The organism is Sulfurospirillum oryzae (genome assembly GCF_025770725.1).
Taxonomy (GTDB): Bacteria; Campylobacterota; Campylobacteria; order Campylobacterales; family Sulfurospirillaceae; genus Sulfurospirillum; species Sulfurospirillum oryzae.
On the sequence record NZ_JANZKZ010000003.1, the window covers coordinates 57,495 to 114,067 of the forward strand.

General features: G+C 40.5%; 61 protein-coding genes (2 of these 61 cut by a window edge). 30 read left to right on the forward strand and 31 right to left on the reverse strand.

All coding sequences use genetic code 11. The annotated features are described in order from the left end of the window. The 12 genes in view from pseA to pseB are tightly spaced (at most 33 nt apart) and all read right to left on the reverse strand, a layout consistent with a single transcriptional unit that may run on beyond the window. A protein-coding gene (gene pseA, locus N0B29_RS09075; RefSeq protein ID WP_263833403.1) for a pseudaminic acid biosynthesis protein PseA crosses the window boundary here: on the reverse strand, positions 1-841 show its 5' portion. Its footprint begins 296 nt before the window's first position; only the first 841 of its 1,137 coding nucleotides appear in the window; it begins with the start codon at positions 839-841; the stop codon falls past the left edge of the window. Beyond that, the gene (locus N0B29_RS09080) at positions 838-1,797 is read right to left on the reverse strand and encodes a class I SAM-dependent methyltransferase (protein WP_263833404.1); all 960 of its coding nucleotides are present in this window, start codon (positions 1,795-1,797) and stop codon (positions 838-840) included. The genes pseA and N0B29_RS09080 overlap by 4 nt, the downstream gene beginning before the upstream one ends. Further along, complete coding sequence (locus tag N0B29_RS09085; protein ID WP_263833405.1) at positions 1,794-2,363, reverse strand: GNAT family N-acetyltransferase; 570 nt, start codon at positions 2,361-2,363, stop codon at positions 1,794-1,796. Before N0B29_RS09085 ends, N0B29_RS09080 begins: the two co-directional genes overlap by 4 nt. Positions 2,364-2,396: 33 nt before the next feature. Then, positions 2,397-3,698, reverse strand: coding sequence for a DegT/DnrJ/EryC1/StrS family aminotransferase (locus N0B29_RS09090; protein ID WP_263833406.1), 1,302 nt, complete (start codon positions 3,696-3,698; stop codon positions 2,397-2,399). Beyond that, positions 3,695-4,657, reverse strand: a complete 963-nt coding sequence (locus N0B29_RS09095; protein ID WP_263833407.1) for a Gfo/Idh/MocA family protein — start codon at positions 4,655-4,657, stop codon at positions 3,695-3,697. The genes N0B29_RS09090 and N0B29_RS09095 overlap by 4 nt, the downstream gene beginning before the upstream one ends. Then, complete coding sequence (locus N0B29_RS09100) at positions 4,657-5,652, reverse strand: hypothetical protein (RefSeq protein WP_263833408.1); 996 nt, start codon at positions 5,650-5,652, stop codon at positions 4,657-4,659. The genes N0B29_RS09095 and N0B29_RS09100 overlap by 1 nt, the downstream gene beginning before the upstream one ends. Continuing rightward, positions 5,649-6,686 carry a pseudaminic acid synthase gene (pseI, locus tag N0B29_RS09105; RefSeq protein WP_263833409.1) on the reverse strand — a complete coding sequence of 346 codons (1,038 nt, stop codon included), beginning with the start codon at positions 6,684-6,686 and terminating at the stop codon, positions 5,649-5,651. Before pseI ends, N0B29_RS09100 begins: the two co-directional genes overlap by 4 nt. After that, positions 6,673-7,155, reverse strand: coding sequence for a UDP-4-amino-4,6-dideoxy-N-acetyl-beta-L-altrosamine N-acetyltransferase (pseH, locus tag N0B29_RS09110; protein WP_263833410.1), 483 nt, complete (start codon positions 7,153-7,155; stop codon positions 6,673-6,675). Before pseH ends, pseI begins: the two co-directional genes overlap by 14 nt. Continuing rightward, positions 7,118-7,981, reverse strand: coding sequence for a UDP-2,4-diacetamido-2,4,6-trideoxy-beta-L-altropyranose hydrolase (gene pseG, locus N0B29_RS09115; protein ID WP_263833411.1), 864 nt, complete (start codon positions 7,979-7,981; stop codon positions 7,118-7,120). Before pseG ends, pseH begins: the two co-directional genes overlap by 38 nt. Then, positions 7,978-8,667 carry a pseudaminic acid cytidylyltransferase gene (gene pseF / locus N0B29_RS09120; RefSeq protein ID WP_263833412.1) on the reverse strand — a complete coding sequence of 230 codons (690 nt, stop codon included), beginning with the start codon at positions 8,665-8,667 and terminating at the stop codon, positions 7,978-7,980. The genes pseG and pseF overlap by 4 nt, the downstream gene beginning before the upstream one ends. Further along, positions 8,664-9,785 (reverse strand): UDP-4-amino-4,6-dideoxy-N-acetyl-beta-L-altrosamine transaminase, encoded by a 1,122-nt coding sequence (pseC, locus tag N0B29_RS09125; RefSeq protein WP_263833413.1) that lies wholly within the window; start codon positions 9,783-9,785, stop codon positions 8,664-8,666. The genes pseF and pseC overlap by 4 nt, the downstream gene beginning before the upstream one ends. Beyond that, complete coding sequence (gene pseB, locus N0B29_RS09130) at positions 9,782-10,771, reverse strand: UDP-N-acetylglucosamine 4,6-dehydratase (inverting) (RefSeq protein WP_263833414.1); 990 nt, start codon at positions 10,769-10,771, stop codon at positions 9,782-9,784. The genes pseC and pseB overlap by 4 nt, the downstream gene beginning before the upstream one ends. Positions 10,772-10,888: 117 nt before the next feature. Between pseB and N0B29_RS09135 the strand changes: the two genes are divergently transcribed. The 6 genes from N0B29_RS09135 (at position 10,889) to N0B29_RS09160 (ending at position 16,352) form a co-directional block, all read left to right on the forward strand. Next, entirely contained in the window at positions 10,889-11,608 is a 720-nt protein-coding gene (locus tag N0B29_RS09135; RefSeq protein WP_263833415.1) for a flagellin, read from the forward strand. A 29-nt stretch (positions 11,609-11,637) separates the two neighbouring features. Further along, positions 11,638-12,225: a class I SAM-dependent methyltransferase gene (locus N0B29_RS09140; protein ID WP_263833416.1), complete on the forward strand. Its 588-nt coding sequence runs from the start codon at positions 11,638-11,640 to the stop codon at positions 12,223-12,225. Next, positions 12,222-13,004 carry an alpha/beta hydrolase gene (locus tag N0B29_RS09145; protein ID WP_263833417.1) on the forward strand — a complete coding sequence of 261 codons (783 nt, stop codon included), beginning with the start codon at positions 12,222-12,224 and terminating at the stop codon, positions 13,002-13,004. The genes N0B29_RS09140 and N0B29_RS09145 overlap by 4 nt, the downstream gene beginning before the upstream one ends. After that, complete coding sequence (locus N0B29_RS09150; protein WP_263833418.1) at positions 12,997-14,169, forward strand: class I SAM-dependent rRNA methyltransferase; 1,173 nt, start codon at positions 12,997-12,999, stop codon at positions 14,167-14,169. The genes N0B29_RS09145 and N0B29_RS09150 overlap by 8 nt, the downstream gene beginning before the upstream one ends. 89 nt (positions 14,170-14,258) lie before the next feature. Continuing rightward, the gene (locus N0B29_RS09155; RefSeq protein WP_263833419.1) at positions 14,259-14,987 is read left to right on the forward strand and encodes a PmeII family type II restriction endonuclease; all 729 of its coding nucleotides are present in this window, start codon (positions 14,259-14,261) and stop codon (positions 14,985-14,987) included. A gap of 126 nt (positions 14,988-15,113) precedes the next feature. Continuing rightward, complete coding sequence (locus tag N0B29_RS09160; RefSeq protein WP_263833420.1) at positions 15,114-16,352, forward strand: DNA cytosine methyltransferase; 1,239 nt, start codon at positions 15,114-15,116, stop codon at positions 16,350-16,352. A 43-nt stretch (positions 16,353-16,395) separates the two neighbouring features. Here the strand turns inward: N0B29_RS09160 and N0B29_RS09165 are convergent, their stop codons facing one another. Genes N0B29_RS09165 through dcd form a run of 3 tightly spaced genes read right to left on the reverse strand, consistent with a single transcriptional unit; the run spans position 16,396 to position 18,072 of the window. Further along, entirely contained in the window at positions 16,396-16,854 is a 459-nt protein-coding gene (locus N0B29_RS09165; RefSeq protein WP_263833421.1) for a hypothetical protein, read from the reverse strand. A gap of 12 nt (positions 16,855-16,866) precedes the next feature. Continuing rightward, complete coding sequence (locus N0B29_RS09170; protein WP_263833422.1) at positions 16,867-17,505, reverse strand: GNAT family N-acetyltransferase; 639 nt, start codon at positions 17,503-17,505, stop codon at positions 16,867-16,869. A gap of 6 nt (positions 17,506-17,511) precedes the next feature. Further along, on the reverse strand, positions 17,512-18,072 hold the full coding sequence (dcd, locus tag N0B29_RS09175; protein ID WP_263833423.1) for a dCTP deaminase: 561 nt from the start codon (positions 18,070-18,072) through the stop codon (positions 17,512-17,514). 101 nt (positions 18,073-18,173) lie between these two features. Between dcd and accB the strand changes: the two genes are divergently transcribed. Together accB and N0B29_RS09185 are read left to right on the forward strand one after the other, a co-directional pair. Further along, entirely contained in the window at positions 18,174-18,650 is a 477-nt protein-coding gene (accB, locus tag N0B29_RS09180; RefSeq protein ID WP_263833424.1) for an acetyl-CoA carboxylase biotin carboxyl carrier protein, read from the forward strand. Beyond that, positions 18,650-19,981, forward strand: coding sequence for an acetyl-CoA carboxylase biotin carboxylase subunit (locus tag N0B29_RS09185; RefSeq protein ID WP_263833425.1), 1,332 nt, complete (start codon positions 18,650-18,652; stop codon positions 19,979-19,981). Before accB ends, N0B29_RS09185 begins: the two co-directional genes overlap by 1 nt. 50 nt (positions 19,982-20,031) lie before the next feature. Here the strand turns inward: N0B29_RS09185 and N0B29_RS09190 are convergent, their stop codons facing one another. After that, complete coding sequence (locus N0B29_RS09190; RefSeq protein ID WP_263833426.1) at positions 20,032-20,883, reverse strand: peptidylprolyl isomerase; 852 nt, start codon at positions 20,881-20,883, stop codon at positions 20,032-20,034. A 198-nt stretch (positions 20,884-21,081) separates the two neighbouring features. On the opposite strand from N0B29_RS09190, the gene gltX reads away from it, so the two are divergent. From gltX to upp, 3 genes are read left to right on the forward strand one after another with little or no spacing between them, the layout of a single operon-like run. Next, on the forward strand, positions 21,082-22,473 hold the full coding sequence (gltX, locus tag N0B29_RS09195; RefSeq protein ID WP_263833427.1) for a glutamate--tRNA ligase: 1,392 nt from the start codon (positions 21,082-21,084) through the stop codon (positions 22,471-22,473). A gap of 1 nt (position 22,474) precedes the next feature. Next, positions 22,475-23,752, forward strand: coding sequence for a malic enzyme-like NAD(P)-binding protein (locus N0B29_RS09200; RefSeq protein ID WP_263833428.1), 1,278 nt, complete (start codon positions 22,475-22,477; stop codon positions 23,750-23,752). Continuing rightward, positions 23,753-24,385 carry a uracil phosphoribosyltransferase gene (gene upp / locus N0B29_RS09205; protein WP_263833429.1) on the forward strand — a complete coding sequence of 211 codons (633 nt, stop codon included), beginning with the start codon at positions 23,753-23,755 and terminating at the stop codon, positions 24,383-24,385. A gap of 46 nt (positions 24,386-24,431) precedes the next feature. On the opposite strand, the gene gdhA is transcribed toward upp, so the two are convergent. Together gdhA and N0B29_RS09215 are read right to left on the reverse strand one after the other, a co-directional pair. After that, positions 24,432-25,793, reverse strand: a complete 1,362-nt coding sequence (gene gdhA / locus N0B29_RS09210; RefSeq protein WP_263833430.1) for an NADP-specific glutamate dehydrogenase — start codon at positions 25,791-25,793, stop codon at positions 24,432-24,434. 21 nt (positions 25,794-25,814) lie between these two features. Further along, complete coding sequence (locus tag N0B29_RS09215) at positions 25,815-26,486, reverse strand: MqnA/MqnD/SBP family protein (protein ID WP_263833431.1); 672 nt, start codon at positions 26,484-26,486, stop codon at positions 25,815-25,817. Positions 26,487-26,606: 120 nt separating this feature from the next. Between N0B29_RS09215 and N0B29_RS09220 the strand changes: the two genes are divergently transcribed. Both N0B29_RS09220 and N0B29_RS09225 read left to right on the forward strand, forming a co-directional pair. Beyond that, a complete protein-coding gene (locus tag N0B29_RS09220) occupies positions 26,607-27,350 on the forward strand; it encodes a TerC family protein (protein WP_263833432.1) in 744 nt (247 codons plus the stop codon). Next, on the forward strand, positions 27,350-28,357 hold the full coding sequence (locus N0B29_RS09225) for a rod shape-determining protein (RefSeq protein ID WP_263833433.1): 1,008 nt from the start codon (positions 27,350-27,352) through the stop codon (positions 28,355-28,357). The genes N0B29_RS09220 and N0B29_RS09225 overlap by 1 nt, the downstream gene beginning before the upstream one ends. Positions 28,358-28,411: 54 nt before the next feature. Here N0B29_RS09225 and N0B29_RS09230 read toward each other — a convergent pair whose 3' ends face one another. Genes N0B29_RS09230 through nrfD form a run of 3 tightly spaced genes read right to left on the reverse strand, consistent with a single transcriptional unit; the run spans position 28,412 to position 32,533 of the window. Beyond that, positions 28,412-29,110 carry a 4Fe-4S dicluster domain-containing protein gene (locus tag N0B29_RS09230; protein ID WP_263833434.1) on the reverse strand — a complete coding sequence of 233 codons (699 nt, stop codon included), beginning with the start codon at positions 29,108-29,110 and terminating at the stop codon, positions 28,412-28,414. 14 nt (positions 29,111-29,124) lie between these two features. Further along, positions 29,125-31,683 carry a molybdopterin-dependent oxidoreductase gene (locus N0B29_RS09235; RefSeq protein WP_263833435.1) on the reverse strand — a complete coding sequence of 853 codons (2,559 nt, stop codon included), beginning with the start codon at positions 31,681-31,683 and terminating at the stop codon, positions 29,125-29,127. Between the two features lie 10 nt (positions 31,684-31,693). Continuing rightward, positions 31,694-32,533 (reverse strand): NrfD/PsrC family molybdoenzyme membrane anchor subunit, encoded by an 840-nt coding sequence (gene nrfD, locus N0B29_RS09240; RefSeq protein WP_263833436.1) that lies wholly within the window; start codon positions 32,531-32,533, stop codon positions 31,694-31,696. Between the two features lie 119 nt (positions 32,534-32,652). On the opposite strand from nrfD, the gene phnD reads away from it, so the two are divergent. The 11 genes from phnD to N0B29_RS09295 all read left to right on the forward strand — a co-directional run bounded on the left by phnD (position 32,653) and on the right by N0B29_RS09295 (position 42,004). Next, positions 32,653-33,525, forward strand: coding sequence for a phosphate/phosphite/phosphonate ABC transporter substrate-binding protein (gene phnD / locus N0B29_RS09245; RefSeq protein WP_263833437.1), 873 nt, complete (start codon positions 32,653-32,655; stop codon positions 33,523-33,525). Then, positions 33,522-34,892 carry a sensor histidine kinase gene (locus N0B29_RS09250; RefSeq protein WP_263833438.1) on the forward strand — a complete coding sequence of 457 codons (1,371 nt, stop codon included), beginning with the start codon at positions 33,522-33,524 and terminating at the stop codon, positions 34,890-34,892. The genes phnD and N0B29_RS09250 overlap by 4 nt, the downstream gene beginning before the upstream one ends. 263 nt (positions 34,893-35,155) lie before the next feature. Beyond that, positions 35,156-36,538, forward strand: a complete 1,383-nt coding sequence (locus N0B29_RS09255; RefSeq protein WP_263833439.1) for a sigma-54-dependent transcriptional regulator — start codon at positions 35,156-35,158, stop codon at positions 36,536-36,538. A gap of 323 nt (positions 36,539-36,861) precedes the next feature. Next, positions 36,862-37,260, forward strand: a complete 399-nt coding sequence (locus tag N0B29_RS09260; protein WP_263833440.1) for an arsenate reductase ArsC — start codon at positions 36,862-36,864, stop codon at positions 37,258-37,260. Next, positions 37,257-37,964 (forward strand): cytochrome c biogenesis CcdA family protein, encoded by a 708-nt coding sequence (locus N0B29_RS09265; RefSeq protein WP_263833441.1) that lies wholly within the window; start codon positions 37,257-37,259, stop codon positions 37,962-37,964. Before N0B29_RS09260 ends, N0B29_RS09265 begins: the two co-directional genes overlap by 4 nt. An 8-nt stretch (positions 37,965-37,972) precedes the next feature. Further along, positions 37,973-38,401, forward strand: coding sequence for a thioredoxin family protein (locus tag N0B29_RS09270; RefSeq protein ID WP_263833442.1), 429 nt, complete (start codon positions 37,973-37,975; stop codon positions 38,399-38,401). Between the two features lie 11 nt (positions 38,402-38,412). Next, positions 38,413-39,372 carry a permease gene (locus N0B29_RS09275; RefSeq protein ID WP_263833443.1) on the forward strand — a complete coding sequence of 320 codons (960 nt, stop codon included), beginning with the start codon at positions 38,413-38,415 and terminating at the stop codon, positions 39,370-39,372. Positions 39,373-39,381: 9 nt separating this feature from the next. Next, entirely contained in the window at positions 39,382-39,843 is a 462-nt protein-coding gene (locus tag N0B29_RS09280) for a rhodanese-like domain-containing protein (protein ID WP_263833444.1), read from the forward strand. Beyond that, positions 39,840-40,070: a thioredoxin family protein gene (locus N0B29_RS09285; RefSeq protein WP_263833445.1), complete on the forward strand. Its 231-nt coding sequence runs from the start codon at positions 39,840-39,842 to the stop codon at positions 40,068-40,070. The genes N0B29_RS09280 and N0B29_RS09285 overlap by 4 nt, the downstream gene beginning before the upstream one ends. A 44-nt stretch (positions 40,071-40,114) precedes the next feature. Continuing rightward, positions 40,115-41,548 carry a sensor domain-containing diguanylate cyclase gene (locus tag N0B29_RS09290; RefSeq protein WP_263833446.1) on the forward strand — a complete coding sequence of 478 codons (1,434 nt, stop codon included), beginning with the start codon at positions 40,115-40,117 and terminating at the stop codon, positions 41,546-41,548. Between the two features lie 9 nt (positions 41,549-41,557). Continuing rightward, positions 41,558-42,004 (forward strand): C-GCAxxG-C-C family protein, encoded by a 447-nt coding sequence (locus tag N0B29_RS09295; RefSeq protein WP_263833447.1) that lies wholly within the window; start codon positions 41,558-41,560, stop codon positions 42,002-42,004. On the opposite strand, the gene N0B29_RS09300 is transcribed toward N0B29_RS09295, so the two are convergent. Further along, the gene (locus tag N0B29_RS09300; protein WP_263833448.1) at positions 41,987-43,408 is read right to left on the reverse strand and encodes a sensor histidine kinase; all 1,422 of its coding nucleotides are present in this window, start codon (positions 43,406-43,408) and stop codon (positions 41,987-41,989) included. The genes N0B29_RS09295 and N0B29_RS09300 overlap by 18 nt on opposite strands. 1 nt (position 43,409) lies before the next feature. Further along, entirely contained in the window at positions 43,410-44,081 is a 672-nt protein-coding gene (locus N0B29_RS09305) for a response regulator transcription factor (protein WP_263833449.1), read from the reverse strand. Between the two features lie 107 nt (positions 44,082-44,188). Here N0B29_RS09305 and N0B29_RS09310 point away from each other — a divergent pair, with 107 nt between their 5' ends. The 6 genes from N0B29_RS09310 to N0B29_RS09335 all read left to right on the forward strand — a co-directional run bounded on the left by N0B29_RS09310 (position 44,189) and on the right by N0B29_RS09335 (position 47,982). Continuing rightward, complete coding sequence (locus tag N0B29_RS09310) at positions 44,189-45,256, forward strand: ethylbenzene dehydrogenase-related protein (protein ID WP_263833450.1); 1,068 nt, start codon at positions 44,189-44,191, stop codon at positions 45,254-45,256. Between the two features lie 11 nt (positions 45,257-45,267). Beyond that, positions 45,268-45,975: an Aq_1264-related membrane protein gene (locus tag N0B29_RS09315; protein WP_263833451.1), complete on the forward strand. Its 708-nt coding sequence runs from the start codon at positions 45,268-45,270 to the stop codon at positions 45,973-45,975. 155 nt (positions 45,976-46,130) lie between these two features. Beyond that, entirely contained in the window at positions 46,131-46,469 is a 339-nt protein-coding gene (locus tag N0B29_RS09320) for an ArsR/SmtB family transcription factor (RefSeq protein ID WP_263833452.1), read from the forward strand. Continuing rightward, on the forward strand, positions 46,462-46,902 hold the full coding sequence (locus N0B29_RS09325; protein WP_263833453.1) for a hypothetical protein: 441 nt from the start codon (positions 46,462-46,464) through the stop codon (positions 46,900-46,902). Before N0B29_RS09320 ends, N0B29_RS09325 begins: the two co-directional genes overlap by 8 nt. A 146-nt stretch (positions 46,903-47,048) precedes the next feature. Continuing rightward, entirely contained in the window at positions 47,049-47,435 is a 387-nt protein-coding gene (locus tag N0B29_RS09330; RefSeq protein WP_263833454.1) for a putative zinc-binding protein, read from the forward strand. Positions 47,436-47,445: 10 nt separating this feature from the next. Next, on the forward strand, positions 47,446-47,982 hold the full coding sequence (locus N0B29_RS09335) for a putative zinc-binding protein (protein ID WP_263833455.1): 537 nt from the start codon (positions 47,446-47,448) through the stop codon (positions 47,980-47,982). A 52-nt stretch (positions 47,983-48,034) separates the two neighbouring features. On the opposite strand, the gene mnmA is transcribed toward N0B29_RS09335, so the two are convergent. The 8 genes from mnmA to N0B29_RS09375 form a co-directional block, all read right to left on the reverse strand. Continuing rightward, a complete protein-coding gene (gene mnmA, locus N0B29_RS09340; protein WP_263833456.1) occupies positions 48,035-49,054 on the reverse strand; it encodes a tRNA 2-thiouridine(34) synthase MnmA in 1,020 nt (339 codons plus the stop codon). Positions 49,055-49,138: 84 nt separating this feature from the next. Further along, on the reverse strand, positions 49,139-50,359 hold the full coding sequence (locus N0B29_RS09345; protein WP_263833457.1) for an aminotransferase class I/II-fold pyridoxal phosphate-dependent enzyme: 1,221 nt from the start codon (positions 50,357-50,359) through the stop codon (positions 49,139-49,141). Positions 50,360-50,508: 149 nt separating this feature from the next. Beyond that, a complete protein-coding gene (gene cobA, locus N0B29_RS09350) occupies positions 50,509-51,777 on the reverse strand; it encodes a uroporphyrinogen-III C-methyltransferase (protein ID WP_263833458.1) in 1,269 nt (422 codons plus the stop codon). Beyond that, positions 51,774-54,059: a ferredoxin-like domain-containing protein gene (locus N0B29_RS09355; RefSeq protein WP_263833459.1), complete on the reverse strand. Its 2,286-nt coding sequence runs from the start codon at positions 54,057-54,059 to the stop codon at positions 51,774-51,776. Before N0B29_RS09355 ends, cobA begins: the two co-directional genes overlap by 4 nt. Before the next feature lie 168 nt (positions 54,060-54,227). After that, positions 54,228-54,629 carry a M67 family metallopeptidase gene (locus N0B29_RS09360; protein ID WP_263833460.1) on the reverse strand — a complete coding sequence of 134 codons (402 nt, stop codon included), beginning with the start codon at positions 54,627-54,629 and terminating at the stop codon, positions 54,228-54,230. Continuing rightward, complete coding sequence (locus N0B29_RS09365) at positions 54,626-55,432, reverse strand: HesA/MoeB/ThiF family protein (RefSeq protein ID WP_263833461.1); 807 nt, start codon at positions 55,430-55,432, stop codon at positions 54,626-54,628. Before N0B29_RS09365 ends, N0B29_RS09360 begins: the two co-directional genes overlap by 4 nt. Beyond that, positions 55,429-55,635: a sulfur carrier protein ThiS gene (thiS, locus tag N0B29_RS09370; protein ID WP_263833462.1), complete on the reverse strand. Its 207-nt coding sequence runs from the start codon at positions 55,633-55,635 to the stop codon at positions 55,429-55,431. The genes N0B29_RS09365 and thiS overlap by 4 nt, the downstream gene beginning before the upstream one ends. 127 nt (positions 55,636-55,762) lie before the next feature. Then, positions 55,763-56,573, reverse strand: partial view of a sulfate adenylyltransferase subunit 1 gene (locus N0B29_RS09375; RefSeq protein ID WP_263833463.1) — the 3' portion only. The gene runs 563 nt beyond the window's last position; 811 of the gene's 1,374 nt are visible here — the last part of the coding sequence; the start codon falls outside the window, past its right edge; it ends in the stop codon at positions 55,763-55,765.

Sequence of the window (56,573 nt, forward strand, 5' to 3'; positions counted from 1 at the left end):
AGTCATGGACATGGTTACTGTAGCAATCTAGGTTTTCAAAATTTTCATAGGTGGTTTCAACACGTCTGTCTGAAACGCTAAAACCGCTTTTTTGAGCACTGCTTAAAATCTTTCGTAAATCCCACTTGATGTAATAGCCCAAGAAAAGCCCTGTAACGCCCACTCTTTGAACATCTTCATCTTCTGGGTAGAAGTAGAGTGCCAAATCTTTCTCGCTAATGCCGTCCACGCCAAGCATGTCAGTCGCACGGTTCCCCAAAAGTCCACCAAACTCTTCAAGCCATTTACGATCTAAGCAGGCATTGTCTTTACTCGCCGCGGGTCCACCGTATTCGAGTTCAGAGTTTTCACCCCAAATGAGAAGAGGAATGTTAAAGTTGACCGCAATGTGCGCAGGGGTGGTAAAAATGCCCAAATGGTTTGGCCACTCACAATCTCCCACACGTTTGATCGCCTCTTTGATCATCGATTTATAGATTTTAGGATTGCGTTTAATGTGAATCAAATCGACACCCAATTGGTTGAGGTTTGCAAGATTTTGACGACCCACTTCGGTAGGAATGGTCGGCTCAAAACAGACACACAGTGGGTTAAGTCCCATCTCAAGGACACTCAGCACTTGGAAAGTAGAGTCTTTTCCTCCGCTGACACCGATGATGCAGTCGTAGTATTTGTTTTTTTTATGCTTTTTGACGACCTCTAAAAACTCTTGTTTGCGAGCTTCCCAGTCAATATCAAAATCTTTAGCCTTTTGTGACCTGCACGCATCACAGACACCATGCTCATCAAAATGCAAATCAGGTTTCGTGTCAGGCATCACACATTTGGTACAAAATCTCATCCTTTTTTCCTTAGAACCAGTTGCATTTTATAGCCCATTTTTTGGTCATGCAACCATTTTTCATCCAGACCTCCAAGGAAAGTTTTGGTGTTGGTGCTGTTGCCAAAATACGGGTCATCGTAATTCAGATAGTTATTCATAACGCCAATTTCGCCGATGACGGTCTCGCAACTTTCGATTTCAAAACCACATTTTAAAGCTAGTTTTTCAATTGATTTGTAAGAGTACAAGTTGACATGTTCTATACCGTCGTACATGTTGCATTTTTCTCGAAGCATTTTAGCCGCAAGTGAGTCGGAGCTTGGAATTTGTAAAAAGACGACACCTTTTTCACTTAACAGTGCTTTCATGTCTTTGAGATAGACTTCGCCGTCTTTTAGGTGTTCAAAAACATCCCATAAGCAAATGGCTTCTAAAGGTGCTTCAAAAGTGACTTCATTAAGGAATTTATTGTAAATGGTATGACCTTTGGCAGTGGCATACGATGCTTCTCGCTCGTTGAGTTCCACGCCAAATGTTTTCCAACCAGCTTCTTTGGCAAGGTCTAAAAAGATACCCGCGGAACAGCCAATATCAAGGATATTTCCCTTCGGTGCAACACGCTCTATGGCGCGCAGCCCTTTGCTGTAAATGTTAGTGTAAAAATCCCCATCATTGGCAACAATTTCACTTTGCAAGTCATGGTTGGTGCGGTAGTACTTCTCTAAATTTTCATCTTTAAACACAGGATTGAGATAGACAATATCACACTCGGTACATTTCACATAGCGCCCACCGTCTTTGAAAAATAAAAATTGTTCATGGTTGGTTTTACATGTAGGGCATGGTCGATCTTCCAAAAGGTTTTCATAAAAAGAGCCCGTTTTTGGGTCAAAGTATTGCACACGGTTTGCGACATTGGCATTGTGCATTTTGAGGCGTTCTTCGTGTATTTCTTTAGGTGCTCTTGAACTCATGAGTGTTTCTCCGATTGGTGTTTTTTTGCGTTAAATTCATCTTTGAGGATACTAAAACGAACGGTGTTATGGTAGGTTCCCTCTTTGTAAACTTCATCTCTAAAAATGCCTTCTTGTAGCATTCCCACAGAAAGGGCTAGACGTTGCATGGCTGTGTTGGAAACCATTGTTCCGCAACAGATGCGGTGCAAGTTCATTGTATTGAAACCATGGTCGAGAAGTAGCATGGATGCTTCTTTGGAAATGCCTTTGCCGTGGAAATTTTTATTGCCGATAAGAATGGAAAATTCTGCACTGCGGTGCAACGATGAGATGGCAAGCAGGGTAATGTTACCGATATGTGTGTTGCTTTGTTTGTCCACAATCGCAAGCATAATACGGTCATTTTGAGAAGAGAGTTGTTCAATGTACTGAATGGCTTGGGCTTTAGTGTAGGGAAAAACATGATGTTCACTGTACTGGCACACTTCTTCATCGTTTAACCAACTCGGATAATCACCTTGTGCATCTTCAACATTTAACCCACGAAGATAGATGTTTTTACCAATTAAAAAAGGATTAGTCACACGGAACCTCCGCCAAAGTTTAGTTTTTTCATTTTACTTTAATTCCTCTTTGTTTTCCCATACTTTCGCAAACGCTCTTACTACATCGTCCATATCTTCTCTGCTCATTCCTGGGCGCATAAGTTCATGGGTAAAAAGACGTTCAAAATGCAGACTCTCACACACGGGGCAGTCGCCTTTTTGGTACGTTACATTGGAGAGGTTAAATGGATAGCCTTTGCTGCCAAACGCAATTTTGTGCGCAAAAAGTGGTTGCAGATAAATCGGTTTCACATACCCGCATCCCATCAAAACATCAGAGTCATCGCGCATGATGGTTCGAGGTAGTTCGGCTTTGACCGCTTTGATGAAAACATCACGGTGGATACCAGCAAGGCTTGCGTCAAACTCTAAAGGATGCACGTAAAAAGCATGTTTGACATGTTTGCGTGTTGTGGTTGTTTTAAGGCAAGGAATGCTTTTAAGCGCCTCGTTGATGTAGGCGACATTTTCTTGACGTGTTTGAAGTAAAGAGGGGAGTTTTTTGAGCTGTTCACGCGCCACCGCACACTCCATCTCTGTCATACGAAAGTTAAAGCCGACCATGTTGACAAGCTCGCTTGGTGCGCTAAAGCCTTTATTGGCGATGACCGATTCGGCGTGGTTGCGGATGAGTTGGAGTTTATTCGCCAGTGCGTCATCATTGGTGACGATAACACCGCCTTCACCTGAGTGGATATGCTTGTGGTAATTGAGTGAAAAAACACCCATATCGCCCAATGTTCCGGCAAATTCGTTTTTATACATCGCACCTGGTGCTTGAGCGGCATCTTCGATAACGATGAGGTTATGTTTTTTAGCAAGTGCGTTGATGGCTTCTACGTCATAAGGTTGTCCAAAAATATCCACTACGATGATGGCTTTGGTTTTTGGAGTGATTTTTTGCTCGACACTTTTTGGGTCTAAACAATAGGTGTCTTTTTCAACATCGGCAAATACGGGAATACCGCCGTAAAAAAGCGGAGCAACGGCTGAGGCGGACATGGTGTAGGGGCTCACGATGACTTCATCACCCGCTTCGATCCCAGCGGCTCCTACAGCGCAAATAAGTCCCGAAGTAGCGGAGTTGACACTGATGGCATGTTTGACACCAAAAAACTCAGCCCACTCTTTCTCAAAAGCACGTACTTCACTTCCACCGTAAAAATCCTCATGCCAAGCGCCAAGGTAGGTGGAGAGTTTCCCACTGCGAAGTACGCGTAATACGGCTTCTTCTTCCTCTGCCCCTATGGTGTTGTAAGCGGGGAAAGGTTTGGATCTTACCTTTTCTGCGCCGTTGATGGCTAATTTTTTCATTTTTGTTTCTCTTTTGCAATGGTTTCAAAAATTTTCGCATGAACATTGATCTGTTCTTGCAAGATCTGTTTGCAGGTTATATCGTCGTTTTGGAGTAAAAATTCAAGGGAATGCAGGGCATAGTCTTTTAATGTATTGGGGAGGGTTTCTTCGTGTTCCAAACTAAAATAGCCTTCGTACAAAGGTGAGGGTACTTTGATAAACGACTCAATGTGAGAGCCTCCCTCTTTGATCTCTAGCTTGCCATTTTCAAACCAGATGGTAAGTTCAAATGCCGAATAAGGAAGATCTTCCATGCAACTTAGCACGCCCCTAGCATCTTTACATGTCACCTCAAAATCGCCACCGATGTCTTCGTGTAAACGTTTTACATGTAACGATTTAAGACTCTGTATTTCACCAAAAAAGTGACTCAAAACGGCTAGCATGTGTACGCCATTGTGCAGTAATCCTTTGGTGAAAATGCCTTGAAAGCGCATGGCTTTGCCCCATTTTTGTGCGGCAATGTCATTGGCAAGTTTGATAAAAGAGGGGTCATACCGTCTCATCAGATGAATCAGGATTTTTTTCTCGCTCGAAAGAAGTAAAGGCGCTAGGTGGGCTAATTCTTGAGCGGTTGCAACCAACGGTTTTTCGCAGATAATGGCTTGCAAACTTTTTACATGTAAAGCCTCTTCCAATGCATTTGCATGAAATTGTGTGGGCGAGGCAATAGCGAGCAGGTCGATGGTTTCATACTGCAAAAGAGCATCCAGTGAGTGGTAAACTCCCATTTTCCCCCAACGCCCGATAAACGCACTTTGATTTGCACTGTTAGGTTCGCAAATAGCGACAAGTTTGCAATTTGGATGCTTCAAAAAGGCATGGGCATGTGAGGCAATGTTCGCACTATGAGGCGAGTCGATCAAACCGCCGATGCTTCCTGCTCCAACAATGGCACATGAAAGAGATTTTTGCATTAATGTCCTAGCTGTTTTTCTAAGAATAAAGCAAAATCCATACCGAAATCTTCGGGATTTTGAGAAATTTTCTCCAGCTGATTAAGATGAAAATGCTCAAAAGTGGTGAGTTGGTTTGCTTTAGGCAAAGGAACACAGCATTCTCTTTTGGTTGAGGGGATGTAAGAGAGGACGTATTTTCCGAGCAGATAAGCAGTATAAAGTGCTACGGTATCGATACCAATGACCACTTTGGCACGGGCGATGTCCTCTAAAAGCGTGGTGTGGCTAAACGTAGCGCTTGGATCAATCGCTTGGTAGCATTCGGGTGTATCGGAGGGGTGAAGGCGAATTAAAATGTTTTTACAACCAAATTTCTTTTTACATGTAAGAATATCTTCAAAGACCTCTTTCTCGGTAAACCCCCAACCATAGGCATTTCCAAAGGAGCGTTTTGCCACTTTGGCGGTGGGTTCACTTAGAAAGAGTAGAGTGTCACTCTCTTGCGTACTGGCTAAAATATTTTGAGCCTCTTTAAGTTGAGCCATCAAGGCATAATTTTTGATAGCGATAACGTTAGGAAGCCCTAAGGCTTTGGCTTTATCGAAACTTGTTGGATCGTGCGCTGCGATGAAAGAGGGGAGATTGTTCTCCCAATTTTTTTCGGGATATCCGAAGCGTTCGCGGTAGTTTGTCCAGTGGTCTAAAAAAGCGATGCTCGGAATGGTGTGCGCTTTGGCATAGTGTAAAAAGTGGTACTCAAGGTGGTTTTGCCAGCCTGTACCATAGAGGATGATGGAGGGGGCAAAAAAAGCAAGTTTGGCTTCTATATCGCTTCTTTCAGGCGTTATTTCACACCAAAAGTGCTCCAATTTTTTGGTTTTGATGAGGGTGTAACACGGCGACTCGATTAAAGAGAAGATGCAAAATTCACCTACATGTAAAGAGGCGTTGAGAAGCTCTAAAAGTATTTCAGCCCCTCCCGCGTCGTGGGCAAAAAGAGCGATTTTTCTCACTCGAAATCTTCCTTGCAAAGTCTCTCTCCAAAGCTCAAATTTTCTTTGGCACGTTTGCCTAAAACATCTTTGAGGAATCGTGGATGGAGTCCATACCCTGGGCGAATAGAGCGGATATTTTCTTCGCTCAAAACTTCCCCTTTGGCAATATCTTTGGCGATATAAAGGCTGCGTGCAAATTGTCTGCCTTTAATCGTTTTTACATCGGTGTTGTAGGTGGGTTTTCCTAGCAATTTTTCGGCCTCACGTACGGCTTGAACCATTGCGGTAAAGGCCTCAACATCGAGTGAAAAACTTGCATCCGCGCCACCGATGGCTTTGTCTAAAATGAAATGCTTTTCGATGACTTTAGCGCCCAGTGCCACGGCGGTAATCGGTGCGGTGATGCCTAACGTGTGGTCTGAAAAACCAGCAATAACGCCAAAACGTTTGGCAAGATCGGGTATGGTAAGGAGGTTTGCGCCCTCAAGTGGGGCAGGGTAAGATGAGGTGCATTGCAATAAAATAATATCAGAGTTATCTTCCCTTTGGCAAATGCGCACAACATCTTCAATTTCATTAAGTGTAGCAATGCCCGTGGAGATAATCATAGGTCTTTGTTTGGACGCCATATAGCGAACGAGTTCGTAGTCCGTGATTTCAAAACTGGCTACTTTATAAGCTGGCGGGTCAAATTGCTCTAAAAAATCCACAGCGCTTTTGTCAAACGGTGTCGAAAAACAGAGGAGTCCTTCTTCTTTAGCGCATGCAAAAAGCTCTGCGTGCCACTCCCACGGTGTGTAGGCTTCTTTGTAGAGTTCATAGAGTGTTTTATTATCCCAAAGCGTGCCGCCTTTGACGACGAAATCCTCTTTGTTACAGTTGAGTGTTAAGGTGTCAGCCGTATAGGTTTGAAGCTTAATGGCATCAGCCCCCGCTTTTTTAGCCGCTCTTATGGTCTCTTTGGCGGTTTCGATGCTGTTCCCATGGTTTGCGGAAAGCTCCGCTATGATAAGTGTTTGTGTGCTATTTAAATCAAAATTACCGATGTTCATTGGTTAGCTCCATGCAAATAACCTCTTTTTCATTGACCATTTTACGCTCTTTTTCGCAAAATCCAAATTTTTCATACAATGCTTTGGCCTTGATGTTGTCCTCAAAAACTTCCGCTTTGAGTATGTTCACCTTTAATCTCTTAAACGCATACTCTACAATGCTTTGCATCAAAAGCGAACCAATCCCTTTTTGATCGAGCTTTGGGTTTGCGTAGAGTCCCAGTGTTGCAGAAGTGGCTGAAATGTCATTAAAGTCGATAACACCAATGTCAACACCTTCATGTTGTACTAAGAAGTAACGTCTATCCTCGCGTGTTTTTAAAGCCTCAATAAATGCAAAATGCTCCGCTTCGCTGATGTCATTAACATTGTACATGTACGCTTTGACATTTTCGTGATTTCGCCATGCTAAAATCATCTTTTTTTGAGGCTCACTGAGCGTTGTAAAGTTGCATAAATAAAGACGCATCCCACTCCTTTAAAACAGGGTACTCCTGTTTTTGAAGATATGCAAACATATCGTCTTGATTGCTTGCCACTTTAATCGCTATAAAAGGTACTTCCATGAAAAGCACCTCATGTACCATAACGCTAGGTGTTACGATGGCAAAGCGGCTTTGGTGCAGCAGTTTGGCGACTTCGTTGGAGTTTACATGTAAAGCAATGTTGGGCTTATCTTTGACGTAGTTTTGAAGCTCTCTTAGATGCGCATTCGCCGTGGTTGTAAGAACGCTTACATGTAAAGATTGGGGAAGTGTTTTTAAAATGCAAAGCGTAATGTTCGATGCGTCCGTTCCGCCCATGGCGACTAAAACATCGTAGATTTTCTCACGCGTTTGCTTTTTTTCATCTTTAAACTCATCGCGAATGAGCGTGTATAAAATTCCACAACGAAGTTCGCACCGTGGAGGCACTAAACCTTTATACCGCGTTTTGTCGGCTGAAATATTGTGGTTAAGCAAAATATCGCAGTCATGCGCTTGGTAGGTGTCATCTAGGCTGAGGATTTTCACTCCTGTAGCCTCTTTGACTCTTTGCTCAAATGGCGCATCAATGCCGTAGTGATCGATCACCAAGAGTTTTACATGTAACGTTTTAATGAGTGCAATGAGCTCTTCGGCATCGTTTGATTGTAAGATTTTGACTTCGTAAGGAATGGAGGCGATGATATTGCCCTCTAGGTTTTGGCAGGCAAAGAGCACTTCGCCCTCAAAACTTTTGGCAAGCACTAAATCTCGCATGATATGCCCAAGTCCGATGGTGCTTGAACTATCGGCTCGTATGAGTGTCTTCATGAAAGAGCAAGTGCCTTAAACATAAATTCTGCTCTCATCCAGTCTTCTGGCGTGTCGATGTCTTGCACCAAATGGCGAGGCAAAAGAACGGCGGTAGAGTGGGGTGCAAAAATCACTTGACCTTCCAACCATGCTTCTGGTGTTCCCCAGTAAAATTGTCCCGCATCGTGGTACGCCTCTTCCAAATCTTGGCTTCTGGTGTTAAAGTGTTCAGGTGAAAACATCTCAACACGATCTTCTTTGGTGAGGCGAATAGCACGCTGAATGGGGAAAGGGAAACTGGTGGCACTAAAGCAATACGCTGCTTTACATGTAAGCAGTTTTGTATAGGCTTCTTGGATGTATTTTGGTTGCACAAAAGGGGCGGTGGCGTAGATGCAACAGACCGCTTCAACCTCGCTGATGTCGTGAACCGAAGCCGTGATGGCATGGGCGATGACGGGAATGGTTGCCGTGTGGTCATCACTGAGTTCCTTGGGGCGCATAAAGGGAACTTCAGCTCCTAGGGAGCGTGCCAATGTTGCAATCTCTTCATCGTCCGTACTCACAACAATTTTGTCAAAACAACCGCTTTTTTGAGCTGCTTCAATGCTATAGGCGATCATCGGTTTGCCACAAAATGCTTTGATATTTTTACGAGGAATGCGTTTACTGCCTCCACGTGCTGGGATGATGGCTAGTCTCATAGATGACATCCTTTGATGGAGGTAAGCACTTCAAGCAGTGCATCGGCAACCCTATGCGCATCGTCCATACTCATGCCTTGATGGCAAGGAATGGAGAGTTCAGCTTTGTAAAAATCTTCCGTTGTTTCTAAGCGTTGTTCGCCAAAACGCTCTTTGTAGTAGCTAAATTGGTACACAGGTTTGTAGTGAACTTGTACCCCAAAACCTTTTACATGTAACGCTTTGAAGATCTCTTCTTTGGAGCACCAAAGAGAACGGTCAAGTAAAATAGGGTAGAGATGGTAGGTGCTTCGCTTGGTTTTATCAATCGCAATAGTCGTAAAAAAGGGATTGTTAAAAAAGCGTTCATCGTAATAGTGTGCAATCTCGTTGCGTTTTTCGATAAAGGCATCTAACCGTTTTAATTGTGAAAGCCCCAAAGCACACGCTACATCGCTCAGGCGATAGTTTTCGCCAAGGGTGACCATGTCGGAGTTCCAAAGCTCTTTTTTGACAATGCCGTGAGATCGTAACAGTTTGGCTTGTTCATAAAAGGCGGTATTGTTCGTGGCGATGGCGCCACCCTCAAAGGTGGTGATGGGCTTAATGGCATGAAAACTAAAGATGGTGATATCGGCAACAGTGCCCACTTTTTGCCCGTTTATTTCACTGCCAAGCGCATGGCTCGCATCTTCGATGAGCAACAGTTTGTGTTTGTCACACAGCGCTTTAATGGTATGAATAGGCAGTGGATTTCCGCCAAAATCCACAGGCGCTATTGCTTTGGTTTGAGGGGTGATTAACGCCTCTAGTTTGCGTTCGTCAATATTGCCATCATAACGAATATCGCAAAATACAGGGGTTGCCCCGCATTGGATGGCCGTGTTAGAGGTTGCGGCAAATGTCAGAGGTGTCGTGATGACTTCATCACCTTCTGTAAGCCCGATGATCTGATAGGCGACATGTAAAGCCGAAGTGGCAGAGTTCATCACACAGACATGTTTGACGCCCAAGTAGTTTGCGAGTGCTTCTTCAAAGTCGCTCACTTTTTTGCCACCAGTAAGAAAATCACCTTTTAGTGTTTCAACAACCGCGTCTATATCGCTTTGATCAATACTTTGTCTGCTATAAGGAATCATGCTTCTATCATCTCCATCAAACCTTTGGCATCAAGCCATTGTGTGTTGGTTTCAGAACTGTACTCAAAACCGTATCTGACAGGTACGCCTTTCTCTCCAAGTGCATTACATGTAAAGTCGTTTTGTTGTGTAAAAAGAATGCTCGGTTGAATGACAAAGTGGTCATGAAATTCGAGTGTTAAGTGGCTGTCATCTTTTGGAACCATCACTTCGTGCATCTTTTCACCAGGGCGAATGCCGATGATTTTCACACCCAAATGAGGCGCCATACTTTTGGCTAAATCAACCATTTTCATCGAAGCAATTTTAGGGATAAATATCTCTCCCCCTTTCATGCGTTCAAAATTTTTAAGGACAAAGTTGACCCCTTGCTCTAACGTAATCCAAAAGCGTGTCATCTCCGCTTCGGTGATAGGTAGTTCCTTAACGCCCTCAGCAATGAGTTTTTTAAACAAAGGAACGACAGAGCCACGACTTCCTACAACATTGCCATAACGTACAACGGCGAACTCAGTTCTTCGCGCACCCCTGATGTTATTGGCGGCAACAAAAAGTTTATCGCTGGCAAGCTTGGTTGCGCCATAAAGGTTGATAGGATTAGCCGCTTTATCGGTTGAGAGCGCGATGACTTTTTGCACACCGCATGCTAAAGCAGCATCAATAACATTTGCTGCACCATTAATATTCGTTTTAATGCACTCCATCGGGTTGTACTCTGCAATGGGGACATGTTTAAGCGCTGCGGCGTGAATAATGTAATGTACGCCATACATAGCACTTTTTAGTCTTTCAACATCTCTGACATCACCGATAAAAAAGCGCATCGCTGGATCGGTAAACTGTTGTGCCATCTCATACTGTTTGAGCTCATCTCTGGAGTAGATGATGATTTTATTGGGTTTGTAATTATTTAAAAGAATTTCAGTATATTTTTTGCCAAAACTGCCTGTGCCACCGGTGATAAGAATATTTTTGCCATTAAACACGTTAACCCTTTGTGTCAATATTTTTGGATTTAAAGCAATTTTAATTCCGCTTATACCATTTGACATTCGTATGATAGGAGTAGTATAATGAATGTATCTTTAAACAAGGAGCATCTGATGAAAGTTTCCAGTAGTTCCAATACGCAAACACTCAATTTAATTACGCAAAACAAGTCTCAAACAGATGCTATGTTGGAAAAAATTAATGCTACAAAAGAGCTCAGTGGCAAAGATGGCGCTAACCTAGTTGTTTCAGACGCATTAGCTTCACAAATGGCAGCACTCAGCCAAGGTGTGCAAAACGCCAATGAGAGCATCGGTATGTACCAAATCGCAGATGCTTCGATCCAAGCGATTCAATCAGGAACCGATAAATTAAACGATCTCTCCGTTCGTTTCAATAGTGCCACCCTAGGAAGCGAGCAAAAAGCAAGTCTACAAAAAGAGTTTTCAAGCATCAGTAGCTCAATGCAAGATATTGCGGCTCAAACGACCTATAATGGTCAAAATCTTCTTAGCAGTAATTATGGACTTGATGTTTCAGGACTTAGTGATTTAACGATTAATGATCAAAAAGGCATCGCTACTTTTAGAGAAAACCTCACTGCTCTGTCTTCAACCATTAGTTCTCAGATGAATAGTGCGAGTAGCAGCATAACCAGTTCATTGACCGCAATGACGAATTTAAGCAGTGCCAATGCGCAAATTTCAGAAAAACCACTCGATCAAAAGATCGCAGAAATCAACAGCGATCAGATAAAACTCAGTAGTTCTGTTTTAACTCAAATTCATCAAAATAACATGATGCAACAAAACATTTCGGCACTTTTAGTTTAAAAGTGCCTCTTCTTTTTTAGCCTTTTCCCATGCCACGTATTAACAACAAAACCTTTTATGAAAATGCCATCAAACGCTATGGCTGTACGGCAAAGGGGTTGAACTGGAACTCCAAGCAGTCGCAACATACGCGTTTTGAGGTGATTCATGAGCTTTTGGACGCGCATTTACCATCCAGTACTGTTATCGATGCTGGGTGTGGTTTTGGAGATCTTTATCTCTATTTGCAACAAAAAGGCTCTTTGCCTCGCAAATATATAGGTTATGATATGCTTCAAGAAGCGCTTTTCGTTGCCCAAAAACGCACCAAACAACAGTTTGCGCATAAAGATATTTTAAATGATGAGCTTGAATTTGCAGACTTTTATGTGGCAAGTGGTTCGATGAATATTTTGAATCGTTTTGAGACGTTTTTGTTTATTCGCCGTTGTTATGAAGCTTCAAAAAAAGGGTTTGTTTTTAACTTGCTTAGAGGCGAGGAAAAAGAGGGTCATTTTAATTACTTTTTGCCTGAGGAAATCGAAGCACACGTCAATGATTTTGCGTACGATGTAGAAATTTATGAGGGTTATATGGAAGGTGATTTCACCGTATTTTTGAAGAAGGAAGATTTATGAAAAAACTTTTACTAGGCGTTGTAGGGCTCTATTTGGTAGCGATGGGATATTTGTATTTCACACAAAATGACCAACTCTTTCCTGCTAAATCAATTGAGAAGCAAGCCAAAGTAAGTGGTGAAAATATTGAGTCACTCTCTTTACATGTAAAAGAGGGTGTTGATTTAGAGGGTGTTTTACGCCATGATGAAGCGAGCGATGCTGGGCTTATCATCTACTTTGGTGGAAATGCCGATGATGCGACACGTTTTGTTTTACATGTAAAAGAGCTTCAAGGCTATGATATTATTGCGTTTAATTACCGAGGGTATGTTGGAAGTACGGGGAAACCTAGTGAAGAAGCCCTATTTTCAGATGCTTTGAAAATTTATGACACATACGCTAAAGGTCGAAAAGTCGTTGTGATAGGGCGCAGCTTAGGCACAGGAGTTGCTACGTACCTTGCTTCTCAAAGAGTTGTTGATGGCTTAGTTCTTCTGACTCCTTACGATTCTATTATTTCTATTGCTAAACTCAAATACCCTTTCTTCCCGATCGATCTTTTGCTCAAAAACAAATTTGAAAGTATTAACTATCTGCCTTTAGTGAAAGCAAAAATTGCGGTGGTCGAGGTGGAAAATGATGTTACGATTCCACGTTACCATCTTGAAAGACTTTTAGAAGCAATGCCAACAAAGCCTTTACATGTCATTCTTTCCAACACCACACACGGCAAGATTCTCGAGCACCCAGCCTTTACCAGCGAATTACAAACTATATTAGGAAAAATCATTGAATAAAGTCTATATCAAACACTCTGTTGTTCCCAAACTAAGACGCTTTACCCCATGGGTTTATGCCAACGAAATTGACTCTGCTTTAGAGGAGTTTCAAAGCGGTGAAGTCGTTGCACTCTTTTCCAAAAAAGATGGCTTTTTAGGAACAGCCTATGTCAATCCAAAGTGCGCTATTTTTGCTCGCGTTCTTAGCTTTGGCAAAGAGGAGATCGGCAAAAAGTTTTTCCACAACCGCATCAAAAGAGCCATTGCAAAGCGTGAAGCACTTTTGTCTCAAACGAATGCTGTACGTCTCATCCACTCCGAAGCAGATTTTCTACCAGGGCTTATTGTCGACAAATATGGCGACACGCTCTCCATTCAGATCAACACCGCAGGAATGGAAACGTTTCGTGAACTCATTTTAAGTACTCTTAAACAACTTGTCAATCCTGCTTGGATTATTGAAAAATCCGATGAGCACTCACGCGAGATCGAAGGCTTAGAGAGTAAAAACGGCACACTTTTTGGCACACCAACAACGCAATTTGAGCTGAGTGAAAATGGTTTGACTTTTTTAGTGGACATTGAAGATGCCCAAAAGACAGGCTTTTACCTAGATCAGCGTAAAAATAGAAGCGTATGTGCGAGTTACATTAAAGAAGGCGACACGGTACTTGATGTGTGTTGCAATGCCGGTGGTTTTGGCATTTATGCACTCTCCAATGGTGCTAAAAATGCTGTCTTTGTTGACATCTCAGAATCAGCCATAGAGCAAACCAAAGCCAACTTGCACGCCAATGCAATGGAAAACTACGAAGCCTACACCGCCGATGCGTTTGCGTTTATGAAAGAGAAAAAGTATAAAAACAGTTTTGATCTGATCGTGCTTGATCCGCCCTCTTTTGCTAAAACCAAAGAACAAGCTAGTGGCGCAAAAAGAGGCTTCAAACACCTTTTGATGGAGTCCACCAAAGCGGTCAAAGACGGCGGCTTAATCGCGCTGTTCTCCTGCTCCTTTCACGTCGGCAAAAAAGAGCTTTTAGAAATCGCAATGGAAGTGTCACACGATCTGAAAGTGCAATATATACTGCTTGAGCAGATGCAACAAGACAGCGACCACCCTTGCCTTATTAATGCCTCTGCATCGTTTTATCTGAATGGATTGTTGCTTCGGGTTGAGAAGTAAAAAGCTTACATGTAAAGCTTTTTGATTTTAATAAAAACGCAATTAAAGGTAATGTATGATGCCTTTTATCTTATAAATGGGAATTGATAATGACTGAGCATGAAAAATGTGAAATTTTGCAAAAAGCCAAAATCTGGTTTAAAGACTCAATTATCGAAAATCATATTAAAAATACTTTGAAGCTATCAAACATCAAAGAATTTAATGTTAATCCTTTTTTGTTGGCGTATTTATCCAATTTTTTAGAAGGTAATCACGACCCTATAAGTATTGCCAAAGCTTTAATTTATCCTAGAGTTCTTGGCACATCGATCAATACATCTTTTGGAACCAATATTCAAAAATTTACAGCTACAGTACTCTCTTCTTTTGGGAGTACGACTTCGGGGATTGATATAGAATTTATCGATATGATTGATGGTGAAAAGAAGTTTTGTCAACTCAAATCAGGCCCAGACACGATTAACAAAGATGATGTTGAAACGATAGCCAAACATTTTACGGATGTCATTCACTTATCAAGAACGAATGGGGTCAAAATTGGGTTTGGCAATTTAATCGTAGGTGTTATTTACGGTGAATTCTCCGATTTGAGTTCACACTACAAAAGAATCACTAAGCAATATCATTATGATGTTATTATCGGCAATGATTTTTGGCACAGACTTACAGGTGATCCTGATTTTTACATAGACTTAATCAAAGCTATTGCAGAAGTGGCAACTGAAGCTGATTTTAAACATGAACTTGATCATGTCATTGAAGAACTCGCTCAATCAGAATACGTTCAAACACTTTCTCATAATCTTAATTCATAAAATAAATATTTCAAAATGTAATCTTTTGAGTGCAAAAGATTTTTTTTGATTATTCTTCGATTAAGCAAAAAGTTTAGTCACTATGCTATAATAACCATGTATAATGTTGTATAAGGTGGGTATTGAATGCAAAGAACATTTTCATTAAATGAAACAGCAGAAATTTTATCGGTCAATAAAGAGACACTACGAAGATGGGATAATGCAGGCAAATTAAAAAGTATTCGTAATCCTATTAATAATTATCGTGAATACAGACAAGATGATTTAGTTATATTTGAAAACGCAAAATTACATTTTAATACCATTGCTGATCGATATGAATCTCCTAAAAAGCTGTACAAGAGTATTGAATTATTTGCAGGAGCTGGGGGCTTAGCGTTAGGCCTCGAAAAAGCAGGAATAGAACACGCATTACTCAATGAAATTGATAAATATGCTGTGCAAACACTGAGAAAAAATAGACCACATTGGAATGTGGTTGAAGGGGATATCTCAAAGATTGATTTTACGCCATATCACAACAAAATAGACCTCTTAACAGGAGGGTTTCCTTGCCAAGCATTCAGCTACGCAGGAAAACGGCTTGGCTTTGAAGATACACGAGGAACATTGTTTTTTGAATTTGCAAGAGCTCTCAAAGAGACCAATGCCCCTGTCTTTTTAATCGAAAATGTTAAAGGTCTTCTTTCTCATGATAATGGGAAAACACTTCAAACGATGATAGAAGTGTTAACACAAGAATTGGACTATCATGTATTTGAGCCACGCGTTCTCAAAGCCATCTATTACAGAGTTCCACAGAAGCGAGAACGGCTCATTCTTGTAGGCATCAAAAAAGAGTATAAAGATAAGATCAATTACATGTATCCAAAGCCGTATCAAAAGATTTATACTTTAAAAGATGCCCTTAAAAAAAGTGATTTATACGCTACAGATGTACCAACTTCTTATGGGCAATCTTATCCTAAGCGTAAGAAAGAAATTTTAGAGATGATAAAGCCTGGTGGTTATTGGCGAGACTTACCCATTGAGCTTCAAAAAGAGTATATGCAAAAGAGTTTTTATCTTGGTGGTGGTAAAACAGGAATGGCAAGAAGAATCTCATGGGATGAACCTAGCCTTACTTTAACATGTTCGCCTGCTCAAAAACAGACTGAGAGATGTCATCCTGATGAGACGCGCCCTTTTCAAATAAGAGAGTATGCGCGTATTCAGACGTTTCCTGATGATTGGGAATTTGAAGGCTCACCTTCGCATCAATATAAACAAATTGGTAATGCTGTGCCTGTGAATTTAGCAGAAGAGATTGGGCATACACTCGTCAAATTATTAAATGATATAAAGATAAGTGAAGAAGCTTAATACATCGTTTTTAATGCTTACATGTAAATCTTCTAAGATTTATTTAGGTAGTTACTTCTAACTTCCCTTTTTCAATAAAACTCAAAAATTCGGCTTTAAATTTGACTCTATTTTCATCTTTTTGTATCCATGCGACGTGAATTTTACGCTCTGCCTCGATGATGGGAAACCATGTTTTTTGCAAAGCATGATCTAACATACAACGATCGTAAATGGATTCCAAAAAGTTCCAAACGATAAAAGCGTAGATGTCATACTCTGTCTCTTGTTCTACACTTCGCTCAATGCCTTGACGTACCAAATGAGGCTTATTGAGGGCTTCTTTGAGAATTTCGAAGTACATTTTATCGATTTCACCGTAGTGAACGATTTGCATGGTTTTACGATACGTTCGCATGGAATAAATCAGTGCAAAGATAGCCATCATTGTCGCTAAAATGCTCATGATAGCACTCACGGCTGTCCAGAGGGTTTCGTATTCGTCACTTAGAAAAATTTCCATCAAAAGCTCCTTTTAGATGAGGTTTAAAATCGGTGGTACATGATCTAGCATTTTTGCAATGCGAGAGTCATTCTTAGAGCAACCATAGACGTTTGCGTAAAGTTTTTCAAGCCATGATTGCAATGTTTCCTTGGGAATTTTATGCAGATTTGGCTGATACACCAAAAGTTCCATAGGTGGCGCTTCTTCGCTGCTTTGAAGCGGTAAAATATAATCAAATGGATCAATTTTTAAAGCACCCAAATGGCGGTAAAATTGTTCTCGTTTTTCGCGAATTTTTTGCTCATTTGAGCTTTTCTCAGGCGAGTCGATCTCGATGAGAAGAGCTCTCGTACCATGCGTTTGGAACAGCTGGTCAATGCTACTTTTTAAAAGCATTGAACCTAGCCCAATGCCTCGCTCTTTTTCATCAATTGCCATGTATTCGAGTAGGAAAAAATCTTTATTATCTGGATGATACATAATACAAAATCCAACAATTTTTTCGTCACTATATGCCAGATAAATAGTATAAAAAGAGGCGTGTTGCATCGCTAAGAGTGCATCGCGAGATTTCTGTTCTGAGAGAGGAAAAGCGGTAGAGTAGATGGCATAAAAGCCATCAAACTCATGTGTATTACTGCTCCCTAAAGCTTTTACATGTAAAGCCATACGGAGTTATTTTAAAATGCGTGGTAGGGTAATACCTGTTTGTCCTTGGTACTTACCGTGTTTGTCTTTGTAAGTGGTTTCACATGGCGTATCACCCTCTAAAAAGAGCACTTGTGCAATGCCTTCATTGGCATAAATTTTTGCGGGGAGCGGGGTGGTATTTGAAATTTCGATGGTAATGTGACCTTCAAACTCTGGCTCAAATGGTGTGACGTTAACGATGATGCCACAACGTGCATAGGTACTTTTACCCAAACAAATTGCAAGGACATTTTTAGGAATACGAAAGTACTCCACAGTACGTGCCAACGCAAAAGAGTTCGGTGGGACAATACAAATGTCGCCCACAAAATCTATAACATTTTTATCGTCAAATTCTTTAGGGTCAACCACGGTCGAATTGACATTGGTGAAAATCTTAAACTCACGCCCAACACGGATGTCATATCCATAACTGCTGACACCATAACTCACGACATCACGGCCAACTTGATCCTCACAAAAAGGCTCTATCATACGCTCTTTAAGCGATTTCTCTCGTATCCAACTGTCTGCTTTTAAACCCATAAAAGTACCTTTACATTATTAAGTGAGTGTATATCTTTAGTATGGTATTATAGCACATTTTATGTCATGCCAAAAAATGGCAAATATTTAGGAGAAACCGAATGGACAAAAATGAGATCAGAGAGTTAATACGTATTTTTGATAAAAGTGATATCACAAAACTCAAAATCAAAGAGGGTGATTTTAGCATTGAGTTGCAAAAAGGTTTAGAGGGTGGTGTAACCTATACAACGGCTGCTCCAGCTCCAGTTATGCAAGCTCAAAGTGTAGCTCCAGCTTTAGCAGCAGCGCCTGTTGCACACGTTGGCGGTGAAGCAAGCATCAATGCAGCGCCTGCTGGTTTAAGCATCAAATCACCAATGGTCGGAACTTTCTACAAATCTCCAGCCCCAGGTGCGGCTCCGTTTGCAAAAGTGGGCGATATTATCCGTAAAGGTCAGCCTATCGGAATTATTGAGGCGATGAAAATCATGAATGAAATTGAAGCAGAATTTGACTGTAAGATTTTAGAAATCCTTGTTGAAGATGGTCAGCCAGTAGAATACGATATGCCAATCTTCGCGGTGGAGAAAGTGTAATGAAGATTGAGAAAATTCTTGTTGCCAATCGTGGTGAGATCGCCCTTCGTGCAATAAGAACCATCAAAGAGATGGGGAAACAAGCGATTGCGGTTTATTCCACAGCGGATAAAGATGCACTCTATCTTCAGCATGCCGATGCAAGTATCTGTATTGGTGGACCAAAGTCATCTGAGAGCTATTTGAGCATTCCTGCTATCATTAGCGCGGCTGAGATCAGTGGTTGTGATGCTATCTTTCCAGGATACGGTTTTTTAAGTGAGAACCAAACTTTTGTTGAAGTGTGCAAACACCATAACATTAAATTTATCGGGCCTTCTGTTGATTCTATGGTTTTAATGAGCGATAAATCAAAAGCCAAAGAAGTGATGAAAAAAGCGGGTGTTCCTGTTATCCTCGGTAGCGAAGGTGCGCTTGAGAGTGTTGAAGAGGCGAAAAAACTCGCTGAACAAATCGGACTTCCTGTTATCGTCAAAGCGAGTGCAGGCGGTGGCGGACGCGGTATGCGTGTGGTTGAGAAGATGGAAGATTTGGAAAAATCATTCCTCGCAGCAGAGAGCGAAGCGCTGAGTGCGTTTGGCGATGGCACGCTTTACATGGAAAAATACATTAAAAATCCACGTCACATTGAAGTTCAAGTTATTGGCGATTCATTTGGTAATGTTGTGCATATTGGTGAGCGCGACTGTTCGATGCAACGTCGCCATCAAAAGCTTATTGAAGAGTCTCCTGCTATTGCGCTCGATGCCAAAACAAGAGCAAGACTTCATGAAGTAGCGGTTAAAGCAACCAAATATATCGGTTATGAAAATGCGGGAACATTTGAGTTCCTCTTAGACGCGGATAAAAATTTCTACTTTATGGAAATGAACACCAGACTTCAAGTCGAGCACTGTGTCAGTGAAATGGTAAGCGGTATCGACATCATTGAGTGGATGATTCGTGTGGCTGAGGGTGAAAAACTTTTTGATCAAAGCGCACTAACATTCCGTGGTCATTCTATTGAGTGTCGTATTACGGCAGAAGATCCTGTCAAATTTATCCCAAGTCCAGGTAAAATCACAAAGTATATTATCCCTGGTGGTCGTAACGTACGTATGGATTCTCATGCGTATCAAGGCTACTCTGTACCGCCACACTATGACTCTATGATTGGAAAATTGATCGTTTGGGGTGAAGATCGTACACGTGCTATTGCAAAAATGAAACAAGCTTTGAGTGAGTTACAAATTGAGGGTATTAAAACGGTAAGAGATTTTCATTTGAATATGATGGATAACAAAGATTTTATCGAAAACAAGTTTGATACAAACTATCTTTCACGCTACTAATAAAAAAGGTCGCTTTTAAAGGCGACCTTCCACTTCTTTAAATCTCTTGCTTATGGTGCTCTGATAACTTGAATGTTAGCAGATGATTTGAGTTTTTCAAAATACTCTTCGATTCCTTTTTGCTCTTTACCTTCACCAAGTTTATTATAAATATAATTTTTTGCATCGGCAAAAGAGACACTTTGAACATTGTATTTTTCTTTGACAAAGAACATCACATAATTTGAATCATTTTTAGAGATCGCAGTAAACTTACCTTTAGCGGTTTTGTTGAGGAGTGCTAAAAGTTTTGGATCCGTTTTGCCTGCTTCAATTTTTCCTTCTTGAAGTTGAACATCACTTGCAGCGCTCATTGGGTTGTTTTGGATAGCTGTTAAACTTTGTTGATTTGCACTGGTATAGATTGTGACATCAAAAGCGCCTGCTTGTGAAAACTCATTGAGGTTTTCATTATAATAGGCCTGAAGTTCACCATCATTCATTTGTTGCATTTTGGTACTTACAATTTTTTTATAGAGTTTATCGCGTTGCAATTTCTTTTTAAGATCTTCTTTGTATTCGGCAATGTCAATATTTTTTGAGCGAATCATATTGAGAAAATCGTATTGGTTCATGTTGTTGCTGATCGCCAAGCTTTCAATATATTGATCGACTTCAAAATTGTCAACGGTAATACTTTGTTTTTTAATCTCAGACTCTTCCAGTTTTTGTCTTACCAAAATATCCAAAGCCTCTTTTTTAGAGATATTAAAGCGCTGAGAGTATTTAAAAACATCGTAAAGTGTTATTGGTTCTTTGTTAATTATGAGAGAAACGCCATCAACTGTGCCTGCACTTGCAGGTGAGAAAAGAAGGGTTGTACACAAAGTTACAAAAGTTAACACCTTTAATTTAATCTTCATCAATAATCCTTTGTTTTAAGAAAAATAGCTATATAATCGTGTTGTATTAAAAATAAGAGCTACGAATGATAACATTTTTTTAAGCAAAAAAAATTAAAAAAATGTTTTTATATGCGCTCCAGTAGAATTTTTGTTCTCCGCGTAACGAAATGATACATAATTTATACATAATTCATCAAAAATAGTGAAGGTACAGTCATGGTTGTGACACGATTTGCCCCTAGTCCCACGGGATATTTACATATTGGAGGGCTAAGAACGGCTCTTTACAGTTATCTTTGGGCAAAAAGAAATAATGGAAAGTTTTTATTCCGTATTGAAGATACAGATCTTGCTCGAAATTCTAAAGAAGCTGCGGAAGCGATTGTTGAAGCCTTTAAATGGGTAGGGCTTGCGCATGAGGGTGAGATTGTTTATCAATCTGAGCGTTTTGATCTTTACAAAAGTTATGTTAAAAAGCTTTTAGAAGAAGGCAAAGCTTATAAATGTTATATGAGCAAAGAAGAACTCGACGCGCTTAGAGAAGCTCAGATGGCACGCAAAGAGCGTCCGCGTTATGATGGCAGATACCGTGATTTTACAGGTACTCCACCAGAGGGCGTTGCACCTGTAATTCGTATCAAAGCGCCTACAAGTGGCGTTGTTTCATTTGTCGATGGTGTCAAAGGTGAAGTCACATTTAATGCAAGTGATATGCTCGATGATTTTATTATTGCACGAAGTGACGGCACACCAACGTATAATTTTGTGGTTGTTATTGATGATGCCCTTATGGGTGTTAATGAAGTCATTCGTGGAGATGACCACCTTTCAAATACCCCTAAACAGATCATCTTATATCAAGCACTTGGCTTTGATATTCCTAAATTTTACCATGTTCCGATGATCCTCAATCCTGAGGGCAAAAAGCTCTCTAAACGTGATGGTGCGGTCGATGTAATGGAGTATAAAAGAGAAGGCTATTTGCCAGAAGCATTGCTCAATTTCCTCATTCGTCTAGGGTGGAGTCATGGCGATCAAGAGATTTTCTCGTTTGACGAGATGAAGGCTTTATTTGATCCAAACAATATCAATAAATCAGCTTCTGCATACAATCAAGAAAAACTTGTGTGGCTCAATGCGCATTACATTAAACAAGCGAGTTATGAGCGTTTAATTGATGAATTACGCTTTTTTGATCTGGATCTTTCTTTACATGTAAAAAAAGAGTTACTTATTGACGCATTAAGAGATAGGGCAAAAACACTTGTTGAGTTTGCAAGCCTTGCAAAACAGATTTTAGAAGCACCAACGTGTTACGATGAAAAAGCTGTTGAAAAGTTCTTAACAGTCGATGGACTAAGTGTTTTAGAGCACTATTTTGAAGCGTTAAAGAGTACAAAAGAGCTTAGTAATGCGAGTGAATTTGAAACATTTACGAAAACATTTTTAGAAGAGAAAAATTTGAAACTTAAAGATCTGGCACAAGCCATTCGTATTGCGATGGTTGGAAGTTCTGTAAGTCCTTCGATTTTTGAAGTATTAGAGATTATCGGTTATGAGAGTGTTGTGCAAAGAATTCAAAAATTAATATCATATAAAAGGAGTTAGTGTGAGTAATAAGGGAAAAGTTACTAAAGAAGAGTCTTTAGAGTATCATATTGGTGGAAAAATCGAGATAAAAGTTAAAACACGTTGTGATACCGCTAGAGATCTTTCAATGGCCTACACTCCAGGTGTTGCACACCCCTGTTTAGAGATTGAAAAAGATAATGAATTAGCGTATAAATATACCAACAAAGGTAATCTTGTTGCTGTCATTAGTGATGGAACAGCCGTTCTTGGACTTGGCGATATTGGTGCCGTTGCAGGAAAACCGGTTATGGAAGGCAAATCAGTTTTATTCAAAAAATTCGCTGATGTTGATGCTTTTGATATCGAACTTGACGAGCATGATGTTGATAAAATCGTTGCTATCTGTAAAGCGCTTTCTCCAACATTTGGTGGTATCAATCTTGAAGATATTAAAGCACCAGGTTGTTTTGAAATAGAGCGAAAGCTTCAAGAATGTGTTGATATTCCTGTTATGCACGATGACCAACATGGTACTGCTATGATTACATCTGCTGGACTTATTAATGCCCTTGAAATCAGTGGCAAAAAAATAGAAGAGATGAAAATCGTTGTCTCTGGTGCTGGTGCTGCTGGTATTGCTTGTGCAAAAATGTACAAACTCTTAGGCGCAAAGAAAATTGTGATGATCGATAGTAAAGGTGTTATCCATTCAGGCAGAACAGACCTTAACACATATAAAGCAGAGTTTGCTCTTGAGACAAGCGATAGAACACTTGAAGATGCAATGAAAGGCGCGGACATGTTCCTAGGTCTTTCAAAACCAGATGTTGTAAGCCAAGAGATGGTTAAATCAATGAATCCGTACCCAATCATTTTTGCTCTTGCAAACCCAACACCTGAAATTTTACCTGAAGAAGTCCATGCTATTAGAAATGACGTTATGATGGGAACAGGTCGAAGTGACTATCCAAACCAAGTTAACAACGTATTGGGTTTCCCTTTCATCTTTAGAGGTGCGCTTGATGTGAGAGCAACCAAAATTACAGAAGGCATGAAAATGGCAGCTGCTGTTGCGATGGCAAAATTGGCAAAAGAAGATGTGCCTGATTATGTCAAAGCGGCTTACAATGGCGAAGATCTTAAATTTGGTATCAATTACATTATTCCAAAGCCATTTGATAGAAGAGTTTTTGTGTGGATTTCTGCCGCGGTTGCGGAAGCTGCAATCAAAGATGGCGTTGCTCGTGTGAAAGATTTTGATATGAAAGCTTATCGTGCAAAACTTCAAGCCATTATTGATGCGGAGCAAAAATAAGTGAAAAATGTCCATCTCATCAAACATCCTTTGATCGAGCATAAACTTTCGATTTTAAGAGATGAAAAAACAGAGCCCTTTCAGTTTCGCCTTTTAGTCGATGAAATCTCTTATTTGATGCTGTTTGAGGCAACAAGAGATTTACCATTAAGAGACGTGAAGGTTCAAACTCCTGTCGCAGTGGCAAATGCTAAAAAGCTGGACGTGAAGATTATGATCTGCCCGATTCTTCGGGCGGCTCTTGGTATGCTGGACAGTGTTTTTAAACTCATTCCTGATGCGAGTGTGGGCTTTTTAGGCTTTCAGCGCAATGAAAAAACGCTTGAAGCAGAATTTTACTATGCCAAACTTCCTGCTGACCATACGGAGCGTACCGCGATCATCATTGATCCGATGTTTGCAACGGGTGGTACGGCGATTGATGCGGTGAATTTCCTTAAAGGTAAAGGTGTTCAAGACATTCGCTTTTTATGCCTTGTTTCAGCGCCTGAAGGACTTAAAAAGTTTCATGAACTACATCCTGATGTACCTGTTTATACGGCATGTATTGATGATGGATTGAATCAAAATGGTTATATCGTTCCTGGTCTTGGTGACGCTGGGGATAGAGTTTTTAATACCATTGGTGCTTAAAAACACTTTCTAGCCTTTACATGTAAAACGGGCTTTGCCCGTTTTACTACACCGCTCCTTGGTCGATCATGGAGTCTGCTACTTTTCTAAATCCTGCAATATTCGCACCCAACATCAAGTTGCCTTCATCGCCAAACTCTTTGGATGTTTTATAAGAGAGATCAAATATATTTTTCATAATGCCTCTAAGCTTACTATCGACTTCAACAAAGCTCCATTTTTGCATACTGGCGTTTTGACTCATCTCTAACTGGCTGGTCGCCACACCACCTGCATTGGCAGCTTTTGCTGGACCATAAAACATTTTCTTAGAGAGCATAAAATCAATCGCGCCAGGTGTGCTTGGCATATTGGCACCCTCATTTACCAAACGGCATCCATTTTTGTAAAGTATTTGAATATCAGTAAGATTCAGTTCATTTTGCGTGGCACTTGGGAAAGCTGCAAAACAAGGAATACTCCAAACAGCATTGGTTCCTTCTGGATACTCACTAACAGGTATATACATAGCTTGTGGATGAATTTTGAGGTATTCTGTTAAATCTTTTCGGGCAACTTCTTTAATCGTTTTCAGTGATTTGAAATCAATGCCATTTTTATCGTAGATCATTCCATGTGAGTCGCTACATGTAACAGGAGTAGCGCCTAATTCATAGAGCTTTTGAATGGTATAAAGTGCAACATTCCCTGCACCCGAAACCGTGCAGATTTTACCTTTAAGTGAATCACCTTGCTTGTTGAGAATATTTTCCGCAAAATAGACCGAACCATAACCTGTAGCTTCTGTGCGTGCAAGAGAACCGCCCCAATTAAGCCCTTTGCCTGTTAATGCCCCTTCAAAACGACCCGTAAGACGTTTGTATTCGCCAAACATATAGCCAATCTCTCGTCCGCCCACGCCAATATCACCCGCAGGGATGTCTTTGGTTTCGCCAATGTGCTTGGAGAGTTCCACCATGAAAGACTGGCAAAAACGTATAATCTCGCCTTCGCTTTTACCCTTAGGATCAAAGTTACTGCCACCTTTTGCACCGCCAATAGAAAGCCCTGTGAGCGAGTTTTTAAAAATCTGCTCAAAGCCTAAGAACTTAATAATGCCAAGATTGACACTGGGGTGAAAACGAAGACCGCCTTTGTAAGGTCCAATGGCAGAGTTAAACTGGACACGGTAGCCGATATTGGTTTGAATCTTGCCTTGATCATCTATCCAGACGACGCGAAAGAGAATTTGACGCTCGGGGATGACGATACGCTCCAAAATATTGTACTGATCGTACTTGGGTTCGGATTGTAAGAGCGGTTCAAGCGAGGTTAAAACCTCCTCAACCGCTTGGTAAAATTCGGTCTGACCGGGTGTACTTTCGATCGTGGATTTGAGAACTTTGTCAATATAGCTTTTCACAGACATCGGGCAACTCCTTTGAGGATTTTACGATGAAGACTTTTGAAGGCGTTTTGCTTTTTTCAAAAAGATAAAGAGTGCTTTTTGCTCTTTTCTTCCAATGGAATAGCTAATAAGTTTGAGATACTCTTTGATGTTATGCTCAGAAATACCACGCTTGGTTGCATAATTTTTTAAAATATAGTTGGGAATTTTAATCGGTCGTTGAACGAATTTTGCACAGAGTTTTTTGTAAAAACTTTGACGCTCATTCACGCATAATCGTGCAAAAACGAAGGGAAGATGGTATTTATCATGCCATATCTGAGCAAGATCGATGTAGGCATCAGGCTCTTGTAGATAGAGCTTGAGTGCGCGATCTCCAATGAACACTTCACCTTGTAAATCAAGAACGCGAGCGAGCATGTTGGATGTTGCAGAAGCAGGATCTCTTTTAGCTTCTCCTTTTTTCAGGATGACACTTTTAACATTTTTTTGCGCCACAATACCAATCGGTAAAGGGGTAATTGATTTGCGTTTACTTTCGATGCTTGAGATAAATGCAGCATCCACAACACGTTTTCTAAATTTGCGATTAATGCTGGAAGGTACGGACTTTTGATGTTCACAGGAACGCTTAAAAGCATTGGGAAGTGAGGCCCGTTTTAAAAAAACATGAAATGGAAGAAGATTGATATAATCTATCTTTCCAAAGACCATACAGACTCCTTATTTTGGGTTCTGTATTATAACGCGTCTAGCTTAACAGGATGGTTTACTAAGAAGATTTATACCCAAAAGTCGGTACAATCAAATCAAAAAAATTAGGAAAGAATTGACATGTTAGAATCGCTATTTACAGCCGAAGCGTTAATGGCATTATTGACCTTAACAGCCTTAGAAATTGTGCTTGGAATCGACAATATTATTTTCATAGCGATCTTAGTAGGCCGCTTGCCCGCACATCAAAGAGATAAAGGCAGAATTTTTGGTCTTGGTCTTGCGATGCTAACGCGCATTATGCTTCTTCTTTCACTTTTTTGGATTATGAAACTCACAACGCCTCTGTTGACTATTTTTTCGCAGGAGATTTCGGGGCGCGATCTGATTTTGATTGTGGGTGGACTGTTTTTGCTTGCCAAATCAACAACAGAAATACACGAAGATATTGAAGAGAGCGGTAAAGAAGAGCAAGAGCTTAAAAAAGGTTCACGCGGTTTTTTTAACACACTCATCCAAATTGCTATCTTAGACATCGTTTTTTCATTGGATTCTGTTATTACGGCTGTGGGTATGGCCAATAATATCATCGTTATGATCCTAGCCGTTGTGCTTGCCGTGGGTGTTATGATGTTCGCAAGCAAAAGTATTTCTAACTTTATTGATGCCAATCCTACCATTAAAATTTTGGCACTCTCCTTTTTGATTTTAGTCGGTGTTACGCTCATTGCAGAAGGGCTTGATTTTCATATCTCCAAAGCCTATGTCTATTTTGCGATGGCATTCTCTCTTGCCGTTGAGTCTATTAACATTTATAGTCGAAAGAAAAAAGCTAAAAAATCAGTCGCACACAAAGAGTTATAATGTTTTCTTTTTTTCATTCTTCCAATGCCTTTGCCATTGATCTAGGGACGAATAATACGCTCGTTTACCAACCCAAACGCGGTATTATTTTAGATGAGCCGACTTCGATTGCCTTCGATAATAATCGAAATTCATTTTTTGATGGTGGCGTCTCTTCAAGACGCATGTGGGGTAAAAATCCCAAATATATTGAAGTGATGCATCCACTTTCCAGAGGCGCTATTGCGAATTTAACGGTTGCAAAAGCGTATATCAAAGAGGTGATTTCTCGTATAGCACAGAGTCGATTCTTTAAGCCGACGATAGTTGTGAGTGTTCCAAGTGATCTCAATTCTATGGAGCGGAGCGCTGTGGTGGAAGCGTGCAAAGATGGGGGTGCTCGTGAAGTGATGCTCATCAAAGATCCTTTTTCTGCCGCGCTTGGTTCGATGCAGTCCATTGAGCTACCCAAAGGAGTTTTGGTTCTTGACGTTGGCGCAGGAGTGAGTGATATTTCGCTACTTTCATGCAATGGCATCGTGATGAGTAAGTCCCTTCGTCTTGCCGGGAATGACCTTGATGAGGCGATCATTGAATATTTTAAAGCACATCATCGCGTGCTTGTTTCTCACAACGATGCGGAGCGTTTGAAAAAAGAGTTGGGAAATCCTTTTGTGAATGAAGCGATAACGATGCAGATTAATGTAAAAAATCTCGTCTCTAGGCTTCCTGAACGCTTTGTTGCCAGTTCCATCGATGTACGCCAAGCCATCTTACCCATGGTCGATAAAATAGTCTCTCTGACACACAGTATACTCTCAGAACTTCCTCCTACTTTTGCCCAAGATATTTACGATCAGGGTATTTTGCTCACAGGTGGCTCTTCAATGCTTTTTGGGCTGGATCGTTACCTCAGTGAAAAATTAGAAATAACCGTTAATCCAGTGGAAAATCCTTTGCATAATATCATTTTAGGGGCAGGGCGAGCTATGGAAGAGGCGCGTTATAGCTCACTTCTAGGTGTTTAGAAACTAAATAGAACAAAAATTATTGGCAAAGACCCTCGAATGAGGGTCTTTGATTTAGTTGTAGCTTCTGATATAAAACACTTTAGGTTTTGTACCTTTTTCAGGAAGCAATACCGTTGGCTTATGTGCTCTAAGTGTTGTCGAAATTTGACTTTTCTCATCATTAAGATCGCCAAATATACGCGCATCCGCTGGACATGCTACCACACAGGCAGGTGCCAATCCTTGTGTAACTCTGTGGTTACAGAATGTACACTTCTCAACTGCCCCTTTACGGCGTATTGCTTCATAGCCACCAGCACCTCGTGCCGCATTGAAGTTAGGAAAGGGAGCCTTTGCTTTGTCACTGAGCTCTTTTTTAGAAAATGTTCCACCTTTAACAATACTACTATCATCGGTTACATAATCCAAGAAAGCGTGCTCTTTATTAAAAAAGATAACCCCATAAGGATCAGCCAGCATACAACTTTTACAACCGATACAAAGACTTGGATCGTGTACAACCATACCATCTTCATTTTTGTGCATCGCTTGTGTTGGACACACTCTTACACAAGGAGCATCTTCACAGTGGTTACACAGGGTTGGCGTATGCGTATAGGTCACTTTTGGGAATACACCATAGGTTTCGATTTTATGACTTGCCCAGTCAATTCCATCTGGCGTATTATTTTCACTTTTACATGCAAGATCACATGCACCGCATCCCACACAACGATGGAGGTCAATAATCATTCCATATTTTTTTGCCATTGTTTATCCTTCACCTATATCTTTTCAATTTTTACGCGAGTATGTCCACCATGTCGTGGGTTTGAGCCACTAAGGCGCTCCCAGTCATAACAATATAAATCATTGTTATTTCCGCCACGAGGTTTTGATCCAAAGATTTCTGACCCTACGCGACCATACGCCCAGTGACCCTGTCCATAACATTTGGCAACAGTTCCAGGACGAATACCTTCCCATAGTTTAATCTCACTCTCAATAGTGCCAAACATAGAGCTAACACGTACTTTGTCACCATTTTTAAGTCCGAGTTTTTTACCGTCTAATGGATTGATTTTGGTAACATCTTTTTCATTTTCATCACCAGGGTCAACACTTTTTGTACTGTAATACCAAGGAGTATTTTGGCTTCTTCCTTCTCGGTTAAGGCGTGAGCGATGATCGATAAAAATGAATGGGTAAATCGTCTCATCTCCATACCGTACTGCTGGCTCATAGTGAGGTACAAAGAAAGCTTCACCTTTGACGGTATAGTTTGCCGCTTCAATAGCTTCATCAAGCGTCATTTTATGTTTATCAGCATGATTTTGCATTCCCGCTTTAAGCGTTTCACTGAAAAACTCAAATTTATGGGTTGCTGTATGAAAATGACCTATTTTTTCGCCAATTTTGTAGCGTTTTGTTTTCCAAATGCCTTTTTCAAGTAACTCAGCCCAGCTATTTATCGTATCGCCTTTGCTATTACTGCTACCATCCCAACAAGGTTTAGTGAAGAATTTCATTGCAAAGAGGTCAAACTCTTCAGGTGTCTCTGGTGTTTTGCCCGTTTCAGGATCTTTGAAATTCTCTTGATAATATTTCAGAGGTAAATCAAAACCTTTTTTTGCGAGTGCTTGAGCGAGCATAAATGGCACTTCTGTCTCATCTGTTTTAGCTTCACCATAAGGTTTGATAAGCGGTTGATGGATGGAAAGATAGGCTGTCAAGTTTTGTTTATTTTTAGCAAATCCATAACGCTCAAGCATATGCATTTTAGCTGGTAATACAATATCTGCAAACATTGTCATCTCTGCAATATTGGTTGTAATATGAGCAAAGAATGGTAATTTTGACATTGCCTCTTCCCATTGTTTTGTTCCCATAGAAGAGAAGACCCAGTTATTCCAATAACCAATTGCCATTTTGATGTCATACGGATCTTGATCAAGCATGGCTTGTGCAACCCTTGAGGTACACACAAATCCACCCGATTTCATGTGCTCAAGTGCTGGAAACCCTTTGGTTCCTCGCTGATCGATTTTTGGTTTTTTCAAACTGTCAGCAAAACGAGGGTCAAGATAAGGCTTCACATCAGGTGTTTTGGCATTAGGCGCTGAACCTTGTTGTAAGATACCGCCAACGGAATCAACAGAGCCTACAAGACCATTGAGCGCATGGCATGCAAAGGAAGAGATGCCTCCTCTTATTTGCATAGAAGCGCCTGGACTTGTCCATGAAATGGCTCTATTGCCAGCTTCCGCAAATTCACGAGCTACTTCACAAATCTCTTTGGCACTAATACCTGTAATTGGCTCCGCCCACTCAGGAGTACGATCTTTTAGCTCTAAATTCCACCATGCAACAACACCATTGGTATGAATTTCATTAAAGACAACAGGAATTTTTTTATCTTCAACAATAATTTCTGTTGGAACTTCTTGTCCTGCAACAAAATAGTTGACTTTATCAGCAAAATCACCTACAAAATTTCTGTTCCATTTGCCCTCAGTAAGAATAACATGGGCAATGGCAATAGCAAGTGCTCCGTCGGTTCCAGGAATAATGGGCAACCAACGATGCGATTTAGCTCCCGTAGCGGATAAACGAGGATCAATCGTCGTGATTTTAGCTCTATCTTTAACATTTCCAAATTGGTTGATAAACCACGGTGTCTGACGGTTAGAGGCAACCATGTCTGAACTCCAACCCAAAATATAACGAGTATTTTGAAGATCAAAGTCAGCATAAGCTGGATAGCCCTCAGATTGCTCTCGCCCAAACTCTTCTGCATCTGCACATAAAGCACTGTGTGAAATGTTATTTGGGCTACCAATTAGTTTTGGAAATGTTCCATACATGATTTCATTCATTCCTGTGTAACGACCACGTGTTAAAAGGAATTTATGTGTTTCACCTGCATTAATAAGTTCCATAATTTTATCGGCTATCGTATTGATGGCTTCATCCCATGAAATAGGTACAAATTTAGGATCAATACCTCTGCCTTTTTTAGGATTGGTTCGTTTAAGAGGTGTTTTAACACGATCTGGATCATACACTTGTTGCAATGCCAAATGAGGTCTAGGACAAATACGTCCACCACTTGGAGAGTTGGGATTACCTCTGACTTTAATAACTTTACCATCAACCACGAGTCCTTGAATGCTACACCAACTTGTGCATCCTTGACAGGTCGTTGAAACCCATTTACCAGCTTCACCTTCATAACCCAGTTCACCTGTTTTTGCTTCTGCCTCTTCTGGAAAAATGGACAATGTCGAAGCTACGGCAGCCGTTCCTGCTGTTGTTTTGAGAAAATCTCTTCTGTTAATACTCATCATTGACTCCTTATACTGCTTGACCAAGATAAACAACTAAGTTTTTAAGGAAAAAACTTCCCAGAACCATCGTAGCGAATGTTGGGATGGCAACTATTTTTAACGATGTTTTGCCTAAGATAACGAGGGTTAAAAGTACCATTGGTATGATTAAACCAACTAAGATACTAAGCCCCCAAAACTCAATGCCAAAACTTCCCATCAAGACTTCATAGGCATGTTTTGAAGAGGCGGTTGTAAGGGCAAGATTGTAAACCCATGCAAAAACAGCTGCTAACTCAAGCGTTAAAATCATGTTGATGATAATAGGGAGTTTGAAGCGTGCGATGAGTCCTTCTAGGCTTTCAAGGTTGAGCAATAACATTAATGATGAACCTGAAAGAATGGAAGAGACAAAGAAGATGACAGGAATTGCATTGTTCCAAGGCTCTTTTGCGATGCCGGAGAGCAAGAATCCATGATACAAACCAACCAAGCCAGCAAGGATGGCACCTGCATAAATAATTTTTGAGCAGAGAGATTCAACACCACTGGTCAGTACTTTAAAGGCGATAAGGAGCGCAACGGCTACAAACGCACTTTGTAAAAAAATACCGATCGACATAAACGATGTTGGATTAATCGCATAGATAGTTTTGATCACGTTTAGTGGGCGACCAAGTTCCGTTAAAAGCAAAAGCAATCCTGCAATCACCAAAAGTGGTGCAATAACAAATGATTTTTTCACAAAAGTATCATAAACTTTTGCATCAATATAGTACAGTATAACCCCCACAAGGAAGGCTCCTACACCTAAACCACCCAAAAATAGATCGAGCGAGACCCGTATATCCCACAATAAATGCATCATGGACTCCTTTAAAGTTTTTTGAACTTTTCTTCAAGTACAATGTACTAACTGCAATTATCATGCCAACTTCTAAAAGCCCTAAAATAGGGGATTTAAAGAGAAAAAGGAGTCTTCGGAAGATGAAAAACGATCAAATTTTGACCAGTGCCTTTCAAAAATTTACCATGTTTTTTTTGCTACTTTTGTTACCTTTTTCACTCTATGCCAAAGAAAAAATTGTCCTTGGTCTTACGGGCACTGTTTTTAAAGATGATCTTAAAAATTTTATGGATTGGGAGAAGTATCTGGAGAGTAAAAACAGTGAGTTTGACATCCAAATCCGCTTTTCAAAAACCTATGCTGAGATGAATACACTCATTAAAGAGCATAAAGTCGATATTGCGTATGTGTGTAACTCTAGTTATACCAAATTGGACAAAGAGGGAACGGGAAAAATTTTGGTGATTCCTATCTTTGATGGAAGTGACCAATATTATTCCTATATCATTGCAAAGAAAAACAGCCGTTTTAATTCATTATCTGACTTTAAAGATGCCATTTTTGCCTTTACCGATCCAGAGAGTAATTCGGGAGCAACGGCGCCTAGTTATTATATGTTAAGTCATGGGATGGATCCAAAAACTTTCTTTAAATCCTACATTTATACCTATGAACATGGCGAGTCGATTAAAGCGGTGATTGATGGTTTTGTGGATGGTGCAAGCGTGGATAATATTGTCTATACCCGTTTTGCACAAAAGCATCCAGAGCAGATCGAGCAGCTTAAAATTATTCAGGTCTTAGGACCTTATACCAATTCTCCGATTGTAGCGAGAAGTTCATTGCCCCAAAAGCAGTTTGATAAGCTACAACATGCCTTTGCAACAATGCACTTAGACTCTTATGGTCAAAGCATTTTGGAAAAGCTCTCGTTGGATCGCTTTGATCTTCCCTCTGGTCAAGATTTTTCCAATGTAGCCAAAATGCTTGAAGTCATTGAACAAAGACAATGAAAAAGCTTTTTGACTATCTTTTAGCGCTTTCGGTTCAAGTCAAACTTGCCACGTTAATTTTTGGGGTTGTTTTTGCGATCTCTTCCGTTTCTATTATCATCAACATTGACATTCATAAAAACCATACCAATCAGATCATTGATGAGCTGATTAAGACCAACATCAACTCCAATAAAGCGTTTGTGAGTGAATTTATACTCACGCACAATCAATGGGAACTCTACAAATTTCTTAAAACGCTAAGTTCGAGTAGTTTGATCGAAAGTTCTGGATTTATAGACAATCAAAATGTTATTGTGGCGCATACCGATACGGAACATTATCGTCTTGGTGATACGTTTAAAGAGTTTGACACTTACAATGTTGTCCCTTTTGAACAAGATGGGGTGACCTTTGGCTCTTTTGTGCTTAAAGTGAAAAATCAAACACTTTTGAGTATGTTGGAAGACACCTTTTTAGCGCAGTTCGTTCTGCTCCTTTTAGTGGCGTTGCTCTCACTCATTATTGCCAATATTTTTATGGGAAGACTGCTTGGAAGGCTTCATTTGCTTGCAAATAATGCGACAGCAATCATCGAAAAGCGTTGGGATGACATCACCATTTATCAAGGGCGTGAAAACGACGAGATCACACGCATCATCGAAAAAACGACACAGTTGATGCACGAACTCAGAGAGTCTATTGAAAAAGAGGAGAAGAACGCTCGCATTTCACACTCACTTATTATATTGGGTGAAATTGGCTCCTCTTTTGCGCATGAGGTTAAAAATCTATTACAGCCTTTGAAGTTGCTGCTTTCTCCCGCACAACTACCCGATAAAGAAGATATGCCCATCATTCATGGAGCATTAGCGCGCATCGATCATCAGGTTGTGGACTTTTTGGCCCTTGCAAAACCCGCTGATTTTAAGTACGAAAAACCTTTACATGTAAAGCCATTTGTTGAAGAGTCTATCGCGTTATTGCGCTCTTCTTTGAATAAAAAACATTTAATGATTCAGAGCATCGTGGAAGAGGATTTGAGCGTTAAAATGGGTGCGAATGCCATTGAAATTATTTTGATCAATTTACTGAATAATGCCATTGATGCAGCATTTCAACGAAGTACGATTGAGATCACATGGAAGAGGGCAGAGCAAGCAGGATTTTCCATATTATGTGTGAAAAACAGTGGTGAAACGATGGATGAAAAAACCAAAGCCAATCTTTTTAAACCCTTTTTCACGACCAAAAAAGAGGGTTCGGGTTTGGGGCTTTTTAGCATCTATAAAATTGTCTACCTCTCCAATGGTTACATCGAGTTTGAAAGTCAAAAAGAGCAGACAAAGTTTTGTCTCTATATCCCATGTGAAGAAGCAAGTACCTAACCATAGTTAATAGCACCTTTTGACATTTAAAAAAGGGTATAGATACAAGGCGGATTTTTGCAGGTTTACTTATTGTAAATCAAAAAAATCTAACGCAGTAGACATGCCCTTTTTTAAATGCCCTATAGGTGAAAGGATTTTGCCTCATCTTCGTCGTTAAATTTATTCAACTTGCAATAAGCAAGTCATCATAAATTTGCCTAGAAGCTAAAGCAAAATCCTTTCATCAAAAGGTGTTACTAACTATGGGTAGGTACTTAAGTATGAAAATTGCTATTATTGATGACCAGCAAGAGATTCGCTACTCGGTTGCTAAAATTTTACAGCGCAATCACCATACACCGTTGCAGTTTAACGGCGAAGAGTTTGAACTCTCTTTAATCATCGAAGAGCAAGGTGTTGAGCTTTTAATTGTCGATGTGATGCTTGGCGAAAATCTTACAGGCATTGATCTGATCAAACAGTTTAAAAAAGCAGGCATTCAACTTCCTATCATTTTGATGACAGCGTATACCACGCCTACGAATATGATTGAAGCGTCCAAAATTGGCATTAAAGACATTTTGCAAAAGCCTTTTGATGAGGCGCAACTTTTAGAATTGGTTGGAAAATACATGCACACTTCAAGCAAAGAGAAGAGTGCTAAAAAGCCTATAAAACAAGGGGAAGAGGCGTTTGTAGGTTCGTATGAAACGATGAAAGAGATTTACAAGAAGATTGGCATCGCCGCCAATAATGACCTCTCTGTGCTTATTTACGGTGAAACAGGAACGGGTAAAGAGCTTATCGCCAATCTGATTCATACCAACTCGACTCATAGTGAACACCCCTTTATTGCCGTGAATTGCGCTTCCATCCCTAAAGATCTTTTTGAGAGTCAGCTTTTTGGGCATGAGAAAGGCTCTTTTACGAGCGCCGATAAACAGCACATCGGTTTTGCTGAACTTGCAGGGGAGGGAACACTTTTTTTAGACGAGATTGGAGAACTCGACATTGAGCTTCAAAGCAAACTGCTGCGTTTTTTGGAGACGAAGAAGTTTAGACGCGTTGGAGGCTCTAAAGAGCTTAATTTTGAAGGACGCATCATCAGTGCGACCAATGCCAATCTTAAAGCGCATATTCAAAAATCAACGTTTAGGGAAGATCTTTACTTTCGCCTCTCGATGCTCACGATTACGATGCCATCTTTAAAAGAGCGCATTCAAGATATTCCTATTTTGTGTGAGCATTTTATTGCCAAAGCTAACCGTGATCTTAAAACGACCATTACATCTATTTCCGAAGAGGCGTTGGTTAAACTTGCACGTCATCATTGGAGAGGAAACATTAGGGAGCTGCGCAATACTATCTACAGTGCCTGCTTAAATGCCAGTGATGACATGATCAAAGCGGATGACATCAAAGAGTTTGAAGAGACAGAAGATATACAGAAACAGCTGCATAAATTTTGCCTAGCGTATTTACAAAAGGAAGGGGTTGAAAAAGCCCATGATTTGGAGCAAACCTTGCAAAAAACCTTTTTACATGTAAGCTTTTCGCTTTGCCCAAACATCACACAGCTTTCCACCATACTCGATATTTCTCGCAATACACTCAAAAAACAGCTTAGAGAATTTGGTATTTATGAAGGGGAAGAAGAGAAGTAAGAGGTAGCCTAAGCTACCCCTTGCATTTAAGCGCGTTCCAAGAAGGTCATATCTTTGATAAGCCCTTCACTGCTGTGATGAATAATATGCCAACTGTCATGATTATGAATATTGCCTTGCCCAACATTCCAAATACTGCTTTAGCCTACGCCACCAGTGTTATTGTTGGTTTTATTAACACTCTAAAAAGGTTTTTAATGAGCTTCTTGGATGCATTGCATCTTAGAAGCTCATGCAATAAAGTCATCTTTATATCAACATATCTTGATATAAAGATGACTTTATGCTACACTTTCATCATTGTTACATGTAAAGGTTGAACCATGAAAAAAGTACTGATTTTATGTACGGGAAACAGTTGCCGAAGTATCATCGCAGAAGCACTTGTAAACGCGCATCTTAAAGGCATTGAGGCTTATAGTGCGGGCGTTCGTGCTACGGGCAAAGTGAACGCTTATGCTAAAAAAGTGCTTGAGGAAGAGGGTATATGGAAAGAGAGCTATCACTCCAAAACGCTGGATGAGGTGATAGATATGGACTTTGATTTGGTGGTTACTGTCTGTGACCATGCTAAAGAGAGTTGCCCGATGTTTCCTCGTCCCATTCCTAAAATTCATGTCGGATTTTCTGATCCTGATGGTAAAGATTATGGGGCGTTTATTCTTACATGTAAAGCGATACAGGCTGAACTTTTACCGATCATTGAAGAAAAACTTTTATGAATTTGGAGCAGATGCTTATTGAGCTGACCTCAGAGTTTGGGGCATGGGCGATTTTTGCATCATTTGGCATTGGTCTTTTAACCTCTTTGGCTCCGTGTTCTATCATTACCTTGCCTCTGCTTGCGGGTAGTGCGCTTGGTTTGTCGGGCGATTTAAGCCCAAAACAAAAAAGAGTTTTTATTTACCAATACTCACTACTTTTTGTTTTGGGTTTGGTTGTCAGTTTTTCACTGTTGATGCTGTTGGTTTCTAAGATGGGCATAATGCTCTCTGTCGCTCCTTTTTGGGCGTATTTACTTGCTTCGTTTGCGACATTTTGCGTTGTTGCGTATGCCCTTGGGTTTATTCAAACATTTGATAAAGACAAAGTTGCACGTAAGTTTTTAAGGCTCAAATTTTTTGGCGCTGTGATCATCGGGCTGATTTTTGGGCTGGTAAGCACTCCGTGCGCATCTGCTCCTCTGGTTGCTATCATCACCATCGCCTCTCAAAGCGGTTGGGTTTATTCGTACGCACTTGTTTTGGCGTTTGCCTTAGGGCATGGCATGTTGCTATTAGTGGCGGGAACCTCACTCGGATTTACGCAAAGTGTGGTTTCGAGTCAAAAAATAAGCAGGGTGAGCCGCTTTATCAACGGCTTTTTTATCGTGCTTTTGGCGGGAATTGGTTTTTACTTTCTCTACCAAACGTATCTTGTATTTTAGGAAAAAAGATGAAAAAAAAGATTGTTTTAGCTGTGCTAGCCCTCTTCTTAGCAGGGTTTTGTGAGGCTAAAGAGCCTAATGCTTTTTCGTGGAAACAGAGCAATGAAGTTTCGAGTATATTGGATGCAACTGCTTATGCCCAGATTGTTCCACAGATCAGGAAAAGCCCAATGCTCATAGAGTTTGGCTCTACCAGTTGTGCTTCGTGTGTTGAGATGGGAAAATTGCTATACCGTGTTAAACAAGAGTATCCGCAAAGTGCTATTTACTTTGTAGAGGTTCATAGCGATCAACAAGCAACGCGTGATTATAGGATACAGATGATTCCCACACAAATCTATCTTGATGCTAAGGGTGGTGAATCTTATAGACACATTGGGATCGTAAGTTATGAGCAGTTAATCGCAAATCTCAAAGCAGAGAAAATTATTTTTTAAAAGGGTTTGTTATGTTTAGTCTCTGGGAAAAAATGGTTGATTATTTGGTGTATGGGCTTTTTGGGCTCGATTCTACGACTCAAAAAGCAGAGGCGTTGCATTTTTTTATCTTCGATACGATTAAGATTTACATTCTTTTAGTGCTGATTATCTTTGCGGTAACTTTTTTACGAACCTACTTTAACACCGAAAAAGTCAGAGTCTATCTGCAAGGTAAAAGTGAATTTACAGGCAATATCTTAGCGGCTCTTTTTGGCATTATCACGCCGTTTTGCAGTTGCTCTGCCATTCCTCTGTTTTTAGGGTTTATGCAAGCACGCATTCCGCTTGGTATTACCTTTAGTTTTCTGATCTCAAGTCCTATGAACAACGAGATAGCCATAGCGCTTTTGTTTGGGCTTTTTGGGTGGAAAATCACAGCACTTTACATCGGTTTTGGACTTTTGGTTGCCATTCTTGGCGGTTTCATCGTTGGTAAGCTGGGTATGGAAAAATATGTCCTCATACCTGTCGTACCGATGAGTGGTGATTTGGAAGAGGTCGAAATTAAGCTTACGATGAAAAAAAGAGTGAAAGAGTCTTGGGCTTATACATTGGATATTTTGCAAAAAATCTATCTTTATGTCCTCATGGGCGTTGGCATAGGGGCATTTATTCATGGTTATGTTCCAACAGAATTCATCGTCAAATACGCAGGAAGCGATGCGTGGTACAGCGTTCCTTTGGCAGTATTTTTGGGCGTTCCTATGTATGCAAGTGCCGCAGGTGTAATGCCTTTGATAGAAGTTTTGACCTCAAAAGGAATGTTGCTTGGTACGGCTCTGAGCTTTATGATGGCAATCACAGCCCTTAGTTTACCCGAAGCGATGATCTTAAAGCGCATTTTACATGTAAAGCTCATTGCGACTTTTTTTGGTATCGTCGCTCTTGGTATTATGGGTGTTGGGTATCTGTTTAACGCTATTTTATAGGAGTATTGGATGAAAAAAGTGATTTTTATGGTCTTGGCACTGGTAGGCTTAGTGAATGCGGCGGAGCTTAAAAAAGTTGGCATTGAAGAGTATTTGAGTTCGTTTGATTATAAAGAGCGTGAAAATATGAAGATCAAAACGCCTGATATGCTGGCTCTCGTTGAAGAAGGCAAGGCTATTTTAGTCGATGTACGTTTTCGTGAAGAGTTTGAAGTGTGGCATATAAATTTTGCTAAAAATATTCCTTTAAACGAACTGCCAAAACGTCTGGGGGAATTACCTAAAGACAAACTGATTATCACGGCATGTCCGCATTATGACCGCTCTAGCATGGCAAGGCTTTTTTTAACGCTGAATGGTTATAACGCAAAATATCTTAATGACGGATTGCTTAAAACAGCTGAATTTTTACGTGGTGACAATGCCAAAGAATTTTTGGATGAATACAACGCGCATAAGGAGAAAAAATGAAAATTGAAGTCTTGGGAACAGGGTGTGCAAAGTGTCAAGCGTTAAGCTTACATGTAAAAGAAGCCGTAGCGAAAAAAGGAATTTTTGCTCAAGTTGAAAAGGTTGAAGACATTATGAAAATTATGCAATACGGTGTCACTTCAACACCCGCTTTGGTTGTGGACGGTGTCGTAAAAAGCAGTGGGAAGCTCTTAAGTGTGGATGAAATAGTCACCTTACTTTCATAGGCTGAATAATTTTGTGTTATAATCGTGCATAGAAGGAGATAGCTATGCGATTAAAAACCAAAGTTGTTGTGATTATAGCGGGGTTGCTTTTAAGTGTGTCAATTACAGGCTCTATCATCAATTACCTCAAAAGCGTTCATGACACCCAAAATCAACTCCAAAACACCTCTTTGCCTCTCTCGGTTGATAATATATACACTGAGATTCAGCAGCGTATGATCGAACCACTTCTTGTGTCATCCTTGATGTCTAATGACACTTTTTTACGTGACTGGCTGATGGAAGGAGAGACAGATATTAATGGAATTTCACGTTACCTCACCGAAATCCAGCAGAAATATGACATTTTTACCACTTTTTTGGTTTCCGATAAAACAAAAAGTTACTACCATCCCAGAGGGATTATTGATATTATCAATGAACAAAACAGTGCTGATGCGTGGTATTTTAAATTTAAAGCACAAAATGAACCTTATGAAATCAACCTTGACCACAATGTCAACTTGGGTGATTTTTTAATCATGTTTATTAATTACAAAGTGATGAATTATAAAAATGAGTTGATCGGTGTAACAGGTGTTGGCGTAAGGTTGCTTAACATTGAAGAGATGCTCACATCGTTTAAAACCAAGTACAAGTACGATGTCTATTTTGTCGATCAAAATGGAGAGATAACGCTTTTTTCCAAAGGACTCAACAAACGTGGCAACATCGCTCATAGCGAAGGGTTAAGAGAGATTAATGAGGTTATTAAAAGTGGCATACAAACCCAATTTGAGTACAAAGATAAAGATGGTGAGTACCTGCTCAATACTAAATATATTGAAAAATTAAAGCTTCATCTTTTTGTTGAGATCAATAAAAAAGAGTATATGAACGAACTCAAAAAGACTTTTTATGCAAACCTTGCTATCTCACTTTTAGTGACATTGTTGGTGACACTTATTATTATTTATACGATCAATCTGTATCAAAAACAGCTTGTACAACTTGCCAGTGAAGATGCACTAACAGGGCTTGCTAACCGCAGGAAATTCAATGAGTATTTTGAAAAACTCTATAAACTTTATAAAAAAAGTGTCAATAGCATCACACTTTTGTTGATTGATATTGATGATTTTAAAGGGGTAAATGACACGCATGGACATCTTATCGGCGATGAGGCGTTGGTGCGAGTTGCACAGATTTTAAGAATGGAACTCAGAGCTTCTGATATGATAGCACGTTGGGGCGGTGAAGAGTTTTCTTTGTTACTGGTTGATGTAACGTCTCAAAATGCTTTAGAGATTGCGCAAAAGATTTGCTGTGCGATTAAAGAAGATCCAATAATGAATGAACTTTTGCAAAGACAACTTACCGTGAGTATAGGTCTTGGAGAACTTAGTAGCTTAGAGAGTCAAGATGGATTGGTGCATAAAGTTGATAATGCACTGTATGAAGCTAAAAAAGCGGGCAAAGACCAAGTGGTTGTTGCTTAAGGAGAGAATATGCGTGAAACAGTAGAGCAAAAAGCGTTGGAGTATTTTTCCAGCGGTTATGTGTGCAGTGAAGCGGTTTTAAAAACAATTGCCGAGAAACATGGTATCGATTCGCCACTTATTCCTGCTATTGCCACGGGATTTGGAAGTGGACTGGCGCGCAGTGAAAATGGTCTTTGTGGCGCATTTAGCGGAGGAGTGATGGCACTTTCTCTCCTTCAAGGACGCTCAAATGTAGGTGAGCCAAAAGACCCACTCTATCACAATGTGCAAGCATTCAAGGAAAACTTTGAAAAAGCATTTGGCTCTTGTGAATGTGCTAAACTTTTAGGATTTTCACTCAGCTCCCCCGATGCGGGTGAAAAGTTTAAAGAGGGCAATTGTAAAACGTGTAAGTGTGATTTGTATGTCGTTTACGCGGTTAAAGAGGTAGAAGTACTACTCGGAAACAGGTAGTATCACTTTCACTTCCAGCCCATACGGTTTGCGGTTTTTTACCCTAATGGTTCCATCGTGTACTTCAACGATTTGCTGAACAATGGAAAGCCCCAAACCAAATCCTTTGATATGTTTAGAGCGTGAGTCATCTGCTCGGTAAAAGCGATCAAAAACAAGTTTGAGCTTTTCTTCTTCAATGCCATTACCTTCGTCTTCTATACAAAAAATAGCTTTATCATTTTTATGCGTCAATGAGATAATAAGTGTTGAGTGATACGGGCTATATTTGATCGCGTTTTCAATAAGATTGGAAAAGACCGTTTTGAGCAAAATCTCATCACCGATAATGGCGACATTCTCCAACTCTAGAATTTCAAAACTAATATTTTTTTGGGCGCCCACAACCATAAGGTCTTCAATGGCTTTGAGTACCACGTCATCAAGATTTTGTTTGGTAAATTTGTTTTTCAACGATGCTTTTTCAATATAAGTCAGCATCAGCAAGTTCTTAACAATGCTTTGTAGTGTATCGACCTCTTCAAGATTGGAATATAAAATCTTTTGATACTCTTCACAACTTCTTGGTTCTTTTAAGGCAACTTCGATTTCGCCTTTCATTGCGGTCAAGGGTGTTTTGAGCTCATGTGAAACATCTGAAGAGAAGCGTTTAACTTGCCTAAGAGATTTCATCATTTTAAGATGGGTTTCATCGCTAAAAATTTGCAATGCCTTAATCGAACAAATTGTAATCACAAAAGCGCAAAGTGCTCGAAAAAGTTGCATAGGAACACCAAATGTTTCAAAAAACCAGATGGTATTGATGACATTGCCGGGAAAATATGTTGTAGGAGAGACCGCAATTCCCGCTAAAAGCGCATAGCAAATAAACGCAATACCAGGAATTTTGAAGTAAATTTTGAGGCGTTCGACATACTCTATTTTTTTGAGTGATTCTCCATAATAATAAAGCCCAATGCCTAAAAAGAGTGAGCCAAAAAATCCATAAGTATAACGAACTGCAGCAATGGCATCATTTAGGGAAGGGTGAATGAGAATCAAGGTTAAAAGACTGGAAATACTGATGATATAAATGACAGGTGCGGCATAGAGAGTGTGGAGAAAATGAAGCTTGGAACTCTCTTCTTTGAAACTCTCTCTGACAATAAATCGAGAAAACTCAAATAAAAACAGATAAGACAGAAGCAGTAGAATAAACTTGAGAGGGTTGAGAAATGATTTATAATCAGGATGAATATAGATGTACAGAAAAACCCACTCGACAAATGCGTGAAGAATGGCAAAGATACCTAAAAGCCAAATTTTTCGTGCAAAAAAGATCTCACTCTCTTTGGTTCTAACAAATAAAACTAAAACGCCTAAGATGAAAAAAGAGAGTCCATAAATAAAGAAGATAATATCCATTTCAGCACGACTCTATTTTATAACCCGAGCCACGAATGGTTTTAATCAGCGGCTTTTCACCTTCAAGGTCTATTTTATGGCGTAAATGATGAATAAAAACATTGATGATATTGCTCGATGTCGTCTCGTTAATTCCCCAAATTTTTTCTTGTAATTGTGTATGGGTAATAATATTGTTTTGATTAAGCAGCAAATAAACCAAAATATCAAACTCTTTGGATGTGAGAACAATAAGCTTTTTTGAACGCGTCACAACTCTTTTGGAGACATTGACTTCAAGCGTATCCAGATGTAAAACTTCATTAAAATTATAAGATGAACGGCGTAAAAGTGAGCGTATCCGGGCAACCAGTTCGGCAAAAACAAACGGCTTTACCAAGTAGTCATCTGCCCCACATCCAAGCCCAATGATGCGGTCTTCGACACTAATTTTAGCGGTAAGCATTAAGATGGGTGTGAGCTTTTTTTGATCGCGAAGTTTCTCACAAATCTTCACACCATCGAGTTTGGGCAACATCCAGTCGATGATCAGAAGATCATATTGATAAAGTTCAGCAAGATAAAGTCCATCTTCTCCGTCACTCGCGGTATCAACGATAAAACCTTCTTCTTGGAGCCCTTTTTGAACAAATGAGATAATTTTTGGATCATCTTCAATGATTAATAGTTTCATTCTTTCATCGTAGCTAAAGAAATATTAAAAAAAATTAATAAAGCGTTAATGTTGACGAAATATAAAGAGGTGATACTTCTTTTCACATTTAACAAAAAGGAGTTTTCATGAAGGACTTTACACAAAAAATTTCAACTGCGGGATTATCAGTTGTTATGGTAGGTTCAATGTTGTTAGCATCAAGTGCATTAGCAGCAGATTATAAATTAGAGAGTGTTAAAGGTACCCCTACAACGCTGGATGCAGGTGATGCTGCTTGGGCAAAAGCAAAAGAGGTTATCGTTCCATTGACCGAAACACCTTATCAGCCAGAAGGTTATAAAGGCATGACGAAATCAACAGCGGTGATTAAATCGCTTTATGACGATAAAAATATCTATATTAAACTTCAGTATGATGACCCAACCGAGAGCACGGCGCGCTTCCCATGGGTAAAACAAGCAGATGGTTCATGGAAGAGAATGAGTATAAAAGATCAAACGAAACATGAAAATGTTTACTATGAAGATAAGATGGCTATGTTTTGGAATATTAATACGAAAGGATTTGAGAAAAAAGGTTGTGCCATTGCTTGCCATCTTACTAAGGATGGTAAAAATAATGGCTTCCCTGATGATTCAGCGGGTAGAAAATATACGAACAACCCAGGTGAGTTTATCGATATGTGGCATTGGAAAGGCGTGAGAACAGGTTTACCATTCGATTTGATGCACGATCAGTATGTTGATAGTACCAATGATCCAAAACTTGCAGAAGAGTGGGGTAGAAAAGGTGATGAGTCGCTAGGTGGTGGTTATAAAGATAATTTCAATGCTGATAAAACAGGTCCTGCATTTATGAATAAAGATGCTAAAGATAATGCGATAGGTTCCATTAAAGAAGAAAATAAAATTCCTTTTGTAGATACATTCAAAGCAGGCGATTCAATTCCTGGAATTATTGTCAGTAAAATGAGCGGCTCTTCTGCTGATATTGTCACAAAGGCAGTTTGGAAAGATGGTAAATGGACAATGGTTATTAAGAGAGCACTTGTTACAACTCATCCAAAATCAGCAGAGCAAGACGTACAGTTTAATGATCTCAAGAAAAAATACTATTTTGGTGTTGCAGCGTTTGATAACTCTCAAATCAACCATGTGTACCATGATGGAAGTATAGAATTAACATTCAAATAAAAGGATTCAGTGTGTCGATTCAACAACTCAACACACCAGCAAAAACAGCGATATCGCTGTTTTTGCTCTTTGTGATAACCGCAACCATTTCATCAGTGATTTTGTTAGGGCTTGAACTCTCTGGTCAAAAAGATGGGCTCAATATACCGACGATCACCCAGATACAAAACAAGTACACTACGCCCTTCATCGTCTCTGCAATGAAAGGAAGCATGAATAAAGAAGTTACGGATGATGAAGATATAGATACGGTTCATAACTGGATTAACGATGGTGCTAAAAAAGAAGGTAAGCTCTATGAAGATGCTTGGAAAATCATACAAAAAGATTGTGCAAATTGCCACAGCAAAACTTCAAAAATGACCAAAGCGATTCCTTCAATGCCTTTTGATACGTATGAGCAAGTATTAACACATACCGAGTCGGGTTATTCATGGTTAAAAATGTCCAAACAAGCACATATTCACATGTTTGGTATTTCAACTTTCTTAGTGCTCATCTCCTTGCTTTTTGCTTATACAACCTATAAAGATAGCATCAAAAATGTTCTGATTATAGGCTCTTTTGGCGGTGCATTTTTAGATATTTTTTCGTGGTGGTTTTCAAAATTTATTCCCGAACTCGTCTATCTTATTTTTGCGATGGGCGGCGTTATGGTCTCTTCGATACTGCTTATGAGTGTATTGGTATTAGCCAATATTTGGAAAAGAGAGGGGTAAAACCCTCTTTTTCATAGAGCTCTTGCAGAACTTTTAACACGCTTTTCTCCAACAAACTTCTCCTTACGCATTGACAATGAATATTTATTTGTGGTATATTTTCACATATAAATGATTGTTTATATAAATAAACTTTTATATTAAAGGTTGATTATTTGAGTCAAGGCAATAGTTTACAAGGATATTTACAAATCCTAAGCGACATCAATCGATTAAAAATTATTCAGTTTATTGCTTATGATGAAAAAACGGTTTCTGAAATTGTTAATCAAACGAAATTATCGCAACCATTGGTGTCACATCATCTAAAAGTATTGAAAAACTACACTATTTTAGACACTAAAAGAAATGGTCCTTTTATTCTCTATAAACTGCACAACACCGATCTTTTAGATATTTTGGGTTTATTGTGTGAGTTAATTTCTAAGGACAATGAACTTGAAGACCCCATGTTTATACCTTCGCAAAAAAGAAAGGATAAAAAAGATGTTTAAAAATTTTACGCAATTTAACCCTGCTGGGAGGAGTTATAAAAAGATGTTAAGTGATGAAAAAAAGCGACAGATTGAAGAGCTGTTAGAGACTCTTTTTTTAGAGATGAATAACGATGAAAAAGAAGAAGCAGTGATGCTTATGATGCCAAAGTTGATGCATTATGGAATGCCTACGATGAAAAATATGTGCCAATCTATGGCAGCAAGTATGTGCGGTATGGACTCAAAAGAGATGCCAAGTGAAAAGCAAACAATGGATTTTGGAAGTCCTGAGATCAAAGGGCTTTTTGAAGATTGGCTTACTCAAGTGCAAGAAGAGATAAAAAGTTACCTACAATCCAATAACTCGGCAGGTGCTAAAGAGGTTGCGGAGTATTTAAAAATATCACAAGAGAGCGCAGATTATTTTATAAGCCTTATTGCAAAAGTTTAAAAGTATAGTATGTTCAATAAAAGGTTTTAACGCTCAGTAGAGAATTAAGATAATAAATTTTGTGCGCGAGTTATATACCAAATAGGGAATCAAAAATATTATCATATCAATATATCAACATATATTGTTAAAAAAGGAGGACTTTTATGGGAAATTGTAGTTGTGGATCAGCTAAAAAGAGTGAAGAAAGCACAAAGATAAAGCGAGTTTACGCTTGTTCTGGATGCGCTGATGTCGGCGAAGTTGCCGATAGCGTTAGCAGGCAATTACGTCATGATGGTTTTGCAAATGCAACGGCAAGTTGTTTGGTGGGAATAGGTGCTGGCATTGAAAGCTTTATCAAAGTTGCCAAAGAAACAGATGAAGTCATTACGATTGATGGATGTCCTATTGGGTGTGCTAAGTTAATGATGGAAAAAATAGGAATAAGCCCCACGAGTTATGTGTTGACGACTATGGGCTTGCAAAAAGGAAATGCAAAACCCACGAAGGAACTTGTGGAAGAAATTGCAACTAAAATTAAATCTTTATAGGGAGAAGTTTATGTACGAAGAGATAAAAATTGAAAAAATGGATGGCTATTGTAGTTCATGTGAAGATTATGCCAAAAAGCATACGACTCATCCAGCCAAAATAGCGATTATGTCGTGTGAAGGAGCTTGTTCGAAAGGAGAAGTATCTAGAAGAGCCGCCAATCTTATTGCGCATAAGCTTTCACCTGAAAATACCGTTAGAATTTGTTTGGGCGGTGCTTTTACCAAAGATGGAGGGCAGAGAAATTTAGTCAGACAGACGCATAAAGCTATCGCGATTGAAGGATGTTTTATTGATTGTGCTTCACGAATGATGAAAGGGGTGATCCCTGAACTTGATGCGCTTGTTGTGCAAGCCGATAAGATTTATAAAAAGAATTTGCCTTTTGAAATGAACGAAGTTTCTGATGAAGTGTTTAATGAGTACGCAAGAATCGTAGCGGAAGAGATTGTCGAGAAGTATATTCATGGCGATGCGAAACCTGAGGTATCACAAAACACTACGTGTGAACCTGTGAGCGATAGAGGCTGTTGTTCTTGCTCATAATGTGTTTTACATGTAAAGATGAAGAGCCCCAAAATGGAGCTCTTTATACGACTTACGCTTCGATCCAGCCGCCACCTAGAACTAAATCATCCGCATAGACTACAAGTGCTTGACCGCTTGCCAGTCCATAAACACCCTCTTCGAGTTCTGCGATGATTTTACCCTCTTCAATTTTTACATGCGCCTTAGCTTGTGGGCTTCTATAGCGCACTTTCACGCCATACATTCCCTCTTTAAAATCTTCTGGCAAGGAGAAGTTTTGTGCCACAACACGTTTTTGCAAAAGTTCCTCTTTGGTACCTGCGACAACGGTATTGGTTTTAGCATCGATGCCCACGACAAAATGCGGGTCATGCGCGCCGTTGATGGTAAGCCCTTTGCGTTTGCCGATGGTGTAGTGCATGTAGCCTTTGTGCTCACCGATGACCTTCCCACTGGTGTCTTTCACCACCCCTTTTTGATCGACATTGATATGTTTTTTTAACACCTCGATGTATGTGTCGGTAACAAAACAGATCTCTTGTGATTCTTTGTAGGTTTCAAGTGTGCCAAGCCAAGGCAATTTTTCCAAAGCAATGGGTTTAATGTCCTCTTTTTTCATGCCACCGAGTGGGAAAAGAATCTTTTCAATCACCTCTTTTTTGAGCCCAAAAAGGAAGTAGCTTTGATCTTTACTCATATCATAAGCTTCTTGAATGTGACCCTCTTTTATGCGCGCATAGTGTCCAGTCGCGATTTTTTCGCAGCCCATCTCCATCGCTTTTTCAAAGGCAAAGCCAAATTTCATGCGTGGATTACAAAAGGCACATGGATTGGGCGTTAAGCCTTGCTCGTATGATCTGACAAAATAGTCATACACATGCTCTTTAAAAAGGGCTTTGGCATCAATAACGTGCGTTTCGATGTTCAAATATTTGCTTACTTTTTCAATATTAGCGATGTTAACCGCGTGTTTTTTCTCATCCTCGTGAAGTTTGAGATAGATACCAATAACCTCATGACCTTGCTCTTTCAGCAAGTAAGCGGAGTAACTAGAGTCAATGCCTCCGCTCATTAGTAGTGCAACTTTCATAGTAATTCTCTTTTATTTACAATTTCGACGTCTAAAGAGTAAAAGTCTTTACGTTTCGTGTTAGCCCAAAAATAGGGCACCGTTTTATCCTAAGGCTTGGTCAATATCTGCGATCAAGTCTTCCACATCTTCAATACCCACAGAGAGGCGAATCATACCCTCCGTGAGTCCAAAAGCGGCTTTTTGTGCTTCGGAGTATTCCGCGTAAATCGTATGGTACGTTGCAATGGCTAGAGATTTGTTATCTTGGACATTTGTGCCTCGTTTGATGATATTGAGGCGATTTAAAAATGCGTATGTCGCTTCTTTATCTTTAAAGCTAAAACTCACAATGCCACCACCGCCACTAAATTGTTTTGAAGCGTTAACGTATGCTGATGAGCCCTCTAAAAAAGGGTATTCCACGCTGATGATTTCAGTTTTTGTTTGCAGGTGTTTGGCTACTGTAAGTGCGTTAGAACAGCTTCGTTTGACGCGCAAATCCATGGTCTCAAGTCCTAAAGATAGCAGGTAAGCACTTTGAGGTGAAAGTGAAGCCCCTAGATTTCTAAAGGTCTCTTTGCGAAGGCGTGCGATAAACGCATTGGGTCCAAATTTCTTATAGTAAGGCTCTAAATTGGCGTGATTTTTCCAGTTAAAGGTACCATTATCGACGATCAAACCACCAAGGACATGTCCGCCGCCTGAAATGTATTTGGTCGCAGAGATAATCTCAATATCCACACCATGTTTTTTTGCATTAAAGATGTTCCAAGGCGTTGCCGTTGTATCGACGATAAGAGGCACATTTTGCTCTTTTAAAACACTTTTAATCGCCTCAAAATCAGGCACAATGAGCTGAGGATTACTGACACTTTCACAAAAAAGAAAGCGTGTTTTAGCATCAATATTGGCTTTAATTGCCTCCAAATCGCTCAAATCTACATAACGCACTTCAATGCCAAAATCACTGAAAAGTGTTTGGAAAAGGGAGAGCGTATTGCCAAAAAGGTACTGCGTGGTAATGATGTTATCGCCACTTTTTAAAAGTGCAAACAGCGCATTTGAGATGGCAGCCATACCCGTAGCGGTTGCGATGACACCAAAAGCGCCACTGATCGCTTTGATTTTGAGTTCAAACTCTTCAATAGAAGGATTTGAGGAGCGTGTATATACATGCCCCATCTTTTGACCTTTGAAAACGGCTTCGAGGTCTTCTGCTTTTTCAAACTCAAAGGCTGAACTTTGGTAGATAGGGAAGCGCATTGCGCCATGTTGATCTTTGTGTGCTGGTTTGGCATGCAATGCTTTGGTGGTAAATCCCATAAAAATATCCTTATTTTGAATGTAAATCAGCTATCGAAAAAACCCTTTCTCGGCACGGTTGAGGCACGATGGGAGCCCCGAAACGCTCCGCTTATTCGTCCCATCGGCTCAAAGTGTCTCGTGCGGAATTTTTTCTACGCGATTTACGTTTACATGTAAATAATTTTGCCGCTATTCTCGGCTGGTAAAATGTTCTCTTTTGCGACACACTCACCGATGATTAAGACCGCTGGTGTGGCACATAATGTCGCCATTTTATCCAATTTTCCCACAGTTCCCACTATGGTTACTTGATCGGGCAGGTCAATCTTCGATACAAATGCGGCAGGAAGATTGGGGTTGATGTTCTGTTTGGCTATGGCATCTTGGATTTTTTTTGCAAAACTGTGCGCCATTAAAACAATGACCGTATGCAAAGGCTGTTTTAAAATGCTCACCCAATCATCGTTAAAAAGCGTCTCTCTTAGGTGCGCCGAGACGATGGTCACCCCTTTGGAAATGTCACGAATCGTTGGCACAATGCCTGAAACAGTACAAGAGCGAAGGGCTGAGGTAATGCCATTGATCACCTCAAAGGAGATGCCATGTTGCGCCAAAACTTGTTTCTCTTCGCCGAGCCTTCCAAACAGAAGCGGGTCGCCTCCTTTGAGACGTCCGACAACAAGCCCTTGTTTGGCGTAGTCCACTAAAAGAGTGTTGATTTCATCTTGACTTTTGGAGTGAAACCCCTTCTTTTTGCTGACATCTACCACTTTACATGTAAGGGGAATGAGAGAGCGAATCTCCTCAGAGACCAGAGCATCCACCAACGCAACATCGAGTAGTTCAAACGCATTCAACGCATCTAACGTGAGGTTACCCACATACCCAGTTCCACAGCCGATCAAAAAGACTTTTCCCACACCTGCTTTGGCAATGTCTCGAAGTTTTTCGAGGTCACGGTCTGGTTTTTTGCGCTCGTTTTTCAGTCTGTCAATGAGTGACGTGAGGTCATGCGGTAAAATCTTTTCGATCTTATCGCGAATGACTTGCGCTAAAGTAGGCGAACTTCCACCACTGCTGACCGCGACTTGAATGTCTCCACGACGGGTAAGCGCGCTAAAGTAAAAATCGCAGAGTTCAGGAACATCCACGACATTGAGCCAAAAATGATGAATCGGTTTCAGGGCGACCAAACGCTTGGTCACCTGCTCATTGCCTGTCGCGTCAATAATCACCTCAAAGCCCTCTGCATCAGCATCCTCAAACGCTTTACATGTAAAGATTTTGGATTCAAAATAGGCATCTAGCCTTGATGCTGCGACGATTTCGTACGCAAAATCAAGACTGTCCAGTACGCGCGCTTTTTGTGCGGCGACTTTGCCCGCCCCAATCAAAAGCGTGCGTTTAGGCGTGAGTGCGATGCCTAAGGTACTCATTTTTTAACGATCCTTACGCGCCAGCCATTACCCTCTTTCGTGGTTGCTTCGACGGTGTGACCTTCACTTGCCACCGATTTTGGCACGTTATCAATCGGTGCTCCATCATCAAGTAAAATCTCCAAGACTTCACCGCTTTTAATTCTTGAGAGTTCCATCTTCGTTTTCACAAAGTTCATCGGACACGCAACACCGCTAAGGTCTTTAAAATGGGCTGACTTTTCTTCTTTAGGCGCATTCGCAGCCGCAGCCAACTCTTTTTCTTTCGCAAATTTAAGGGTATTATCCATTGTCTTGTAAAGCTTGATAACTTCTTCTGCCAGCTCGATAGATTTCTCATCGGCATCACCCTCTAACATCGTTCCAAAATAGGCGTTGAGCAGTGTCGTGTCGATAAAAAGTGTTTTAAAGGCTTTTAGTACGCCTGCTTTATCCCTAGCATCTTCTCCACGAGTCACAAGAAGCATACGAGCAGACAAGAGACGAATCAGCTCATAGTCTTTTTCCTCTTTCTCTAAAGCCTCTTTAAGAGCCTTTTTATCGGCTTCGATAAGGTCGTACATACCTGCACTACATTCGCCTGTTCCTCTTCCTTTGAGTGAGAAGAGTTCTACCGCATCATAGTCAAAGTAAGGGTTTTTATCCTCTTTGAACGAAGGGATATCAACGTATTTTTTAGAAATATCTTCAATTATTTTGAGTCCGCCATCATCGATCCAGTCTGCAAAGCTCTCGTATTTTTTAACGAGTGGAAGCCATGTGTTGAGAACTTCTTCCACAAATGCTGGAAGATGGAAAGCTGCAACATCGCCACATTTTTGAGCAAACACAGTACCTTCGCCACTGGTGCGATTCCCTGCTACGACATTGTACGCTGGGTAGGAGTACCCCTCATTACGTTGTACTTTTCCAAAAAATCCAAGATCGCCAATGAGGTGTTTTCCACAACTGTTTGGACAACCGGAGAGGTGAATTTTAAAGCCTTGTAATTGGTCATAATCGTATTGATCGAAAAGTTTAACAAGACGTTTTTGAATCGCTTCTACCGCACCACGAGGACGAGCAATACCCAGCTGACACGTTGCCGCACCCGTACACGCGACCATATCGCCAAAGAAGGTTGGTTTAGAAACATCTTTGGAGAAGTTTTGAAGGACATCATGCAATGTAATCATCTGTGAAGCCGTGAGGTTACGGATGTAAAGGTTTTGGTCGCCTGTAAAACGAAGCACATCATCACCAAATGGAAGCAGTGCATTGGCAAGGGCACGCGCATTTTCAAAATGAACATCACCTAGATACACAGGCACTTTACAACCATAAAGTCCCTCTTGTTTTTGCGCATAAACGTAACGATTCCACCATTTTTTATACGCTTCTGGCACTACAAATGGCTCATCTTTGGTGTTGCCAATGGTTCGCTCAATCTCTACAATCGGCAACTCCCAGTCGCCTTTGGCTTTGAGGGCTTCAATCTCAACGTTGACGAGTCTTCTAAACTCATCCATTCCTAGTTCTTCAAGCAAGAAGCGAAGACGTGCGGCATGTTTGTTTTTGCGGTTACCATTTTGGTCAAACACTTGTTTAATCGCTTGAGAGTATAAAAAGACTTCCGTGTCTGGTACAAAATCAAGGAATTTAGTTCCTACACGAGATTTTGCACCCATACCACCTGCGACAAAGAGCTTAAAGCCTTTGACACCGTCTTGAATTTTCGCGATAAACCCTACATCATGGATGGTCGCATAACCGCGGTCTGCTTCTGAACCACTAAAGGTAATTTTGAATTTACGAGGCAGTGCAAATGAGTCCTTTTGCTCAAGCATTTTTGTTGTAATCGCAAGTGCATAAGGTGAAACATCAAATATTTCATCTTTGGCTGTACCCGCAAGTGGGTCAGCAGTAACGTTACGAACGGTATTGCCACCGCCACCACGACCACTGAGTCCGATACTGTGCAGCACTTCGATAATGTTGATAATATCTTCGATTTTGACATAGTGAAGTTGCGCACCACCACGGGTGGTAATGTGAATCGCTTCATGCGCGTACTTTTCAGCTAAGTCAGATAACGTTAAAAGTTGTTTTGGCGTTAGGATGCCGCCTGCTAGTTTGATGCGCACCATAAAGGTATTGGCTTCGCGCTGTTCATACACACCAAAAGGGACACGCATTGTTTTAAAGGTAAGCTCATCAAGCGTTCCAGCCAAAAACTCGGCATGGTTTTTTTTGAAAACTTCCAAGTCATCGTAGACGAGTTGGGGGATAATATAGTGACTCATAATCGTAACTCCTTATCGTTACATGTAAACGTTTTAATGAAGAAGGCAGCTTCGAAATAAATCCTCTTGCAACACGGTTGAGACACGATAGGAGCCCCGAAACGCTCCGCTTATTCGTCCCATCGGCTCAAAGTGTTTTATTCGGATTTTTTCTACGCGCCTTCTTCGTTACTCTAAAATTATTTGGATCTCTTCTTTTTCAACCGTTTTATTTTTAATAATAAAGGACTTCATATCAGGCGTTTCACCTGCTAATGAAACAATAATATAGCTTACATTTGGATCAAATGCCAAGCGAATATCTTCCTCGCTTGGACGTGCTGGTGTCTCTGGGTGAGAGTGGTAGACAGAAATGAGTCTAAGACCCTCTTTTTGCGTCTTTTTAAACGCGTCAAACTGCTCTTGCGGATCAAAACTGAAGTGCTCGTTGCTCGCATCGGTGTTCTTCATAGGAATGGCGTATTTTACTTCGCCATTCAGTCCCGCAAGATAACCACATGCTTCAATGGGTGTATCTTTTAAGGCGTGTGCGACGATCTCATCGTACACACTTTGTGGGATTTTAATCATAGCTTTGCCTCACACACAACCGCTTCATAATCTCGTATCTCTTTGATGCCTTCCCCTCCGCATACACGGCATTTAGGATTTTTCTTGAAATTCACATTTCTAAAGTTCATGCTTTTCGCATCAAAGGTTAAGAGTCTGTTGTAGAGTGGCTCACCTACACCGACGATGTATTTGAGCGCTTCTGCTGCTTGAATGGTTCCTAACATTCCCGCAACCGCTCCTAAAATGCCCGCACTTGAACATGTTGGAATGGCATTCGCAGGTGGTGGGCTGTCAAACACACACGCGTAACACGCACTCTCATGAGGTTTAATCGTCATCGTTTGTCCGCCAAAGCGTAAAATGCCACCGTGAGAGTAGGGGACATTGGCTAAAACACACGCATCATTGATTAAAAATTTGGATGAAAAGTTATCTGTTCCATCAATGACGAAATCATAGCCTTTGACGATGTCCAAGATATTGGACGCGTCCAAAAACTTTTGGTACACCGTTACTTTGACATTGGGATTGATCGCTTCCATCTTCGCTTTCGCCGAGAGCACTTTGGATACACCGATGTCTGCTGTGGCATGAATCACTTGGCGTTGAAGGTTTGAAAGATCAACGACGTCACCATCCACGATGCCGATTTCCCCAACGCCTGCGGCGGCTAGGTAAAGTGCCACAGGAGAGCCAAGCCCACCCGCACCGATGACTAAAACTTTTGAATTGGCAATTTTCTCTTGCCCCTCAATACCGACATCTTGGAGGATAATATGGCGTGAATAACGCTCTAATTCCTCATCGCTAAAATCTCTCACGCGCCACCTCCCATAAAATATAAAAAGTTAATCTCATCGCCCTCTTTAAGTGCAATCGTTGGGTACTCGTCTTGTCTTCTAAACTCATCATTGAGCTGAACGGATACCATCTCTGGCATTTCGACGTTTTCAATGATCAATAATTCAGTTAGAACGATCCCGTCCTTAATCTCTTTGACATCGCCGTTAATGGTTAATTTCATTTCTTTCCTTTTATATTAAATTAAAGCACCAAAGGTGCGCGGGCTCACTGCCGAAGTGAACCCAGTGTTAACGTAGCTTTGAGAGCTTTGCCCTCAAAGCGTGTAGAGAGTTCTTCAAGAACTCGCCTTAATGGAACTGATGTGGAAAATGTTTGCGAAGCAAAGCAAAAAGCTCCTCTTCAAACTCTGCACTGGTGCTTGCTTTGTCGACTAAAACATTGTTTACGTTTATTGCTTTGGTTCGTCTTGTTGTGTATTGCTCTAAAACCTCAGTGATGATGCCACCACCTGCGATGTCAAACTCATCGACAATGACAAAGCGACCTAGTTTTTGGTTTTCAGCAAAAAGTTCCATCGCCAAAAGATCGTGTACTCTAAAGATGACGCATGCCGCTTCGTGACGACCCACGCTTGGCTCATCGGCACGATCTAGGGTATCGCCATCGATCACGCGTTTGATCTCTTCAAGGTAAATCGTGCTTTGCGCCGAACCTATTTTGATCTTGTACGGTTTATCAAGCTCTAGCGGTTTTGCGCCCAACCAAAAGAGGTTGGCTTCAAAACGGTTGCTCACTCGTGGCGCACTTTGATCAGCTCTGGCTACCACGTCACCGTTTCGCACGTAAATTTGTGTTTCAAGCGTAAAACCAATCGCCTCGCTCTCTTTGACACTCGTTTTTACTTCGGTGTTAAAGCTCTCGATGCTTGCGACTTTCGAGCGTTTCAAAGAAGGGTAAAAAACCACTTCATCGCCGACATTCAGTTCTCCACTCGTAACGGTACCCGCATAGATACGGCGGTCATCGTTGTCACGTGTAAACTTGTACACATCTTGCAATGGCATTCTAAAGTCATCATTCTCTTTTTCTTCCACGCTTTTGAAACTATCTAAAATTTCTAAAACAGTAGCCCCTTTATACCATGGCGTTGAAGCAGAA

Excerpts from the sequence above, each read along its gene's own strand:
- N0B29_RS09080 (WP_263833404.1), bottom strand. The coding sequence starts at position 1,797 with ATGAGTTCAAGAGCACCTAAAGAAATACACGAAGAACGCCTCAAAATG.
- N0B29_RS09090 (WP_263833406.1), bottom strand. The coding sequence starts at position 3,698 with ATGAAAAAATTAGCCATCAACGGCGCAGAAAAGGTAAGATCCAAACCT.
- N0B29_RS09095 (WP_263833407.1), bottom strand. The coding sequence starts at position 4,657 with ATGCAAAAATCTCTTTCATGTGCCATTGTTGGAGCAGGAAGCATCGGC.
- pseI (WP_263833409.1), bottom strand. The coding sequence starts at position 6,686 with ATGAACATCGGTAATTTTGATTTAAATAGCACACAAACACTTATCATA.
- pseH (WP_263833410.1), bottom strand. The coding sequence starts at position 7,155 with ATGCGTCTTTATTTATGCAACTTTACAACGCTCAGTGAGCCTCAAAAA.
- pseG (WP_263833411.1), bottom strand. The coding sequence starts at position 7,981 with ATGAAGACACTCATACGAGCCGATAGTTCAAGCACCATCGGACTTGGG.
- pseF (WP_263833412.1), bottom strand. The coding sequence starts at position 8,667 with ATGAGACTAGCCATCATCCCAGCACGTGGAGGCAGTAAACGCATTCCT.
- pseC (WP_263833413.1), bottom strand. The coding sequence starts at position 9,785 with ATGATTCCTTATAGCAGACAAAGTATTGATCAAAGCGATATAGACGCG.
- N0B29_RS09135 (WP_263833415.1), top strand. The coding sequence starts at position 10,889 with ATGAAAGTTTCCAGTAGTTCCAATACGCAAACACTCAATTTAATTACG.
- N0B29_RS09140 (WP_263833416.1), top strand. The coding sequence starts at position 11,638 with ATGCCACGTATTAACAACAAAACCTTTTATGAAAATGCCATCAAACGC.
- N0B29_RS09145 (WP_263833417.1), top strand. The coding sequence starts at position 12,222 with ATGAAAAAACTTTTACTAGGCGTTGTAGGGCTCTATTTGGTAGCGATG.
- N0B29_RS09155 (WP_263833419.1), top strand. The coding sequence starts at position 14,259 with ATGACTGAGCATGAAAAATGTGAAATTTTGCAAAAAGCCAAAATCTGG.
- N0B29_RS09160 (WP_263833420.1), top strand. The coding sequence starts at position 15,114 with ATGCAAAGAACATTTTCATTAAATGAAACAGCAGAAATTTTATCGGTC.
- N0B29_RS09165 (WP_263833421.1), bottom strand. The coding sequence starts at position 16,854 with ATGGAAATTTTTCTAAGTGACGAATACGAAACCCTCTGGACAGCCGTG.
- N0B29_RS09170 (WP_263833422.1), bottom strand. The coding sequence starts at position 17,505 with ATGGCTTTACATGTAAAAGCTTTAGGGAGCAGTAATACACATGAGTTT.
- dcd (WP_263833423.1), bottom strand. The coding sequence starts at position 18,072 with ATGGGTTTAAAAGCAGACAGTTGGATACGAGAGAAATCGCTTAAAGAG.
- accB (WP_263833424.1), top strand. The coding sequence starts at position 18,174 with ATGGACAAAAATGAGATCAGAGAGTTAATACGTATTTTTGATAAAAGT.
- N0B29_RS09185 (WP_263833425.1), top strand. The coding sequence starts at position 18,650 with ATGAAGATTGAGAAAATTCTTGTTGCCAATCGTGGTGAGATCGCCCTT.
- N0B29_RS09190 (WP_263833426.1), bottom strand. The coding sequence starts at position 20,883 with ATGAAGATTAAATTAAAGGTGTTAACTTTTGTAACTTTGTGTACAACC.
- gltX (WP_263833427.1), top strand. The coding sequence starts at position 21,082 with ATGGTTGTGACACGATTTGCCCCTAGTCCCACGGGATATTTACATATT.
- gdhA (WP_263833430.1), bottom strand. The coding sequence starts at position 25,793 with ATGTCTGTGAAAAGCTATATTGACAAAGTTCTCAAATCCACGATCGAA.
- N0B29_RS09215 (WP_263833431.1), bottom strand. The coding sequence starts at position 26,486 with ATGGTCTTTGGAAAGATAGATTATATCAATCTTCTTCCATTTCATGTT.
- N0B29_RS09220 (WP_263833432.1), top strand. The coding sequence starts at position 26,607 with ATGTTAGAATCGCTATTTACAGCCGAAGCGTTAATGGCATTATTGACC.
- N0B29_RS09225 (WP_263833433.1), top strand. The coding sequence starts at position 27,350 with ATGTTTTCTTTTTTTCATTCTTCCAATGCCTTTGCCATTGATCTAGGG.
- N0B29_RS09230 (WP_263833434.1), bottom strand. The coding sequence starts at position 29,110 with ATGGCAAAAAAATATGGAATGATTATTGACCTCCATCGTTGTGTGGGA.
- N0B29_RS09235 (WP_263833435.1), bottom strand. The coding sequence starts at position 31,683 with ATGAGTATTAACAGAAGAGATTTTCTCAAAACAACAGCAGGAACGGCT.
- nrfD (WP_263833436.1), bottom strand. The coding sequence starts at position 32,533 with ATGATGCATTTATTGTGGGATATACGGGTCTCGCTCGATCTATTTTTG.
- phnD (WP_263833437.1), top strand. The coding sequence starts at position 32,653 with ATGAAAAACGATCAAATTTTGACCAGTGCCTTTCAAAAATTTACCATG.
- N0B29_RS09250 (WP_263833438.1), top strand. The coding sequence starts at position 33,522 with ATGAAAAAGCTTTTTGACTATCTTTTAGCGCTTTCGGTTCAAGTCAAA.
- N0B29_RS09255 (WP_263833439.1), top strand. The coding sequence starts at position 35,156 with ATGAAAATTGCTATTATTGATGACCAGCAAGAGATTCGCTACTCGGTT.
- N0B29_RS09260 (WP_263833440.1), top strand. The coding sequence starts at position 36,862 with ATGAAAAAAGTACTGATTTTATGTACGGGAAACAGTTGCCGAAGTATC.
- N0B29_RS09265 (WP_263833441.1), top strand. The coding sequence starts at position 37,257 with ATGAATTTGGAGCAGATGCTTATTGAGCTGACCTCAGAGTTTGGGGCA.
- N0B29_RS09270 (WP_263833442.1), top strand. The coding sequence starts at position 37,973 with ATGAAAAAAAAGATTGTTTTAGCTGTGCTAGCCCTCTTCTTAGCAGGG.
- N0B29_RS09275 (WP_263833443.1), top strand. The coding sequence starts at position 38,413 with ATGTTTAGTCTCTGGGAAAAAATGGTTGATTATTTGGTGTATGGGCTT.
- N0B29_RS09280 (WP_263833444.1), top strand. The coding sequence starts at position 39,382 with ATGAAAAAAGTGATTTTTATGGTCTTGGCACTGGTAGGCTTAGTGAAT.
- N0B29_RS09285 (WP_263833445.1), top strand. The coding sequence starts at position 39,840 with ATGAAAATTGAAGTCTTGGGAACAGGGTGTGCAAAGTGTCAAGCGTTA.
- N0B29_RS09290 (WP_263833446.1), top strand. The coding sequence starts at position 40,115 with ATGCGATTAAAAACCAAAGTTGTTGTGATTATAGCGGGGTTGCTTTTA.
- N0B29_RS09295 (WP_263833447.1), top strand. The coding sequence starts at position 41,558 with ATGCGTGAAACAGTAGAGCAAAAAGCGTTGGAGTATTTTTCCAGCGGT.
- N0B29_RS09300 (WP_263833448.1), bottom strand. The coding sequence starts at position 43,408 with ATGGATATTATCTTCTTTATTTATGGACTCTCTTTTTTCATCTTAGGC.
- N0B29_RS09305 (WP_263833449.1), bottom strand. The coding sequence starts at position 44,081 with ATGAAACTATTAATCATTGAAGATGATCCAAAAATTATCTCATTTGTT.
- N0B29_RS09310 (WP_263833450.1), top strand. The coding sequence starts at position 44,189 with ATGAAGGACTTTACACAAAAAATTTCAACTGCGGGATTATCAGTTGTT.
- N0B29_RS09325 (WP_263833453.1), top strand. The coding sequence starts at position 46,462 with ATGTTTAAAAATTTTACGCAATTTAACCCTGCTGGGAGGAGTTATAAA.
- N0B29_RS09330 (WP_263833454.1), top strand. The coding sequence starts at position 47,049 with ATGGGAAATTGTAGTTGTGGATCAGCTAAAAAGAGTGAAGAAAGCACA.
- N0B29_RS09335 (WP_263833455.1), top strand. The coding sequence starts at position 47,446 with ATGTACGAAGAGATAAAAATTGAAAAAATGGATGGCTATTGTAGTTCA.
- mnmA (WP_263833456.1), bottom strand. The coding sequence starts at position 49,054 with ATGAAAGTTGCACTACTAATGAGCGGAGGCATTGACTCTAGTTACTCC.
- N0B29_RS09345 (WP_263833457.1), bottom strand. The coding sequence starts at position 50,359 with ATGGGATTTACCACCAAAGCATTGCATGCCAAACCAGCACACAAAGAT.
- cobA (WP_263833458.1), bottom strand. The coding sequence starts at position 51,777 with ATGAGTACCTTAGGCATCGCACTCACGCCTAAACGCACGCTTTTGATT.
- N0B29_RS09355 (WP_263833459.1), bottom strand. The coding sequence starts at position 54,059 with ATGAGTCACTATATTATCCCCCAACTCGTCTACGATGACTTGGAAGTT.
- N0B29_RS09360 (WP_263833460.1), bottom strand. The coding sequence starts at position 54,629 with ATGATTAAAATCCCACAAAGTGTGTACGATGAGATCGTCGCACACGCC.
- thiS (WP_263833462.1), bottom strand. The coding sequence starts at position 55,635 with ATGAAATTAACCATTAACGGCGATGTCAAAGAGATTAAGGACGGGATC.